This window comes from Flavobacterium sp. W20_MBD1_R3, from assembly GCF_052119725.1.
Lineage (GTDB): Bacteria > Bacteroidota > Bacteroidia > Flavobacteriales > Flavobacteriaceae > Flavobacterium.
Genome location: NZ_JBGQOR010000012.1, coordinates 1 through 57,671 on the forward strand (window position 1 = coordinate 1; position 57,671 = coordinate 57,671).

At 34.0% G+C, this 57,671-nt stretch carries 52 protein-coding genes; 27 read left to right on the plus strand and 25 right to left on the minus strand.

What is annotated here, in order from left to right; genetic code table 11:
- The 10 genes from hisC to ACEN2F_RS12890 all read left to right on the plus strand — a co-directional run.
- The coding region (hisC, locus tag ACEN2F_RS12845) for a histidinol-phosphate transaminase (protein WP_441739716.1) at window positions 1-875 on the plus strand (875 nt) is incomplete at its 5' end.
- A gap of 17 nt (window positions 876-892) precedes the next feature.
- The gene (gene hisB / locus ACEN2F_RS12850; RefSeq protein ID WP_441739719.1) at window positions 893-2,029 is read left to right on the plus strand and encodes a bifunctional histidinol-phosphatase/imidazoleglycerol-phosphate dehydratase HisB; all 1,137 of its coding nucleotides are present in this window, start codon (window positions 893-895) and stop codon (window positions 2,027-2,029) included.
- 77 nt (window positions 2,030-2,106) lie between these two features.
- Window positions 2,107-2,694, plus strand: a complete 588-nt coding sequence (hisH, locus tag ACEN2F_RS12855) for an imidazole glycerol phosphate synthase subunit HisH (RefSeq protein WP_441739722.1) — start codon at window positions 2,107-2,109, stop codon at window positions 2,692-2,694.
- A 14-nt stretch (window positions 2,695-2,708) separates the two neighbouring features.
- Entirely contained in the window at window positions 2,709-3,431 is a 723-nt protein-coding gene (gene hisA / locus ACEN2F_RS12860) for a 1-(5-phosphoribosyl)-5-[(5-phosphoribosylamino)methylideneamino]imidazole-4-carboxamide isomerase (protein ID WP_441739724.1), read from the plus strand.
- Between the two features lie 99 nt (window positions 3,432-3,530).
- Window positions 3,531-4,286: an imidazole glycerol phosphate synthase subunit HisF gene (gene hisF / locus ACEN2F_RS12865; RefSeq protein WP_441739727.1), complete on the plus strand. Its 756-nt coding sequence runs from the start codon at window positions 3,531-3,533 to the stop codon at window positions 4,284-4,286.
- A 46-nt stretch (window positions 4,287-4,332) separates the two neighbouring features.
- Window positions 4,333-4,932, plus strand: a complete 600-nt coding sequence (hisIE, locus tag ACEN2F_RS12870) for a bifunctional phosphoribosyl-AMP cyclohydrolase/phosphoribosyl-ATP diphosphatase HisIE (protein WP_441739730.1) — start codon at window positions 4,333-4,335, stop codon at window positions 4,930-4,932.
- 126 nt (window positions 4,933-5,058) lie between these two features.
- Entirely contained in the window at window positions 5,059-6,204 is a 1,146-nt protein-coding gene (locus tag ACEN2F_RS12875) for an alpha/beta hydrolase (protein WP_441739733.1), read from the plus strand.
- Window positions 6,205-6,290: 86 nt separating this feature from the next.
- Window positions 6,291-7,724 (plus strand): leucyl aminopeptidase family protein, encoded by a 1,434-nt coding sequence (locus tag ACEN2F_RS12880; protein WP_441739735.1) that lies wholly within the window; start codon window positions 6,291-6,293, stop codon window positions 7,722-7,724.
- Window positions 7,725-8,132: 408 nt separating this feature from the next.
- A complete protein-coding gene (locus ACEN2F_RS12885) occupies window positions 8,133-9,179 on the plus strand; it encodes an alkaline phosphatase D family protein (protein ID WP_441739738.1) in 1,047 nt (348 codons plus the stop codon).
- Window positions 9,180-9,238: 59 nt separating this feature from the next.
- Window positions 9,239-10,894 (plus strand): M1 family metallopeptidase, encoded by a 1,656-nt coding sequence (locus tag ACEN2F_RS12890; protein ID WP_441739740.1) that lies wholly within the window; start codon window positions 9,239-9,241, stop codon window positions 10,892-10,894.
- Between the two features lie 73 nt (window positions 10,895-10,967).
- Here ACEN2F_RS12890 and ACEN2F_RS12895 read toward each other — a convergent pair whose 3' ends face one another.
- The 10 genes from ACEN2F_RS12895 to ACEN2F_RS12940 all read right to left on the minus strand — a co-directional run bounded on the left by ACEN2F_RS12895 (window position 10,968) and on the right by ACEN2F_RS12940 (window position 21,364).
- The gene (locus tag ACEN2F_RS12895; RefSeq protein WP_441739742.1) at window positions 10,968-11,843 is read right to left on the minus strand and encodes a sugar phosphate isomerase/epimerase family protein; all 876 of its coding nucleotides are present in this window, start codon (window positions 11,841-11,843) and stop codon (window positions 10,968-10,970) included.
- A 19-nt stretch (window positions 11,844-11,862) separates the two neighbouring features.
- On the minus strand, window positions 11,863-12,756 hold the full coding sequence (locus ACEN2F_RS12900; RefSeq protein WP_441739745.1) for a hydroxypyruvate isomerase family protein: 894 nt from the start codon (window positions 12,754-12,756) through the stop codon (window positions 11,863-11,865).
- 10 nt (window positions 12,757-12,766) lie between these two features.
- On the minus strand, window positions 12,767-14,005 hold the full coding sequence (locus ACEN2F_RS12905) for a nucleoside permease (RefSeq protein WP_441739748.1): 1,239 nt from the start codon (window positions 14,003-14,005) through the stop codon (window positions 12,767-12,769).
- Window positions 14,006-14,062: 57 nt separating this feature from the next.
- Window positions 14,063-14,800: a 3-keto-disaccharide hydrolase gene (locus tag ACEN2F_RS12910; protein ID WP_441739751.1), complete on the minus strand. Its 738-nt coding sequence runs from the start codon at window positions 14,798-14,800 to the stop codon at window positions 14,063-14,065.
- Window positions 14,801-14,831: 31 nt separating this feature from the next.
- Complete coding sequence (locus tag ACEN2F_RS12915; RefSeq protein WP_441739754.1) at window positions 14,832-16,289, minus strand: Gfo/Idh/MocA family protein; 1,458 nt, start codon at window positions 16,287-16,289, stop codon at window positions 14,832-14,834.
- Between the two features lie 101 nt (window positions 16,290-16,390).
- Window positions 16,391-16,765, minus strand: coding sequence for a c-type cytochrome (locus tag ACEN2F_RS12920; protein ID WP_441739756.1), 375 nt, complete (start codon window positions 16,763-16,765; stop codon window positions 16,391-16,393).
- 17 nt (window positions 16,766-16,782) lie between these two features.
- A complete protein-coding gene (locus ACEN2F_RS12925) occupies window positions 16,783-17,835 on the minus strand; it encodes a sugar phosphate isomerase/epimerase family protein (RefSeq protein ID WP_441739759.1) in 1,053 nt (350 codons plus the stop codon).
- A gap of 39 nt (window positions 17,836-17,874) precedes the next feature.
- The gene (locus tag ACEN2F_RS12930; protein ID WP_441739761.1) at window positions 17,875-19,038 is read right to left on the minus strand and encodes a Gfo/Idh/MocA family protein; all 1,164 of its coding nucleotides are present in this window, start codon (window positions 19,036-19,038) and stop codon (window positions 17,875-17,877) included.
- A gap of 7 nt (window positions 19,039-19,045) precedes the next feature.
- Window positions 19,046-20,749: a GMC oxidoreductase gene (locus tag ACEN2F_RS12935; protein WP_441739763.1), complete on the minus strand. Its 1,704-nt coding sequence runs from the start codon at window positions 20,747-20,749 to the stop codon at window positions 19,046-19,048.
- Window positions 20,750-20,800: 51 nt separating this feature from the next.
- Window positions 20,801-21,364, minus strand: coding sequence for a gluconate 2-dehydrogenase subunit 3 family protein (locus tag ACEN2F_RS12940; protein ID WP_441739766.1), 564 nt, complete (start codon window positions 21,362-21,364; stop codon window positions 20,801-20,803).
- 2,126 nt (window positions 21,365-23,490) lie between these two features.
- Here ACEN2F_RS12940 and ACEN2F_RS12945 point away from each other — a divergent pair.
- The 10 genes from ACEN2F_RS12945 (at window position 23,491) to ACEN2F_RS12990 (ending at window position 36,888) form a co-directional block, all read left to right on the plus strand.
- On the plus strand, window positions 23,491-24,123 hold the full coding sequence (locus ACEN2F_RS12945; RefSeq protein WP_441739768.1) for a LytR/AlgR family response regulator transcription factor: 633 nt from the start codon (window positions 23,491-23,493) through the stop codon (window positions 24,121-24,123).
- A gap of 1,248 nt (window positions 24,124-25,371) precedes the next feature.
- Window positions 25,372-25,620 (plus strand): hypothetical protein, encoded by a 249-nt coding sequence (locus ACEN2F_RS12950; protein ID WP_441739771.1) that lies wholly within the window; start codon window positions 25,372-25,374, stop codon window positions 25,618-25,620.
- A 63-nt stretch (window positions 25,621-25,683) separates the two neighbouring features.
- Entirely contained in the window at window positions 25,684-28,023 is a 2,340-nt protein-coding gene (locus tag ACEN2F_RS12955) for a hypothetical protein (RefSeq protein WP_441739774.1), read from the plus strand.
- Between the two features lie 43 nt (window positions 28,024-28,066).
- Window positions 28,067-28,627 carry a hypothetical protein gene (locus tag ACEN2F_RS12960; RefSeq protein ID WP_441739777.1) on the plus strand — a complete coding sequence of 187 codons (561 nt, stop codon included), beginning with the start codon at window positions 28,067-28,069 and terminating at the stop codon, window positions 28,625-28,627.
- Between the two features lie 16 nt (window positions 28,628-28,643).
- Window positions 28,644-29,372, plus strand: coding sequence for a hypothetical protein (locus ACEN2F_RS12965; protein ID WP_441739778.1), 729 nt, complete (start codon window positions 28,644-28,646; stop codon window positions 29,370-29,372).
- Window positions 29,373-29,550: 178 nt separating this feature from the next.
- Entirely contained in the window at window positions 29,551-30,948 is a 1,398-nt protein-coding gene (locus ACEN2F_RS12970) for an ice-binding family protein (RefSeq protein WP_441739780.1), read from the plus strand.
- Window positions 30,949-30,973: 25 nt separating this feature from the next.
- The gene (locus tag ACEN2F_RS12975; protein ID WP_441739783.1) at window positions 30,974-32,326 is read left to right on the plus strand and encodes an ice-binding family protein; all 1,353 of its coding nucleotides are present in this window, start codon (window positions 30,974-30,976) and stop codon (window positions 32,324-32,326) included.
- A 115-nt stretch (window positions 32,327-32,441) separates the two neighbouring features.
- A complete protein-coding gene (locus ACEN2F_RS12980; RefSeq protein ID WP_441739786.1) occupies window positions 32,442-33,833 on the plus strand; it encodes an ice-binding family protein in 1,392 nt (463 codons plus the stop codon).
- 102 nt (window positions 33,834-33,935) lie between these two features.
- Complete coding sequence (locus tag ACEN2F_RS12985) at window positions 33,936-35,339, plus strand: ice-binding family protein (RefSeq protein ID WP_441739789.1); 1,404 nt, start codon at window positions 33,936-33,938, stop codon at window positions 35,337-35,339.
- 244 nt (window positions 35,340-35,583) lie between these two features.
- Window positions 35,584-36,888, plus strand: coding sequence for an ice-binding family protein (locus tag ACEN2F_RS12990; RefSeq protein WP_441739792.1), 1,305 nt, complete (start codon window positions 35,584-35,586; stop codon window positions 36,886-36,888).
- 72 nt (window positions 36,889-36,960) lie between these two features.
- Here the strand turns inward: ACEN2F_RS12990 and ACEN2F_RS12995 are convergent, their stop codons facing one another.
- Entirely contained in the window at window positions 36,961-37,353 is a 393-nt protein-coding gene (locus ACEN2F_RS12995) for a glyoxalase (RefSeq protein ID WP_441739795.1), read from the minus strand.
- A gap of 69 nt (window positions 37,354-37,422) precedes the next feature.
- Between ACEN2F_RS12995 and ACEN2F_RS13000 the strand changes: the two genes are divergently transcribed.
- Window positions 37,423-37,806 (plus strand): acyl-CoA thioesterase, encoded by a 384-nt coding sequence (locus ACEN2F_RS13000; protein ID WP_441739798.1) that lies wholly within the window; start codon window positions 37,423-37,425, stop codon window positions 37,804-37,806.
- 230 nt (window positions 37,807-38,036) lie between these two features.
- Here ACEN2F_RS13000 and ACEN2F_RS13005 read toward each other — a convergent pair whose 3' ends face one another.
- The gene (locus ACEN2F_RS13005) at window positions 38,037-39,293 is read right to left on the minus strand and encodes a mechanosensitive ion channel family protein (RefSeq protein WP_441739801.1); all 1,257 of its coding nucleotides are present in this window, start codon (window positions 39,291-39,293) and stop codon (window positions 38,037-38,039) included.
- Window positions 39,286-39,570, minus strand: coding sequence for a DUF3817 domain-containing protein (locus tag ACEN2F_RS13010; protein WP_441739804.1), 285 nt, complete (start codon window positions 39,568-39,570; stop codon window positions 39,286-39,288). Before ACEN2F_RS13010 ends, ACEN2F_RS13005 begins: the two co-directional genes overlap by 8 nt.
- Window positions 39,571-39,717: 147 nt before the next feature.
- Here ACEN2F_RS13010 and ACEN2F_RS13015 point away from each other — a divergent pair, with 147 nt between their 5' ends.
- The 3 genes from ACEN2F_RS13015 (at window position 39,718) to ACEN2F_RS13025 (ending at window position 43,387) form a co-directional block, all read left to right on the plus strand.
- On the plus strand, window positions 39,718-40,245 hold the full coding sequence (locus ACEN2F_RS13015) for a DUF6155 family protein (RefSeq protein ID WP_441739806.1): 528 nt from the start codon (window positions 39,718-39,720) through the stop codon (window positions 40,243-40,245).
- Between the two features lie 106 nt (window positions 40,246-40,351).
- On the plus strand, window positions 40,352-41,896 hold the full coding sequence (locus tag ACEN2F_RS13020; protein WP_441739808.1) for a DEAD/DEAH box helicase: 1,545 nt from the start codon (window positions 40,352-40,354) through the stop codon (window positions 41,894-41,896).
- A 141-nt stretch (window positions 41,897-42,037) separates the two neighbouring features.
- Complete coding sequence (locus ACEN2F_RS13025) at window positions 42,038-43,387, plus strand: DEAD/DEAH box helicase (protein WP_441739810.1); 1,350 nt, start codon at window positions 42,038-42,040, stop codon at window positions 43,385-43,387.
- A 22-nt stretch (window positions 43,388-43,409) separates the two neighbouring features.
- Here the strand turns inward: ACEN2F_RS13025 and ACEN2F_RS13030 are convergent, their stop codons facing one another.
- The gene (locus tag ACEN2F_RS13030) at window positions 43,410-44,636 is read right to left on the minus strand and encodes a multidrug effflux MFS transporter (RefSeq protein ID WP_441739862.1); all 1,227 of its coding nucleotides are present in this window, start codon (window positions 44,634-44,636) and stop codon (window positions 43,410-43,412) included.
- 207 nt (window positions 44,637-44,843) lie between these two features.
- Window positions 44,844-45,563 carry a TSUP family transporter gene (locus ACEN2F_RS13035; protein ID WP_441739813.1) on the minus strand — a complete coding sequence of 240 codons (720 nt, stop codon included), beginning with the start codon at window positions 45,561-45,563 and terminating at the stop codon, window positions 44,844-44,846.
- Window positions 45,564-45,667: 104 nt separating this feature from the next.
- On the opposite strand from ACEN2F_RS13035, the gene ACEN2F_RS13040 reads away from it, so the two are divergent.
- Window positions 45,668-46,090 (plus strand): Lrp/AsnC family transcriptional regulator, encoded by a 423-nt coding sequence (locus tag ACEN2F_RS13040; RefSeq protein ID WP_441739816.1) that lies wholly within the window; start codon window positions 45,668-45,670, stop codon window positions 46,088-46,090.
- A gap of 132 nt (window positions 46,091-46,222) precedes the next feature.
- On the opposite strand, the gene ACEN2F_RS13045 is transcribed toward ACEN2F_RS13040, so the two are convergent.
- Both ACEN2F_RS13045 and ACEN2F_RS13050 read right to left on the minus strand, forming a co-directional pair.
- Window positions 46,223-46,669: an FKBP-type peptidyl-prolyl cis-trans isomerase gene (locus ACEN2F_RS13045; protein ID WP_441739818.1), complete on the minus strand. Its 447-nt coding sequence runs from the start codon at window positions 46,667-46,669 to the stop codon at window positions 46,223-46,225.
- Window positions 46,670-47,132: 463 nt separating this feature from the next.
- Window positions 47,133-47,639, minus strand: coding sequence for a DUF2911 domain-containing protein (locus ACEN2F_RS13050; RefSeq protein ID WP_441739821.1), 507 nt, complete (start codon window positions 47,637-47,639; stop codon window positions 47,133-47,135).
- Window positions 47,640-47,824: 185 nt separating this feature from the next.
- Here ACEN2F_RS13050 and ACEN2F_RS13055 point away from each other — a divergent pair, with 185 nt between their 5' ends.
- Window positions 47,825-49,741, plus strand: coding sequence for a DUF294 nucleotidyltransferase-like domain-containing protein (locus ACEN2F_RS13055; protein ID WP_441739824.1), 1,917 nt, complete (start codon window positions 47,825-47,827; stop codon window positions 49,739-49,741).
- Window positions 49,742-49,743: 2 nt separating this feature from the next.
- Window positions 49,744-50,340, plus strand: a complete 597-nt coding sequence (locus ACEN2F_RS13060) for a 3'-5' exonuclease (RefSeq protein ID WP_441739826.1) — start codon at window positions 49,744-49,746, stop codon at window positions 50,338-50,340.
- A 236-nt stretch (window positions 50,341-50,576) separates the two neighbouring features.
- Here the strand turns inward: ACEN2F_RS13060 and ACEN2F_RS13065 are convergent, their stop codons facing one another.
- From ACEN2F_RS13065 to ACEN2F_RS13100, 8 genes are all read right to left on the minus strand, one after another.
- Window positions 50,577-51,062, minus strand: a complete 486-nt coding sequence (locus ACEN2F_RS13065) for a 4'-phosphopantetheinyl transferase family protein (protein WP_441739829.1) — start codon at window positions 51,060-51,062, stop codon at window positions 50,577-50,579.
- Window positions 51,059-51,334 (minus strand): acyl carrier protein, encoded by a 276-nt coding sequence (locus ACEN2F_RS13070; RefSeq protein ID WP_441739831.1) that lies wholly within the window; start codon window positions 51,332-51,334, stop codon window positions 51,059-51,061. The genes ACEN2F_RS13065 and ACEN2F_RS13070 overlap by 4 nt, the downstream gene beginning before the upstream one ends.
- A gap of 101 nt (window positions 51,335-51,435) precedes the next feature.
- A complete protein-coding gene (locus tag ACEN2F_RS13075) occupies window positions 51,436-52,716 on the minus strand; it encodes a beta-ketoacyl-[acyl-carrier-protein] synthase family protein (protein ID WP_441739834.1) in 1,281 nt (426 codons plus the stop codon).
- A 33-nt stretch (window positions 52,717-52,749) separates the two neighbouring features.
- Window positions 52,750-53,211, minus strand: coding sequence for a 3-hydroxyacyl-ACP dehydratase FabZ family protein (locus ACEN2F_RS13080; protein ID WP_441739837.1), 462 nt, complete (start codon window positions 53,209-53,211; stop codon window positions 52,750-52,752).
- Between the two features lie 34 nt (window positions 53,212-53,245).
- Window positions 53,246-54,298, minus strand: coding sequence for a type III polyketide synthase (locus tag ACEN2F_RS13085; protein ID WP_441739840.1), 1,053 nt, complete (start codon window positions 54,296-54,298; stop codon window positions 53,246-53,248).
- Window positions 54,299-54,389: 91 nt separating this feature from the next.
- Window positions 54,390-55,103, minus strand: a complete 714-nt coding sequence (locus ACEN2F_RS13090) for a methyltransferase domain-containing protein (RefSeq protein WP_441739843.1) — start codon at window positions 55,101-55,103, stop codon at window positions 54,390-54,392.
- Entirely contained in the window at window positions 55,100-56,233 is a 1,134-nt protein-coding gene (locus ACEN2F_RS13095; RefSeq protein WP_441739845.1) for an NAD(P)/FAD-dependent oxidoreductase, read from the minus strand. Before ACEN2F_RS13095 ends, ACEN2F_RS13090 begins: the two co-directional genes overlap by 4 nt.
- Window positions 56,234-56,361: 128 nt before the next feature.
- The gene (locus tag ACEN2F_RS13100) at window positions 56,362-57,636 is read right to left on the minus strand and encodes a mechanosensitive ion channel family protein (protein ID WP_441739848.1); all 1,275 of its coding nucleotides are present in this window, start codon (window positions 57,634-57,636) and stop codon (window positions 56,362-56,364) included.
- Window positions 57,637-57,671: the final 35 nt, after the last annotated feature.

The window sequence follows — 57,671 nt, forward strand, 5'->3', positions numbered from 1 at the left end:
CGAGTGTAAAAGAGGTTTTGGCAAAACAAAAATTTGTCAAGACGAATCAAATTTTATTAGGAAATGGAAGTGATGAAGTATTGGACTTGTTATTTAGAGCTTTTTGTGAACCAAAAACAGATAACGTAATCACTTTGCCACCAACCTACGGAATGTATGGTGTTTTGGCCAATATCAATGCTGTAGAAAATAAAGAGGTTTTGCTTTCAGATGATTTTCAACCGCAAATTGAGAAAATTATAGAAGCGGTTAATGAAAACACTAAAATGATTTTTTTGTGTTCACCTAATAATCCAAGTGGAAATTCCTTTTCGGATGAAAGTGTTGCGTATTTGTTGCAAAACTTCAAAGGTTTGGTTGTAATTGATGAAGCTTATATTGACTTTTCTAAGAAAGATAGTTGGAGTAATGAATTAGATGAATATCCAAACTTAATTATCACTCAAACATTATCAAAAGCGTATGGTTTGGCAGGAATTAGATTGGGAATATGTTATGCATCTGCGGAAATAATCTCGGTTTTAAATAAAATTAAGCCTCCATATAATGTGAATGAATTGACTCAAAAAAGAGCTTTAGAACGATTAGCAGATCCTGATAAAATAAAAGCTGAAATTACCTCAATAATAGATCAAAGAGAGCTATTACTTAAAGTATTACAAGATATAAAATTCATTAAAAAAATATATCCTACAGAAGCGAATTTTATTTTGGTAAAGGTAGACGATGCTAATAAAAGATACGGTGAATTGATTGCAAAAGGAATTGTAATTCGGAATCGTACAACCCAACCGTTATGCGATAATTGTTTGCGTTTTACAATTGGAACAGAGCAAGAAAATAGGAAATTAATTGAGATGTTAAAACAACTTTAAACTTTAAAATTTTTTTAATGAAAAAAATACTTTTTATAGACCGTGATGGAACAATGGTTTTAGAACCAAATGATTACCAATTAGACAGTTTTGAAAAATTAGAATTTTATCCAAATGCTTTTCAATATCTTGGTAAGATAGCTAAGGAATTGGATTTCGAATTGGTGATGGTAACCAATCAAGATGGTTTGGGAACTGATTCGCACCCTGAAATTAATTTTTGGCCGGTTCATAATTTAATTATGAAAGCATTTGAAAATGAAGGAGTTATTTTTAAAGAAGTATTTATCGACAAGACTTTTCCGTACCAAAATGCACCGACTCGCAAACCTGCGACAGGAATGTTGATGCAATATATTAACAATTCGGACTATGATTTAGTGAATTCGTTTGTCATTGGAGACAGAATAACGGATGTGGAATTAGCAAAAAACTTGGGTTCAAAAGCGATTTTCATTAATAGAGATGAAGCTTTGGGAGATGATGAAATATCCTCTAAAAGACATGAATTGGATTCGGTTATCGCTTTGCAAACTACAGAATGGAAAGCCATTTACGAGTTTTTGAAATTAGAGGAACGTTCTGCTTCCTTAGAAAGAAAAACGAATGAAACGGATATTTTCATTAATTTAAACCTTGACGGAACAGGAAAAAGTAAAATTGAAACAGGTATTGCTTTCTTTGATCACATGCTAGACCAAATTGCACGTCACGGACAAATGGATTTAGAAATTATAGTAAAAGGGGATTTAGAAGTAGATGAACACCACACGATTGAAGATACTGCAATTGCACTTGGAGAAGTTTTTGCAAAAGCATTAGGAAATAAATTAGGGATTGAACGATACGGTTTTTGTTTGCCAATGGACGACTGCTTAGCGCAAGTGGCTATTGATTTTGGAGGGAGAAACTGGCTAGTTTGGGAAACCGAATTCAAACGGGAGATGGTTGGAAAAATGCCAACGGAGATGTTTTATCATTTCTTTAAATCATTCTCCGATGGTGCTAAAGCTAACATCAACATCAAAGCAGAAGGAACGAACGAACATCACAAGATTGAAGCAATTTTTAAAGCTTTTGCAAAAGCAATAAAAGTAGCCGTAAAAAGGGATACGGAGAAGATGATTTTGCCAAGTACGAAGGGAATGCTTTAAAAATTATGAATTATAAATTATGAATTGTTAAGTGTTTAATACTTAATAAAACTTAATTTCTTAATGGTTAAAAAGAAATGAAAATAGTAATCATAAATTACGGAGCAGGAAATATTCAAAGTATAAAGTTCGCCATAGAAAGGTTAGGTTTTGAGGCTGTTTTGAGTAACGATTGGAAAGAAATTAAGGCTGCAGACCGGGTGATATTTCCGGGTGTAGGTGAAGCTAGTTTTGCAATGAAAATGCTTATTGAGAGCGGTCTTGATGTGTTAATTCCAACATTGAAACAACCCGTTTTGGGAATTTGTCTCGGCATGCAATTGATGTGCAACAAATCAGCGGAAGGAAACACTATAGGTTTAGGAATTTTTGATGTTGATGTGATTAAATTCACGCCAAAAGTAAAAGTGCCGCAAATGGGTTGGAACCAAATTTATAATTTGAAATCGCCTCTGTTTAAAGGAATTAAGGATAATGAATATATGTATCTGGTTCACAGTTTTTATGCTCCTAACTGTCCCGAATCTATTGCTACAACGGATTATGAAGTTGAATATGCCTCCGCATTGCTAAAGGATAATTTTTACGGAACACAATTTCATCCTGAAAAAAGCGGTGATATTGGAGAACAAATTTTGAACAACTTTTTGAACTTAAAACTTTAAACTTGAAATAAATTATGCGAATTATACCCGCAATAGATATCATCGATGGAAAATGTGTTCGCTTGTCAAAAGGCGATTACAATACCAAAATCATATACAACGAGAATCCGCTGGAAGTGGCTAAGTCATTTGAAGCACATGGAATAGAATATTTGCATTTAGTTGATTTAGACGGAGCAAAGTCGAGCCAAATTGTGAATTACAAAATATTAGAGCAAATTGCTACTCATACCAAACTGAAAATTGATTTTGGTGGTGGATTAAAATCGGATTCCGACTTAAAAATTGCTTTTGAAAGTGGAGCAAATCAAATTACCGGTGGGAGTATTGCCGTTAAGAACAGAGAGTTATTCGAAAAATGGATTGCTGAATATGGTGCTGATAAAATTATTTTAGGAGCAGATGCTAATAACGAAAAAGTAGCCGTTTCAGGTTGGTTAGAAGATTCAAACGAAGATTTGATTCCTTTTATAAAGGATTACCAAAGCAAAGGAATTAAGTACGTTATTTGTACTGATATTGCCAAAGACGGTATGCTTGAAGGACCATCGTTTGATTTATATGCTAAAATTTTGGAGGAAGCAAAGGGCATAAAATTGATTGCTTCAGGTGGAATTTCTACTTTTGACGAGTTGCCAAGACTAGCAGAATTGGGTTGTGAAGGAACAATAATCGGTAAAGCAATTTACGAAGGACGAATTTCGTTGAAACAGTTAGAAGAATTTATAATAAAATAGATTGTTTCACAAAGACACACAAAGTTGACACCAAGATTCGCCAAGAATTTTGTGAATCTCTGTGAAAACTTTGTGAATCTCTGTGTAATAAAAACAATAATGTTAACAAAAAGAATTATTCCCTGTCTCGATATAAAAAACGGAAGAACCGTAAAAGGTGTTAATTTTGTGGACTTGCGTGACGCGGGAGATCCAGTGGAATTAGCTAAAATATACTCAGATGAAGGTGCTGATGAATTAGTTTTTTTGGATATTTCGGCAACGGAAGAAAGAAGAAAAACCTTAGTTGATTTGGTACGAAAAGTAGCTTCAACGATTAATATTCCGTTTACTGTTGGTGGGGGAATTTCATCTGTTAGCGATGTTGAAATACTGTTGCAGAACGGAGCTGACAAGGTTTCGATTAATTCATCGGCAGTGAAAAATCCACAACTGATAAATGATTTGGCACAAAAATTTGGAAGTCAATGCGTGGTTGTTGCGATTGATGCCAAGCAAATTGACGGTCAATGGATTGTTCATTTAGTGGGCGGAAAAGTGCCAACTGAATTGAATTTATTTGACTGGGCCAAGGAAGTTGAAGAACGCGGCGCAGGCGAAATCTTATTCACGTCAATGGATAATGACGGAACTAAAAACGGGTTTGCTAACGAAGCTTTGGCTAAATTGTCAGAGTTAGTTAATATTCCAATTATTGCTTCTGGTGGTGCGGGAAACATACAGCATTTTGTAGATACTTTTTTGGATGGAAAAGCGGATGCAGCATTGGCCGCAAGTGTATTTCATTTTAAAGAAATTGAAATCAAAACATTAAAAACAGCCCTTAAAAATAACAATATCGAAGTACGAATTTAATTTTTTGACTTTAAGACATTCGACTTTAAAACTTTAGACTAAAAACATGAACATAGATTTTTCAAAAAATACAGATGGATTAATTCCAGCGATCATTCAAGATAGCGAAACCAAAACGGTTTTGATGTTGGGTTTCATGAATGCTGAGGCGTATCAAAAAACGGTTGATACTAAAAAAGTAACCTTTTATAGTCGCACGAAAAAAAGGCTTTGGACAAAAGGGGAGGAAAGTGGTAATTTTCTAAATCTGATTGACATCAAAAACGACTGCGATAATGATACATTATTAATACAAGTAAAACCAGAAGGACCAACGTGTCATAAAGGAACTGATACATGCTGGGCTGACGAAAACAAAACTGATTATGGGTTTTTATCAACATTAGAAGATACAATTCAACTTCGAAAGGAAAATGCAGATTCGGAAAAAAGTTATGTGGCATCTTTATTTAAGTTGGGAATGAACAAAATTGCTCAAAAAGTTGGCGAGGAAGCAGTTGAAGTAGTCATCGAAGCAAAAGATGATAATGACGATTTATTCTTGGGCGAAAGTGCTGATTTACTTTTTCATTATCTTATTTTGTTGCAAGCAAAAGGTTTCAAATTAGATAATGTTGTTGATGTTTTAAAAAGTCGCCAGAAATAAAGCTATTACTTCAATGATTAATAGTGCTAAAGTCCAATAACATATTGATTTGTTATTGGACTTTTTTTCTTTTATTTGAAAAAGCAATCCAGTATATTTACTTTTATTTTCAATTACAATACCACAATGCAAGTGATAAATTTAGATAATACCACATTGATGCAAGAATTAAATGATTCCACAATAAATACTGGACTTCACATAATTCTGACAACTGACGAAGATGATTCTCGACTGGTCTATATTTCAGGAAATTTCAATAAATGGCGAACACAAGATAAAGAGTTTGTGATGGAAAAGATTGGTAACGGTTCTTATCATTACAAATTTTCTCATGATTTTGATTATCCTGCTATGCTTTTGTATAAATTTACAAAAGGAGATTGGAGTGAGGTTGAAATTGACAGCCATGGAAATCGAACCGAAAATCGCTCGACAACTGCACATACTGGCATACAAAATGAACATGTTGCCAGATGGAGGAAGAACTGGTTGCCATTTAAACAATCGTATTTACCACAAGTGCAGTTGATATCGGATGAATTTAAAATTCCGCAACTCAACAAAACCAGAAAAATTTGGGCGCTTTTACCACATGATTATGATAATTCGAGTGAGAGTTATCCGGTGATGTATTTGCAGGATGCCCAAAATTTATTCAACGAAAAAGCTGAATTTGGAAATTGGGAAATTGACAAAAAACTGGCAGTTATGTCCGAGTATAAAATTGGAAAAATAATAATTATTGCCATTGAACACGCTGAGGAAGATCGTATTAAGGAATATAATGTAGGGAAAACAGTTTTGGGAAAAGGGCAAGGTAAGAAATACATTCGTTTTGTGACAGATACACTAAAACCTTACGTAGACACTAATTTCAGAACTAAAAAAGAACGTGAATTCACAGGAATAGGAGGAAGTTCGATGGGAGGATTGATCAGTATTTTTAGTGGTCTTAGAAATCCGGAAACATTTGGTAAACTGATGATTTTTTCACCATCACTTTGGGTGGTGCCAGAACTAGAAATTGACGCAAAAAAAGCGAATACATGCGACACTAAAGTATATTTATATGCCGGTGGTGATGAAAGTAAAACGATGATTGAGCACATAAAAAAGTTTCAGAATGATATACTTTCGAACCAATTTATAGAAGATAAATCCCAAATTAATTTAAGTATTAACAGGCAAGGAAAACACAGCGAAACGTATTGGAGTGATGAATTTCCTAAGGCAATCGAGTGGTTGTTTTTTAATACAAAAAATTCGTAAACGCACAATTTATTACAACTTAATATTAAGAATAAAGCATACAGAATTCTATAAAATTCAATCAAAAGCTATAAAAATTAAAGAAAATGATAACAAAAACAATTATAAATTTAGATAGTTTTTCAGGTACAATTTTGATTCCGGTTTTTGAAACGTACTCGAAAAGTATTATTCCCATTGCTTTTAATGGATTGGAAATTGCATCTAAAGTTTTTTTTGGAAAGAAAGACACGCACTACTTAGCTGAAAAGGATGATAATATATATATATTTATAGGTTTAGGAAAAACAATTGATTATAAATCTTTAAAAACCATTTTTAGACGTATTTCATCCAAACAGAAAGAAAATTTCAGTTCAAATGTTGCGTTAGTTATACCAGAACAATGTGTTGAAGAACAGGTTGAAGCGATGATTTCCGGTTTGCTTTTAGGAACGTATAATTTAGGTCATTTTAAATCCGAAAAAGAAGAACATCCTTTTTTAAATTCTGAATTTACCTTGAATTTGGTAACGGAGAATGATTATTTGGCTGCAGCCAAAAAAGGAATTAAAATTGCAAAAGCGCAACTGAGTACTTACAACTTGGTCGATTTGCCACCTAACACCATTAACCCAAAATACTTGGCGAATTGGGCCAAGGAAACTGGAGAAAAATATGGATTTGATGTTGAAGTTCTTGGTTATGAAGCTTCAAAAATAGTTGGTCTTGGTGCATTTTTGGCAGTTGGAAAAGGAAGTGAAAATGAACCACAGTTTATTATCATGAATTACACTCCAACTACCGAAGTTAAACACATGAAACACGTTGGACTTGTTGGAAAAGGAATCACTTTCGATACTGGAGGATTAAACATAAAAACAGCCGGAATGGTTCACATGAAATGTGATATGGCCGGTGGTGGCGCTGTATTCGGGGCGATGCAACTAATTGCTGATTTACAATTACCTATAAAAGTAACTGCAATTGTTCCTTGTGCTGAAAATGCTGTGGATGCCAAATCATTTTTACCTAGCGACGTAATTCACAGTTACAGCGGACATTCAATAGAAATTATTGATACGGATGCTGAAGGCCGACTTGTTTTAGCAGATGGATTATCGTACTTAATTAAAAATTTCAAACCTGAATATATCGTTGATATTGCCACACTTACCGGAAGCAGTGTGGCAACTCTAGGTTATGAATGTGGTGCTTTGTTTACCAATAATGAAGAAATGGCGAAGAAACTGCAAGAAAGCGGAGATACAATAGGGGAACGTTTATGGCCTTTACCGCTTTGGGATGTTTATAAATCAGATATTGAAAGCGATATCGCCGATGTTAAAAATTATAGCGGAAAACCAGTTGCCGGAGCCATAAGTGCCGCTAAATTTTTAGAATATTTTACGCAAGAACATAAAGCTTGGGCACATCTTGATGTGGCTGGTGTGGCATTTGGAGATGATGAATTTGCAAAGAGTAAGCATGCAACTGCATTTGGTGTTCATTTATTAACCAAATTCATCGAAAAGCTATAACCAGTGGAAGACTCAAAAATCTTTCTAAGCATTTCAAATTATTTCAAAGGTGCCGATTTTTTAATTAATTTGAAAATTTGTTAACAAAGGCTATGTAGTGACCAGTGAAAAACTGAGAGATAAGCTTCGGACAAATCAAAATATAAATAAATTTTTATATGGAGGGGGTAGGACACTCATTTGGATTTACAACATCTGTTTCTGAACTAAACTTTCGGTAGCACCATTGTAGATTTTGATTATCTTACTACGATAACTAAAATAGTATAGTATGACTACAAAAAAAAGCAACTGTTTCAATTGAGGCGGTCGCTTTTTTATTTAAAGTTCAGTTAAAGTGTAGGTACACTATTTTGTATACCTTCGTCGAAATTTTAAATGGTACTACAAACACAATTTCTTTATTTTATGAAAAAAATATTTTTTATATTTAGTTTGACACTTTTTATTGGCTGCAAGTCCTACGATAATACTAGTCTAATTAAATCTCAAAAACCGGTTCAAAATGAATATTTTAGTATTGCTTTTGGTTCTTGTGACAATCAGAGGATAAAAAACGAACTTTGGCCAGCAATAGATGAAAATCATCCGTCCTTCTGGATTTGGGGAGGTGATAATGTGTATTCAGATACCGAGGATATGCAATTTCTTAAAAACAATTACGAAAGTCAGAAACAGGATGCGGATTATCTCAAATTTATTAAAGATAAAATAGTTGTGGGAACGTGGGATGATCACGATTTTGGTGCCAATGACGGTGGTGAAGAATATCCTTTTAAACGAAAAAGCCAACAGTTATTATTAGACTTTTTAGGAACTTCACAAAACGCACCGGAACGAGATAGAGATGGTGTTTATTCAACTAAAACAATTAATATTGATGGAAATAAAGTAAAAATAATAGTATTGGATTCTCGTTTTTTCAGAACTGCACTCACTAAAGCTAGCGATTCAAAAAAGCGTTGGCAACCTAATAAATATGGTGAAGGTACTATGTTAGGAGAAACGCAATGGAAATGGTTGGAAAAAGAACTTAGAAATTCTGATGCACAATTTAATGTAATCGTCAGCAGTATTCAATTTCTTTCCAGTAAACATGGTTTTGAGTCCTGGGGGAATTTTCCTCATGAAATAGAAAAATTAGAGCAATTAATAGTTTCCACTAAAGCTAAAGGTACTTTTATAATTTCGGGAGATCGCCATATTGCTACATTTTCCTCTAAAGATATTACGGGGTTAGCGTATCCGTTAGTAGATTTTACCTCGAGTGGATTAACACACACTTATACTTCTTTTTCTGGCGAAGAAAATCCTTATATAAAAGGAGAGGTAATTAAAGACATTAATTTTGGTTTATTAAAATTTGACTTTAAAAATGATAAAGTGATCATGGAAATTCGCGGAAAAGAAAATGCGCTCTTGCAAGAATATGTTCAAATCTATTCTGGAAAATAAATTTCAGGAATTTTATTTCTACAGTTTTAAAGTTTATTTTTGTCTAAAGTAAATTCACTATGCAAAAACATTTCAGTCTTATTTTTATCTCTTTCCTTATTTTTAATGGTGTAAGTGCTCAAGGACTCTTGGAAAAAAAAGAGGAAATATTCACCAGACAAGATACTTTGCGTGGCAGTATTACCAAAGAAAGAGCGTGGTGGGACGTAAAAAACTACCATCTTGATATAAAAGTAAATCCTGCAGATAGCACTATTTCAGGTTCCAATACTATAAAATATCAAGTTGTTCAGGAATACAAGACAATGCAAATTGATTTGCAAAACCCTATGCAAATTCATAAAGTCATTCAGGATGGAAAGGCTCTAAAATACAGAAGAGAAGGAAATGCTTTTTTTATTGAATTACTTGCTCCTCAAATAAAAGGATCCATAAAAGAATTAACGATTTTTTATGGAGGCAAGCCAAAAGTTGCTATAAATCCGCCATGGGACGGGGGAATTACTTGGAAGAAAGACAGTAATGGGAATCCTTTTATTGCATCTTCCTGTCAAGGACTGGGAGCTAGTGTTTGGTGGCCTAACAAAGATCACATGTATGACGAAGTGGAGAATATGTTGATTAGCGTGAATGTTCCTAAAAATTTGACTAATGTATCTAATGGACGATTGCTAAGTGTCAAGCAATTAAAGGACGGTACTAAAACCTACAATTGGTATGTTTCTAATCCAATCAATAATTATGGAGTAAATATAAATGTTGGGGATTACGTTTCATTTTCAGAAAAGTACAAAGGAGAAAAGGGTGATTTAGATTGTACCTATTATGTTTTACGGGACAATTTGGCAAAAGCCAAAAAACAATTTCAGGATGTCCCAAAGATGTTGAAAGCCTTTGAACACTGGTTTGGTCCTTATCCATTTTATGAAGACAGTTATAAATTAGTTGAAGCTCCATATTTGGGAATGGAACATCAAAGTTCAGTGACTTACGGAAATAAATTTCAGAACGGCTATTTAGGACGTGATTTGAGTGGAACCGGTTGGGGATTAAAATTTGATTTTATCATTATTCATGAATCTGGACATGAATGGTTCGCCAATAATATTACGTATAAAGATATTGCCGATATGTGGATTCACGAGAGTTTTACCAACTATTCAGAAAGCCTTTTTGTAGAATATTACTATGGGAAAGAAGCGGGATTCGAGTATGTGAGAGGAACTAGAAAAATCATTGAGAATGACAAACCTATCATTGGGAAATACGACGTAAATAACGAAGGCTCAGGTGACATGTATGCTAAAGGTGCAAATATGCTGCATACTATACGTCAATTAATAAATGATGATGAAAAATGGAGAGGAATATTGAGAGGTTTAAACAGTACTTTTTATCACCAAACGGTAACTACTAAACAAATTGAAGATTATTTAAGTCAGCAAGTTGGAATCGATTTATCATCAGTTTTCAATCAGTATTTAAGAGATACCAGAATTCCAACATTAGAATATTTTTTCAAAGATAATCAGCTTGGATATCGATGGACAAATTGTGTTGCTGGATTCAATATGCCTGTGAAAGTAACGCTGAATGGGAAAGAAGAATTACTTCAACCAGAGACAGAATGGAAAAATGTTGCAGTAAATACTGAAAATTCAAAACTAGAAATAGATAAAAACTTTTATGTAGCCGGTTTTAATATTACCGAGTAAGTTTCAGAATAAATTATAAAAAAAGGGATACAATAAGTATCCCTTTTTTTATATTTATTATTTTTTAAAACATTTAGATTAAATTCTTCTTAATGTAATTAAAACTTGTTACTGCAGATTCTATTGGATTGGGTTTATAATTTGATTCGTGTTCTAAAAAGAAACGTTTCATTCCTGCAAGCTCGGCTTGTGCAAAAAGTGATTTGAAATCTATAGATCCAGTTCCTATTTCAGCATTCCAATCTGGATTTACTTTGTCCATATCTTTTACGTGCCACATTTTGAAACGCCCCGGATATTTTTTAAATAATTCAAGAGGGTCATTTCCAGAACGAACTGCCCAATATAAATCCAATTCAAAATCAACTAAATTTTTATCTGTTTCGTTCAATAAAATCTCATATCCATTCGTGGAACCAAATTTTGTAAATTCAAAATCATGATTGTGATACGCTAATTTTAAACCTCCAGCTTTACAAAGCTCGCCCACTTTGTTGATTTGTACTGCTAGTTTTTTATAGGCATCACCAGTAGTTCCTCTCAATTCTGCAACTATATACGGTATCGTTACATATTCACTTCCCAATTGATTTGCTGTTTCTACATAAGATTGGACAAGATCCGTAGAACCATCTTTAATCATCGAATTAAAATCAAAATGATTACTCGTTGCTTTTAGACCATTATCATCTAATATTGATTTAAAATCACGTACCGAAGTTCCAAAAAATCCTTTGTCCACAGCGTATCCAAAAGTCTCCACTTCAGTAAACCCAGCTTTACCAACTTGGGATAAAACGCCTTTTACATCTTTTGGTAGCGTATCACGGAGTGTCCATAATTGAATTCCGATAGCTCTCTTTTTTGATTCAAAGGCAAATGTAGGTGCAATGGCTAATGCGCCTAATGCTAAACCAGTATTTATTAAAAATTCTCTTCTTTTTATCATGGGTTATTTTTTAGATTAGTTAAATATCACATATTGCAATGGCTTGTTTCAATGAAGCCAGTTTGTCTGGGTTTTTAGGAATAAATTCTTGTCCTACAAATCCTTTAAAACCAGTTTCTGCAATTGCTTTCATAATTGCAGCATAATTTAATTCTTGTGTGTCATCAATTTCATTTCGACCTGGAACACCTGCCGTATGATAATGAGCAATATATTGATGATTGTCTCTAATATTTCTAATCACATCTCCTTCATCAATTTGCATGTGATAAATATCATAAAGCAATTTGAAGTTTTCAGAATTTAAACGTTTTGCTAATGCTACTCCCCATGATGTTCGGTCACATTGGTAATCTTTATGGTCAACTTTGCTGTTTAACAATTCCATTACTAATACAACACTATGCTTTTCAGCCAAGGGAAGTAGTTTCCGTAAACCAATAACACAATTATTCCAACCTTCCTCATCTGTTATTCCTCTTCTGCTTCCGCTAAAGCAAATTAGATTTTTATAACCGGCTTTCGCTACTAACGGTATCATTTCAGTATAGTTTTTTAGGAGTGTTTCGTGGAATTTTAAATCATTAAAACCATCCACTAAATTTATCTCGGCGCCATTGCACATTGTTGAAACCAAATCATATTTTTTTAGAGTAGGCCAAGATGCCGGCCCTACTAAATCTATTCCGGTAATCCCAATTTTTTTAGCCTCAATGCAAAGTGTATCCAAATCAAGACTATCAAAACACCAGCGAGAAACGGAATGATTAATATTTCCTTTCAGTGAACCTAAGGATATTTCTGAATCATTTTTTGGCATAGCCAAAGCAGAAAATCCAGATGGAATTCCCATAACCGCTGTTCCGGCTAATAGTCCCTTTATGGCAGATCTCCTGTTTACGTTAGTACTCATTTTTTATTATTTATACAGCAGAAGAAACTTCTTTTGTTTTGTTTTTATCATTGAATAGAAGAGCAAAAAGGACAAACACAACGATAGCAATACCAGCAGGAATAATCCAGACCATTTGCCAGTTTACAGCCCCATCTGCCATTTTATAATTGTCCGTTATCCATCCTGCAACAGCAAAACCAATTAACATTCCAACTCCGTAAGTGGCTAAAGTTATCAAACCCTGAGCGGCACTTTTGTATTTCTCTCCCGCTTTTGAATTGGTGTAAATTTGGCCCGAAACAAAAAAGAAATCATAACAAATACCGTGCAGCGCAATGCCTATAATCAACATGAAACTTAAATCATTTCCATTTCCATAAGCAAATAAAACATAACGAATTGCCCATGCTAACATCCCGATCAAGATCGTTTTCTTGAAACCAAAGCGGGTAAAAAATACAGGAATCAATAATAAGAATAAAGCCTCGGATATTTGACCAATGGCCATTTTTCCAGTAGGATTTTCGACTCCGGCTTCTGTTAAAAAGAGATTAGCGTTTTGATAATAAAAAGCAAGCGGAATACAAATAAGGATTGATGAGATAAAAAAGATAGCAAAGTTCCTGTCTTTCAATAATTTTAAAGCATCAAGACCTATAATATCTCCAATTTTTATTTTTTCATCACTCACCTTAGGTGGTGTTTTTGGTAGCGAAAAACTAAACAGACCTAAAATAAATGCAGCAATACCAGCTAGTAAAAAGGTATTTTTGAGTAAACCTGAACTGATTCCTTCGGTAGAATCCCAATGAAAGAAATAACTGATTGATAAACCGGCAATAATCCAACCAATAGTTCCCCAAACTCTGATATTTGCAAACTCTTTCTCCGGATCTTTCATTTGATTAAAAGAAACTGAATTTACTAACGCTAATGTTGGCATATATAAAATCATATAACTTAAAACGTAGGTATAAAACATTCCAACTTCTTCTGACTGATACATTTGGTACATTAAAAATGCGCCGATAAGATGTAGTATTCCTAAAATTTTCTCCGCATTAAAATATCTGTCGGCTATTAATCCTATAATGAAAGGAGCTATAATGGCACCCCATGATTGTGTCGAAAAAACGGCAGCAGTTTCTGAACCGGAGGCTTTTAAATTATTTCCCAGAAATGTTCCAAGAGTTACAAACCATGCGCCCCAGATAAAAAATTCCAGAAACATCATTATGGATAATTTAATTCGGATAGTACTATTCATTAGTTAGTAGGTTTTTTATTTTTTGGTTTTGGTTATTTTTTATTTTTTAGAGATCAATTACATGCCAGCTTCACATCCAGTTGTAATTTTCATGGTATTCCATTCTTTTATCATAATGTTTCTGAACCATACATTATCTCCGTGATCCTGAAGTGCAATTTTACCCTTTTTGAATGCTGCAAAACCTGGCCAAGTAGCGAATTTACTTCCAGCTACTATAGTTTTAAAATTAGCATCCCAAAGCGTAGTTTCGACAACTTTTACGCCATTCAATAACATTGTCAGTTTTCCGAATTTACAAACAATATCAACGGAATTCCATTCTCCAACCGTTTTTACAGGTTCTGAAGTGCTTTTTACTAAATCATATAAATCTCCTGAACGATGTTTTTCAATTTTTCCGTCAGGATGACCCTCGTTATCTAATACCTGCATTTCTAGACCCGTTTCATACGTATTTTTGAATTTTGTCAAGTCCTCATTCACATAAAAAATAATACCGCTATTAGCATTTTCTGCTACTTTCCATTCTAATTTCAAATGAAAATTTTCGTATTCTGCATCAGTTACTAAATCGCCTCCTTGTCCATTTTGGGCAGCAGTTGGATCAAAATGTAAGACACCGTCTTCAACTTTCCAACCAGACCCAGCTGTTTTTTTTCCATAATTGTGCCATCCGGTTGTTGATTGTCCGTCAAATATTGATTTAAATCCTTTTGGAACGGGGGCTTGCTGTGCATTTGCAGTTTGAATTAAAATCATAACAAGTAATGAAGTACAAATATTTTTAATCATTTTTAAATTTTTGAATTAATGACAACCTTTTTTATAATGTTAAAGCTTTCCAACCTTGACGATAGTCGCGTTTTACAAATTGATTTACTTCATCAAAATTTGTTATTCTCATGGCGTCATTATCCCATAATAATTTTGCTGAACGTCCTGGGTACACTTCTTCTCCAAGTTCTTCTCGCATTACATCGTATCCTCTAATTGCAAGATTTGCCATCAGTAAAGCTTCCGTAAGTGGTCCGGCAATTTCAAAAGGAGAACTTAATTCTTTTTTTCCATAACCGGCAATTGCAGCCTCAACCCATTGTCTGTAATGGCCTTCAGCACCATCTTTTACTCGGGCATATTTTTGAGCTATTTTTAGGTTTTCATTTTTGCTTAGAGGAAGTAAACGAGGATTTAAACCATACGTGTCACAGATCATTTTTCCTTTTGTCCCGGTGAATAAAGTTCCATTTCCTCCGTCGCCAAAAATTTCATTAGGTCCTAATTCAGCAGGTCTTTCCGGTTGAATTCCTCCATCCATCCAGTGTACTGCAATGTCACCATTTGTTTTCTCTGTTTTTGGAAAAGTTAAGGTTACGTGACTTGAAGGAGGACAACTTTCAGGGAAATACCCTCTTTGAAATTCATCTACATAAACGGAACCAACGCTGCATTGAACATCTTTTGCATATTGTAAGTTCAATACACTAAAAGGCGCTTCTAGTAAATGGCAACCCATATCTCCTAATGCTCCAGTACCATAATCCCACCAACCACGCCAGTTAAAAGGAACTAATTTATTTACATAGTCTTTATAAGGAGCTGTTCCTAGCCATAAATCCCAATCTAATTCTTTTGGAATATCCGATTTATTTGCAGACCAAGGAATACCTTGGGGCCAAACCGGTCTGTCGGTCCAAGCATGAATCGTATGAACATCACCAATTAAACCAGCTTCATACCATTCTTTCATAATTCGTGTACCATCATTTGAGGCACCTTGATTTCCCATTTGGGTTACCACTTTATATTTTTTGGCAGCTTGAGTCAAAATACGCGCTTCATACATATCATGCGCCATAGGTTTTTGAACATATACATGTTTCCCTAGTTGCATTGCGGCTAGAGCTTGTATGGCATGATTATGGTCAGGGGTAGCAACTGAAACTGCATCAATATTTTTATGTTCTTTATCTAACATTTCGCGCCAATCTTTATAGAACTTAGCCTTAGGAAATGCATTTACACTTGCGGCAGCTCTTCTGGTGTCAACATCACATAAAAACGATATATCCGCTTTTCCACTGCTGGCAAACATAGCAATATCAGATTTTCCTTTTCCACCAACACCAATGCTGGCTATTGATAAACGATCACTTGGAGCAACAAATCCTCTTCCAAAAACATGACGGGGGACAATCATAAAAGCTGCTGCGGCTATAGCAGTTGTTTTTATAAAATCACGACGGGTACTTATGATTTTATTTTCTTCTTCTTTTTTTTTCATTTAATTTTAATACGATTAGTTAGTAGTAATAAAATAGTTTTAGTAATGATTTATTCCTTCAATATTTTAAATAAAAATACGATATACGGCAGTTTTGAATCTTATTTTTTTAAAGATAAAATGTATTTTACCATGGAGTTTGCATCATTTTTTTTCAGTGAAGCGTGCGCAGACATTGGTATAGGACCCCAAACTCCAGAGCCACCTTTTATAATTTTACCAGATAAATAGGCAACGTTTTTATCATTAGATTCGTATTTTTTGGCAATGTCTAAATAGGAGGGACCTATCAGTTTCTTGTCCAATTTATGGCATCCAATACAATCTGATTTAGCAATTAATTTCTCGCCTTCAGAAGATTGAAAAACTAATGTTGATTTTATAGTTGTTTCAACATATTTATCTTCTGAATTATCATTTGTAAATGAGGTTAGGCCAATTATTGCAACCCCAAAAAAGAAATATTTTAATTTCATTTTATTGTATTTAAGTTTTATAATCCTAAGTTTTTTTTGTTAAAAGCTGGATTTGTTTCTACCGCAGCAAAATCATCAAAGGCTTTGTCAGTAACTTTTATAATGTGATTCTTTATAAATTCGGCACCTTCACGGGCTCCATCTTCTTGATTTTTAATACAACATTCCCATTCCATAACAGCCCAACCCTTGAAATCATATTGGGCTAGTTTACTGAAAATAGTTTTAAAATCGATCTGACCATCGCCAAGAGAGCGGTACCGTCCTGCACGATTTGCCCAGTTTTGATATCCTCCAAAAGTCCCTTGTTTTCCTGTTGGGTTAAATTCAGCATCCTTGACATGAAACGCCTTGATTCGTTCATGATAAAAATCAATATATTGGATGTAATCTAATTGTTGTAAAACAAAATGTGACGGATCATAAAGCAAACACGCTCTTGAATGATTGTTTACAGCCTTCAAAAACATTTCATAGGTTTCCCCATCAAATAAATCTTCTCCCGGATGAATTTCGTAACAAAGGTCTACACCATTACGATCAAATTCATTTAAAATGGGCAACCATCTTTTAGCCAATTCAGCAAAACCGTCTTCTACTAAACCCGGTGGTCTTTGTGGCCATGGGTGAAAATACTGCCATAGCAAAGAACCGCTAAAAGTTGCATGTGCATTCAAACCTAAATTTTGGGATGCTTTAGCCGCATATTTCAATTGTTGGACAGCCCACTCTTGTCTGGCTTTAGGGTTTCCATGAACATTTACAGGAGCAAAGGCATCAAAAAAATCATCGTAAGCAGGATGAACTGCAACCAATTGACCTTGTAAATGAGTTGATAATTCAGTAATTTCTAATCCATAAGAAGCAATTGTTCCTTTGAGTTCATCAGCGTAGGTTTTACTTTCTGCAGCTTTTTGCAAATCAATAAATCGGCTATCAGTTGTAGGCATTTGTATCCCTTTAAACCCTAAATCAGCAGCCCATTTACAAATTCCATCTAAGGAATTAAAAGGAGCATTATCATCTATAAACTGTGCTAAAAAGACTGCAGGTCCTTGTATTGTTGTCATATTATGTTGTGTATAAAGCTTTTCCGAATTGCTATTGTATTACAAAACGAAAGAAGTCCATTTTTTATCTGATTGCGAAGATGCAACTACATTATCTATAAAAGCCATTCCTCTAACTCCATCTTCAACAGAAGGGAAGTCTAACATTTCTGGAGTAGGTTTTGTCCCATCTAATTTGCAGCCCAGCGTTAAGGCAAAGTTTCTATAAATATTAGCGAATGCTTCTAAATAACCTTCAGGATGTCCGCCTGGAGTTCTGCAATTGTGTGTTGCAAATGAAGACAAATTAGCATAATTAGATCCTGCTCTTAAAACTTGAGTGGGTTCATCTAACCATTTAACCATCAAAGTGTTTGGATCATGTTGCAACCATTCGATTCCGCCTTTTTCACCGTAAACTCTTATTCTTAAAGCATTTTCTTCCCCAGCAGCTACTTGTGAAGCCATTAAAACTCCTTTCGAACCATTGTCAAATTTTAACAATACAGCGCCATCATCATCCATTATGCGCCCTTCTACTAATGTATTCAATTCTGCGCAAACCGCTGTAATTTTGGATCCTGTAATGTATTCAGCTAAATGTGCTGCATGGGTACCAATATCTCCCATTACGGAGCTTTTTCCCGATTTTTTTGGATCAGTTCTCCAAGCAGCTTGTGCATTTCCGTCTTTTTCAGAAAGCGTGCTTAGCCATCCTTGTGGATATTCAACCCAAACTTTTCTAATTTTGCCCAGTTTTCCTTCGCTGACCATAGCTCTCGCTTGTTTGACCATTGGGTAACCAGAGTAGGTATGTGTTAAACAAAGGATTAACCCTGTCTCTTCTACTTTTTGTTTCAATAGTTTTGCTTCTTCCAATGAAAAAGTCATTGGTTTTTCAAGTACCACATTAAAACCATAATCCAAAGCCATCATTGCAGGTGCAAAATGAGCAAAATTTGGAGTGACAATAGTAACAAAATCGATTCTTTCTTCAGCAGGTAAAGCAGCTTCCGTTTTTATCATTTCTTCGTACGTTAAATACGTTCTTGATTCTGGAAGAAACAAAGCTTTACCAGATGCAATAGCTGTTTCTGGTCTAGTGCTTAATGCTCCGCAAGTCAATTCTATAAGTCCATCCATATTGGCGGCTAAGCGGTGAATTGCACCTATGAAGGCATCTTGGCCACCGCCTACCATTCCCATTCTTAATTTTCTCATCATAATGAACCTAAATATTTCCTTTTTTTAATTCTTTTACAGCGTAATCACAAGCACGAGCCGTCAAAGCCATAAATGTTAATGATGGATTTTGGCAAGCAATAGAAGGCATACAAGCACCATCAGTTACAAATACATTACTTACTTCGTGCATTTGATTCCATTTATTTAAAACAGAATCTTTAGGGTCATTACCCATTCTGGCAGTACCCATTTCGTGGATAGCCATTCCAGGGTAATAGTCATTATCATAGGTTCTTACGTTTTTGATTCCTGATGCTTCCAGCATTTCTGCAGCATCATTCATCATATCTTCCCGCATTTTAGCTTCATTTTCTTTAATTTCACAGTCAATTGCTAAAACAGGTTGACCCCATTTGTCTTTTTTAGTATGATCTATATATACCTTATTTTCGTAGTATGGTAGCATTTCTCCAAAACCACCCAATCCCATACTCCAAGAATCAGCTGGTAAAGACATCGTAGATTTGAAATTTTCACCAAAAGCCAATTCGGCTACTTCTTTATGCCATAATCCTCTGCTGGCGCCTCCTTGATACCCAAAACCGCGTAAATAATCTCGTTTATCGCTACCCACATTTTGATATCTTGGAACATAAATTCCGTTGGCTCGTCTTCCGTAGGTATATTTATCTTCAAAACCTTCAGCTGTTCCTTCAGCACCACAACGAAAATGGTGATCCATTAAGTTATGTCCCAACTGTCCACTGGCGTTACCCATTCCATTGGGATGCGCTTCAGAAGTCGAATTTAATAAAAGGAATGTTGATCCTAAAGTGGATGCGTTTACAAAAACAATTTTAGCGTAAAACTCCATGGTTTCATTTGTTTCTGCATCAATAACCATTACACCTTTTGCTTTTTTAGTGTCTTTATCATAAATAATATGATTCACAATAGAGTAGGGCCTAACGGTTAATCTATTGGTAGCCATAGCAGCCGGTAATGTAGATGATTGCGTGCTGAAATAAGCTCCAAACGGACAACCACGACTGCAAAGGTTTCTGTATTGACAACTACCGCGTCCTTTGTGGGGCACTGTTAAGTTAGCTGTTCGCCCAATTGTAAGAATACGCGTTTTATTATAATGTTTTTCTAATCTTTCCTTAACTGATTTTTCTACACAGTTTAAATCCATTGGAGGCAAAAATTTTCCATCTGGTAATAAAGGCCAGTTTTCGGCTTGACCACTGATTCCTACAAATTTTTCTACGTAATCATACCATTTCGTAAGGTCTTTATAACGAATAGGCCAATCATTTCCATGACCATCTTTTGCATTATCTTCAAAATTGTGGTCACTGAAACGGTAACTTTGGCGGCCCCACATTAAGGATTTACCACCTACATGAAAACCTCTGTACCAGTCAAAACGTTTGTCTTCTGTGTATGGGCATTCAATATCGTTCACCCACCATTTTTCGGTGGCTTCATTGTAGGGATAATCTCTTGTTTGTACGGGATGAGTGGCAATTTGTTCTTGTGTCAGTTTTCCTGCGCGTTCAAATTCCCATGGCGCTTTCATCGCCGATTCATAATCTGTAATGTGTTCAATATTCATTCCTCGCTCTAGCATCAAAACCTTTAAACCTTTTTCAGTAAGTTCCTTTGCAGCCCAACCTCCACTAATTCCTGATCCCACTACAATAGCATCGTACGTATTTTCCTCTTTTAAATTGGTATTTATATTCACGGGTTGTATTTTTTATTTAATAAATAGGTGTAACAAAATGGTTCAAAACAATTAGTTGGTAGCCCAAGCTTTTTGTCCTGGTTTATAGTCTGCACTTCCGTCATAACTGCCAGGAACGGGAAGGTATTCACGTGCTTGTGTACAGCCTATTTCTGAAGAATAATATCCTAAAAGAGTTAAATCTCTTGCAATCAAAAAGAAAGAAGGTGCTTTATTAGTTGCAAGTGCTTCGTCTCTCAAAGAAGTCATTAATTGCTGACGCTCTCCAACTGACATTGTCAAGAAATTTTTATTAAAATCAGTAGTGCATTTTGCTTGCATTTCTTTCATTCCAGAAGCAAAAATCTCTTGCATTTGCGCGGGATAGCAATCTCTAATAATCATTGGTATAAATGATCCAAGTCCTGCTGCTTTTGCTCCAGCCGAAGAGGCTGTCGTGGGAATAATGATATCGGCGAATTCAGCCAAAATTTCTTCATCCGTAGCAGAAAAAGATACTCGATTTTTTTCCTTGTCGGGCAAAGTAAAACTTTCAAACAAAACGCCCATCGTAGTTGCTGAGATTGCGCTTCCCATCAAAAACGCAACGCTTTTAAGTGCTTCTCTTCTATTCATTTCCTAATTATTAAAATTATTGATTCTTCTTAATTTATTATAACAATACAATAATAAAGAAAAAAAAAGGAGGTTAATTTTTTTTATGTTAAAATATTGAATAATTCCATTTTTTTCAAATTATTAAGGAAATCGCTTTAAAAAATTCATTAAACTACGGTTTGAATCAACGAAAACAAGGATATAATTATATTTATCGGAACAAAAAAGAAGAAAAAACAATGTTTAAAAACCTCTAGTCGTAAAATTAACAAGGTTTTAATTATATAATATCGATGTAAATTTGTTTTACAACATTTCAATGCGTTAAAATGACAGTATTGATAAAATAAATGTTCGATTGAGCCAATGAATATTCCCAGCAAACGGATAGAAAAAAAGTGTTTGTGTTTTGTTTTAGAAGAAGTAGCCTAAAACAACAATTTACTTCAAAAAAAAAGGGTTGTCCGCTACTTGTACCAAGGTACATCTTACGAGTGAAATTTAGCTGTTTTGTCATTTCGGCCAACGAGAGAAATCACATAACGAGAGCAACTGATATGATTTCTCCTCCGTCGAAATGACAAAATAAAACGTACAGAATTAGTTCTGCAATTTTCTTAAAATTACTTATCTATTTATAAAATTATTCTGTTGATTTTTAATCGAGGGTTGAATTATTTCTTTTCTGTTGTATTTAATTAGAGATTCAATTAATAATTGAATATTTGGAAGATGGAGAGAGGTCTAATTTTTGTGTTAAGGTAAATTTAGGCACAATGACTCCACAATCTAAAATAGGAAAGTAACAGCCAAATTACGCATTAAAAAGATACAATATAGAACTGATATTGAGTATAAATAAATCAATATTCATAATATTTGAACGATCGAAAAAAGATGTTTGTGCACTTGATGTGCTGAATTAAAGTTATAAAAATCACTTTTTTTGAATACATAACTCGGTGATTCAAAATTGAATCTTGAGTAAACGCTTTAGTGATCCGCGTTTTTTTATCTAAATTTAATACTTCGACACATAAATAAAATTTGCGACGTACTTTAGGCTTACTGTCTATATATGAATTGTTTATAGAATTTATTTTCTGGTTATTTTTAAATTTCTGATCGATAGTCATAATTTATTGAGAAGTATTAGATAATTTACGAACTATTATGAATTTATGATTGTACGTCTTAGAAAAATTATTTTCATATTTATTTCACATTGTAAAAACATATTCGTAGTTATTATGTGCTTTTTTGTCTATTTTTGGCTTTTATTTTTTTTAAAATCCAATTTAAGAAATATTACGAACAAAATAAACAAGATTAGATTTTTGAGTTGTAGTTCATGAATACAAAAGAAATTTAAATGTTTCTAAGATCTTTATGGTTTGAGCATGTACGATAAATTTGGTTCATCGTAGGTATTTTTTTGAATGTACACAGTAATTTTTTTTTTAAAAATGTTGTTATAAATGTGTAATTCAGTATAGACGGCCCATTATAGAAAACGGCCCAAACAAGGAACAAGATTAAAAAGGGGAATAGAAATGACACTTTATAGAGAGAGGTTAAAAATCTTCCTTTTTTACAGTTTAGAAGAATTTCTCTTTCTAAAGTTGATGCTTTAAAAACGTATAGCAACGAAAACCATTTCTAGAACAATAGGCGTTTTTAATGATAATGAATATTTAACCAGACCAAAAAATAGTGGCGGATCTTTTGTATATTGTTTCGGATGACCTTAATTCTTAAAAAAATTAAATAATTAATTTTTTTAAATTAGAAAAATAGTACAACTTTACAATACAGGTGAATTTTAGTTTTTTTGAATGAGAAATAGGTTTCGTTTGAGTTCCTAAAATAAAATTTATTTCAAGGTTAGTGTTTAATAATAAATTACTATAAAAGTTATAATAATAATAGAAAAGGCCGTAATTAATATTTAAAAGCCTTTTTATAAATACATAGTGTTTTTTTGTCTTTTTTGACTAAAAAAGTTCCCCCCAATACTATGATGTTTTACTGTGCAAACGCTTTTTAAAATTAATTCTAATGTATAGTACAAAAGAATTTTATAGAAACGTAGCATTTGTAATGATAATCCAAATTCAATATTTAATATTTAAAATTTGTAAATTATGACATTACACAATGCTGTTATGGTAAAAGAAGAGCTTATTAATGTGGCCGTGCTCACTGAAATGATTAATAACTATTACATCAGTAATCTTCCTGTAAGCGTAGTTATACCAATTGAAAGTCTCATAATAGAAATTAATATCATAAAACCTGAATTAATATCTGTTGATCTTAAACCATTAATAATGGAAGAAGTGATTTTAGCGGTAAGTAAAATCGTTAAGAAAATTGAGATGAAGAGCTTTATAGATATCCAAAATTCAGAGGAAGTGGCGGATTATAATTCTAGCAGAATACAAAGAGAGTATGTTGCTATTTCTTCACTTGAAGAGATTAATTTTATTAAAATGGATGACATTATTTATTGTCAAGCGGAAGGTAAATACACAAAATTTTTTCTTACAAATGGAAATATTTTTTTATCCAGTAAAAACCTAGGACATTATGAACTGCGCGCACTTGATAAGAGCCATTTTTTTAGGGTTCACAAATCCTATATAGTTAACATGCGTTTTATAGCTAAAATTGATAAAAGAGATGGAATGAGTTGCCAGTTATTAAATGGACTTCGAATACCAATTTCAAGTAGGAAATTAGATGAGTTTAATCGCTTTATTAGGCTTAAAGAATAGCTGTAGTACATGATTTTAGAACAAGCAATTCAGTAGGATATTAAAAAAAATATGGAAGTAATTACACGCAATGAAGTATTATTCTATTATACCTCCATAACGATAGTCTGCATTGATTTCAAAGTACAATAGTTGCCGTTCTTTTTATGGTTGTAAATGAGTTAAGGTTCCTTGCAGCGATACCTAAATACAATGACCTATATCAAACCATACCAGCACATCCAGATAATGTATTTATGAACTGAACCTGAATGATAATCAAAGTCCTTTTAGTATCAGTTATTAAGGGCTGTGCGTCAGATGCACAATTCAAAAGCAATAGTTTTGCTTGTTTGCATTGGGGAAATATCTTAATGAAGGTGCATTAATCATTCATAAAAAAATCAGCTTTTCCAGATAGATGAAAAAGCCTTATGCTACACTATTTTTCATATTAATGTTTTTATTCGTAAGATAGAAAGCATAACGGCTATGTTATTCTAGAAAATGAAATACTTCATGCAGTAAAAACGTTTTTGTTTGCATATCCATAATGGAAAAAATGATAGCTTGATATCGTTTCTAAATAAATAATTATCTAAGATGCACCTTATCAAAAATTCATTGCAAATAATAAAATAGCAATAATTGAATTTTGATCCGAGCAGGGTATAATGAAGCGTAAAACAAAAATTAACCAAGCACTAAATGCTTTCAAAGTAAAAAACACTTCAAATCTTAGTTCTTAATTCACCCACCGCAACCGGGCTTTAAATATAAATCAACCACATCTTATATGTAGTCGGGCGGGTATAAGAAATTGAACTACCTGTATTAAAGAGAAAAAAAGTCAGATACCTCAATTAATGGGATCGCATGATTATGGTCTTTTCTAAAAAAGCGAAATGTCTTCTAGAATATTAAAACGGATGTTTCCATGTATTAAAAAAATTGAATTTTATTTAAAGGATTATAAGTAATCAAAATATTTATTTGATTTTTAAAACGCCTTCATCAAATTTAAATTCAACAGTAACCAAAATCCCCGTTTTGTACTTTCTTATTTTATTAAAAAAAACGCTCATTATGCTACGTTAATAACGCCAGGACTGCACTTGTTACTTGGCAGGTGCGAAGTAGTACCCCTTACTGTTACTTTTGTTTTTAATAATTATAGGTAAAATCTTGTTACACGTGAGATATGGTATATCGGTGGTCGCAACAATATGATTGTACTAACGAATGATTATCAACTAAAAAATATAAATAATGTTTGGAAAAAAAATTGCAATACTTGTGTTTTTAAGCTTGATAACTATTTCAAGTTTTTTATTGCCAGATTTTGGTTTTAACAAGAAGTCGAGAAATTATAAAAGTAAACCGCCAATAGCACTGCAAGAAGAAGAAGGCGCAGAGGCTCCACCACAAGCGCCAATTGATAACTATATCATATTGCTTTTTTTTAGCGGAAGTTTACTGGGGGGCTTTTTTTTATTGAAAAAGACAAAAATACAGTAGTGCCTTAGTGTTTTGCAAACAGGATTAACAGTACTAAAAATTATTATTTTGAAAATTTAAAAAATGAATATAAACTACACATTAAGAGGTCTTACCATGATAGGAATCGTTTTCCTATCCATAAGCACTCAAGCACAAATGTACAACCACGGATCACTATTTATAGGCGAAAGTACCAGTATTTATTTAAAAACAGGTGCTTTTACTGCAGCAGTAGGTGCGAGTACAAAAACGGCTAAGACTGGTAGCAATGGAGTATTATCTATAGGAGGCGATGCAAGTACAGTCGCTGATGGCAGTTTTTTTATAGATGGTTGGGTCAATACACTTGGAAATAACCTTTTTATAATACCAATTGGTCAAACTGTTGGCATCACTAAATATTATGCGCCTGTCGTTGTTACGCCAAGTGTTGGAAGCACGGGGGTTGGTGCCGCTTATTTCAAAACGAATCCTCTTACTGACTTTCCAGGTGGCTTAGATGGAAATGTTACAGCTGTTCGATCCTCTGAATATTGGAAGATTAAAGGATCTAATGCAAAAATTTCCTTGACATGGAGTAATTCACGACCAGTAAGTACTACTGAATTACGTAGCATGACAATAGTAGGGTACAATACTGGCAGTAGTAAATGGGAAGTCATTTCCTCAGGTATAGATGGTACATCGGTTTTGGGAGGATTGACTTCTACTACTGCGGGATCTATTACATCAAGCACTACAATAGCAGTCGAGAACTATAGCGCATTTTCATTAGGTACAACAAGTTTAGATTGTCCAGAGTTAACTTTTTCCGCTGGCAGCGCAATAACTTATAATGGAGGATTTTCTGCGACACCTACGCTAAGCGATGTTGTAACAGTATCAGTGGCAGGACAAACAGGATCATTTGTATGCAATAGTTTAGCGCTAAATGCTGATATTACATTATTAGACGGTCAATATATTGAAGTTGTTAACGGTATCACTGGAACTGGAAAAATAATTATGGCAAGTACTGCAAGTGTGGTCCAGCGCAGTAATAGTAGTGACAATCCTACCATAGAACTCACAAAGAAAACACGTGCATTAAAACGGTATGATTATGTGTATTGGGGTTCTCCTATAGCTGGAAATGTTATGGGTCAGTTAGCTAATGCTAAAGCAATTGGTGCAACCCTGGCCGATGCTTTTGAAATGAAACATTACTACCAACCTGGCATTGGTGGAGGATGGAAACCGCTAGTGCAAACAGAAGTAGGTAAAGGTTTCATTGCAAGAGTGAAGTCACAAGCACCCTTAAATTTAGAGATTACTACTGCAGTTGTGTATTTCAAATTTGCAGGAACCGCTAATAATGGCGATATAACTGTGAGTATTACTAATAATCCTAATAGTTTAAACGGAGGAACGAGTCATAATTTATTGGCTAATCCCTACCCAAGTGCTTTGGACGCTGATAAATTTTTACAAAGTAATACTGATATTGATGGGGTAATTTATATATGGCATCAACAAACACCTTCTGTAGGCAGTGGCACTGCTTACAATCAAGCTGATTATATGGCTTATACTAAAGCGGGATTTACTTCTGTGGCCTCTATACCAACTACTTTTTCTGGGAAAATTGCTTCTGGTCAAGGATTTATGGTCAAAGCGTTAGGCGCTGACAAAACGGTGACCTTTACCAATTGTATGCGATTGACGGGTAATAATACCACTTTATATAAACAAGTTGCTCCCGCTGCTATGGATCGCTACAAAGTAAATATGGTGGGGGATAATGGAGTATTCAGTCAAATTGTCGTTTCCTATTTACCACAATGTACTCTTGGCTACGACCGTATGTATGATGCCGGAAGAAATTCAGTGAGTACAGCGCAATTATACAGCATTATGGAAAACGATGGAAGAAAACTTGCAATCAATGCCAGACCTACTTTTAATCCAACTGATGTGGTTGCATTAGGGGTTAGTAAAACAGGAGTAGAAAATCAAAATTTCATATTAAGTATTAGCGATAAAGAAGGAGTTTTTCAAACAGATGTAACTGTTTATTTACATGATCTAGAGCTCAATACTTATATTGATTTGACACGTTCTAATTACACTTTTTCATCAAAGACTGCACTAGCAAACAACCGTTTTGAATTAGTTTATGCTAATAAAACACTAGAAAATGTCGAGTTTGAGAATGACAGCGCTGTCGCGTACATTGACAAGGGTGTCTTAGCTATCACTTGTATATCTGAAATTAAAGATATTTTAGTCTATGATATTCTGGGCAAGCAAGTGCTTGCTGTAAATGAAATAGGTGCAAAGACAAGTAGTGCTTCATTTCCTTTTGCAGAGGGGATCTACATTGCAAAGATCCTTCTTGAAAATGGGAATGCCGTAAACAAAAAAATGGTCAACAAAAAATAATTAATAAACTAAATACATTATAATGAAAAAAATATTTTTAACAATGGCTTTAGCCTTAGGTTTAATAGCGAGCGCACAAGTAAAAATAGGAACTAATCCAGAGATCCTCAATAGTTCTTCTATTTTGGAATTAGAGTCAACAGACAAAGGTATTTTATTCCCTCGTGTTGCACTATCTAGCACAAATGCATTTACTCCGTTAGCGGGGCATGTTGCGGGAATGGTTGTATATAATACAGCAACCACTAATGATGTGACGCCAGGTTTGTATGCTAATAATGGTACAACATGGGTTAAAAATGAACCTGCTGTTGCAGTACCACTTAATGTAACAGCATTGATAACTGGAAATTATACCGCTCTTCCTACTGATGATATTATTCTTTTGACAATTACCGTTGAAAATCTTACACTTACATTACCAACCTCAGGGATAGCAGTTGGTAAAAAATATTATGTTTCAAATAATGGTGCAGCTGCTATGGATATATCTCCTTTACCGAGAGAAGGTGCATCACAATTGATCCCTGCTGATCAAAGTTTAATTTTAATGTATCTCGGCGGTAGTGGTGCTGGTTCATGGTCAATTGTTTCAGGATATTAATACTAAAAAGATAAAAATGAACACAAAAATAAAAATACAACTTATAACTGCAGTATTAGTTGTGAGTACAGCGTCTTTTGGACAAGTAAGAATTGGCAGGAGCATAAACAATACTGTTGCATCTAGCAGTTCAGCATTTATAGACGCTTCATCAAATTCATCAAATAATTTATCAACTAATATTGGGAAAGGCTTGATTTATCCAAGAATGGATTTAACCACATTCGCATCTTTTAGTGGATCGCCAGTAGGTATTGGAACTTCATATCCAAGTCGTTTTGACGGAATGATAGTTTACAATATAGGAACTGGCAATACATTAGCAACTGCTGCAGATGCTATAATTGCTGTAACGCCTGGTTTTTGGTATTATGATAATAAAAGTACCGCCGTAAAAGGTGGAACTTGGAAATCACTAGGAAGTACAAGCAGTACAAGCGTTAAAAATATTGCTTCAACTGAAACTGTTACTTTAACATCCATCGATGGAAAGCAAGTGTATGCTTTGACGGGTACATTTACTGCTGTGGGTACAGCAGCTACAGTTACAGTGGCAACACCAACTGGAATGACTGGTTATTATAAAATGACAACTTTTCAAGGAGGTAAAACATTTAGAGAAGGAATTACTTCTTTTAGCATTGATCCACTAGTTACAGCAGATAATGTCGTAACAGGAAACGGTATGTATAATGAGGTCTATCCAGCAGGAGTCTATAGCTACACACTTGAATACTTTAAATAGAAAAGGACTTAAAAGAAAATTAATCTATTTCAGTACAACCATTGCAACTATTGCAGTAGGAGTAACTATTAAAGTGATATAGTAGACTAGTTCAGTAAAATGATAACAGGTATAAACACTAATTAATATCCCATAACTTGTAGTAGAGTACAATTAGGTATAGCTAAATAAAACTAAAATGAAAAAGTACTTTATAATTTCATTACTTATAATTTCTTTAAATAGTATAGCCCAAATAGGGATAGGTACATCTAGTCCGGATGCATCAGCTATTTTAGATTTATCATCAACAACTAAAGGATTTTTGATGCCACGAATGACAACTTTGCAACAATCGAATTTAGTGAATCCTGCTGTTGGATTAATAGTTTATAATATAACGACAAGCCAAATAGAAACCAACAAAGGGGATGGATTTGGAGCTGCATTATGGTCAAGTGTTTCATCAGTAGGAACTACCGCGCCTTTAGGAACAAATACAACACAATTAGCAACAACAGCTTTTGTAATGGAAAATACAGGGGGATATGCAACGGTGAATAGTATCATCCCAACGACATCTAATTCTTTGACAGATATTTTAGTTGCTGATATGATTGTGTCACCACCAGCAGGGACTTATTCCGTTTTGTTCAATAGTGAATATAATAATGCCTCAACTACAACAAGTACTACAACCACGCCTTCCTCTGGGACTGCTCAGGCTGTTATAGATTTAGTAGCCGCAAATGATCAATTAATGGCAATTCCGGTTACAGATGCAACTCATGCGCCCGCTATGGGAAGTGGAGAAACGCTTTTTCCAGGTGTATATTCATTTATTGCTGCAGCTTCAATTGCTGGAACTTTAAAGCTAGACGCACAAGGCAATCACGATGCACTTTTTATTTTTAAAGTAGGTGGTGCCTTTGCTTGTGGAGCTATTACAATTGTAGAATTAATAAATGGTGCTGAAGCAAGAAATGTTTTTTGGGTTTCTGGAGGTGCGCCAAGTTTAGGCGCTGGTTCAACTATGAAAGGGACTATGATTGCTCAAGCTGGTGCTGGTGCAATAGGTGCCGGTTGTAATTTAGAGGGTAGATTGTTCTCAATGGCAGGAGCATTAACATTTGGTCCAGCAATAGCAAGTGTGCCTTTAGGCTTGTCACCAATTAATCTAGGAGGTTTAGCTAATTTTGCTTTATTTACAAGCGATGGTGCAGTAAGTAATACTGCTGCCTCAACAATTACTGGAAATATAGGTACAAATTTGGGTGCTATAACGGGTTTTGAAATCTCTACTGTTGTAGGTTCTTTTGTGACCAGTAGTACACCAATAGTATCGTTAACACCAATCACTACAACAACAATTACTGAAAATAATGTTAATAATTTAGCAACTTTTAGCATTTATCAAAATGGTGTGCTAATTCCAAGTTCAACTAAAAAACTAATTAGTAACGCAAGTACGGCTAATCTTTCATTACAATCAATAGCATCTATCACCGAAGGTCAACCAATTGAAGTGAGATGGAAAACCGCAGGCGCACAACTGAGTATGGGAAATAGAACCTTGACCGTGCTTAAAGTAAAATAATAATAAATAATTTAATAGAGCAATATTGGAAACTATAAAAAATGTCATTAAAATTTTATTACTCACCATATCTTTAAATTGTGCAGCTCAGATTGGCCTTGGAACGGCGAACCCAGATGCATCATCGATTTTGGATCTAGCATCGACAACTAAAGGCTTGCTTGTCCCAAGGATGTCATTAGAGGAACGCAATTTAATTGCATCACCAGCTGAAGGGCTTTTGATTTTCAATACAACAACAAAAGGATTCAATTACTTTCAGTCAGGTTGGAATGATTATTTATCTAATTATAAAACGGTGACTGCAAACACAGATGTTACAACAATATCAACTACTGATGAAGCAATTGAAGGATCTGTATTGACCACATCTTCTGGTTCATATGCTGTAAGTTTTAATAGTCAATATAAAAACGAACCAATAACAACCACAACTACCGTGACTACTCCCGGAATAGTAACTATAAACACAGTGGGCTGTTTTGCAGCTCTTACTACTGCAATTGCTCAATTAGATGCAATTACTGTTACTAATTCTACTCATTCTAATATTATTGGAATTGGAGAGACAATTACTCCTGGCAAATACGCTATCCCAGCTGCCATAACGTTAGCTGGTAATCTGACTTTAGATGCACAAGGTAATTCTGATGCCTTGTTTATTTTTGCAGCTAATGGAGCAATCAATTCAGTTGTTGGTACTAGTATCACTTTGACAGGCGGTGCAAAAGCATGTAATGTTTTTTGGTTGGCTGCAGGTGGAATAGGAATAGGAGCTGATTGTATTATAAAAGGGAATTTAATATCTCGAACAGCAGCAATCGCTGTTGGATTTCGTAGTGAACTTGAAGGTAGGATGTTGTCTGGTGGTGGAGCAATCGCTTTTGGACCAGGAACAGCAGGTGTACCACTTGGGACTTCATCTATAGACCTTGGTATTGTTGCTCCTTTTATTATTTATACCCATGCAGGAGGTTTAGGGAATGTAATAGATGGAGCAAATACAACCTCCATTTATAACGGTTTTATTTTATCAGATGCTGGTGCAGCTACTGGTTTTGAGACGGGAACACTTTCAAATCCAATAATTCCTGCGGGCGGAACCGCTACATATGGATCTGGATCTGAAACATCAGTTACTACAACTACAGTTGTTGAAAATGATGTTAAAGCAATCGCAACATTTAGTATTTATCAAAATGGAATTATTATCCCGGAGTCTACAAGATCAGTAACCAGTAATGCTAGTACAATTAGTATTTCTTTACAAGGAATCGCAACAATTTTAGATGGTGAATCAATTGATGTAAGATGGAGTACAAATGGTTCCAAAATATCGTTAGGTAAAAGAACATTGACCATAATTAAAGTACGATAGTTTTAAATTGCTGATTAATATTCAGAAGTTTACTATGTTATGTTTAATTTAAAAGTTCATTGATTCAGTTGTTATACGCAACTCTGCATAGAATAAAATAATAAAAAATCCAGTAATGAAAAATTATAATCAAATAGTAGTTACATTCCTGTTGTTTTCGTGGGCTGTCACGCATGCTCAGCTTGGTATTGGAACCACATCACCTGATAACTCTGCGCTGCTGGATTTGAGTTCAACAACTAAAGGGCTATTATTTCCAAGGATGACTACGGATCAACGAACTGTCTTATTAAGCCCAGCCATTGGATTATCCATATTTAACATTACTTCAGGACAAATTGAGACAAATAAAGGCGATGGACTTGGCGGAGTATTGTGGACTGCATTACAAACATCAGGCGATACAGCACCCTTTGGCACAAATACTACTCAACTAGCAACTACTGAATTCGTTCTTGCTAATACAAACAATCATAAATCCCTGAGTGGTTTAGGGTTTATCTCGACATCGTCAACGGCAGACATAATAGTTAGCGGGATGACAATAGCACCACCAGCGGGAACATATTTCGTAAATTTTAACAGTGAGTTTCATTTCACATCTTCAAGCGCAACGGTTCCTGCTGTTGAGGTAAGTACAAATCAGGCTGCGGCAGATCTTCTGATAGCTTACAATCAGTTAAATTCCCTTCCAGTAACAAATAGTGATCATGCTGCTGTTTTTGGAAATGGTGAAACACTAACACCGGGTGTGTATTCTATTGCTGCAGCTGCATCTATGGCAGGAACATTAACGCTAGATGGTCAAAACAACAGTAATTCTATATTTGTTTTTAAAATAGGTGCTGCCTTCAATACAGGAGCTGGAACTACTGTTTTACTTACTAATGGAGCTAGTGCTTGTAATGTTTTTTGGGTGGTTGAGGCAGCAGTCGGACTTGGAGCAATTACAAAAATTAAAGGAACAATAATTTCGCATGGTGCTGCAGTAGCAGCGGGAGCAGGCTGTATAATTGAAGGAAGGTTGTTGTCTACAGCAGGAGCACTTACCTGTGATAATCTGATATTAACAATACCCCCAGATTATACTTTTATAAATCTAGGTGTTGCTTCGCGATTTGGCTTGTTTACTGCTGATGGTGCTATTGCAAATACAGCCATATCAACAATTACTGGAGATGTGGGAACGAATTCAATAGGACCTATCTCTGGATTAGATGCTCCTTCTGGTATTAATGGAATAATTTTCCCTCCAGCAGGTGCAATAGAAATTTCCCCAGAAATAAAAGCCCCAGAAGCAGGAAGTGTTGGTTTTAGTATTTATCAAAATGGAGTTTTGGTAGCCAATTCTGAGAGAATGCGGACAAGCACAGCAAATACAGCTGAAATTGCGCTTCAAGCTATTGCTACAGTTAGTGAAGGGCAAACCATTGATATTAGATGGAAAACAAACACAGGCATTCTAACATTAGGAAATAGAATTTTGACCCTTCTTCATGTTAGATAATTTTTGACTGCATAAAAATGAAATAGGCTTTTAGTGTAATACCGTTTAATAGGCTGGTGAGAGTAAAGGGAGAATAAATTTTAAAATAAAAATAATACTGCAATGAAAATGTACTCGCTATTAGTTACTGTGCTATTATGTAATGTATTTGGGACTATTAATGCTCAAATCGGCATTGGTACTGCAACTCCAGATGCTTCAGCTATTTTGGATTTAACTGCTACGAATAAAGGATTTTTATTACCCAGAATGACAGCAGTGGAACAAGCAGCTGTGATCAATCCAGCACTTGGCTTAACAATTTTTAACACTACCTCAGGTCAACTAGAGACTAATGTTGGTACTACTGCGGAGAATGTTTTATGGACGGGTCCTAATATAGGCACTACGGCAGTACTAGGTACAAATACTAAACAATTTGCAACCACTCAATATGTTTTGTCAAATACTAATCAATATCATTCCGTTACTTCTAACAGTACAGTTTTGACCGTTTCTCCTATTGATGAATTGATCCCCGAGATGATATTATCACCACCAGCCGGCACTTATATGGTCTATTTTAATAGTGAATTTACAAATAAACCACAAACAATACCCAGTATAACAACCACAACGACAGTTCCCTATGATTCTGCACAAGGAGTGTTAGACCTCGAGGCAGTTTACATTCAATTAATGGCTATTGCTACAACTAATGCTACACATACAATTACGTTTGGCAGTGGAGAAACACTGTTACCTGGGGTTTATTCTACGGCTGCAGCCTTATCCATTGCAGGTGTTTTAACTCTAGATGGAGGTGGCGATCCAAATTCTGTTTTCATTTTTAGATCAAGTGCTGCGATCGATACAGGAGCAGGAACTTCTATCGTTCTAAAAAATGGAGCTTCGGCCTGTAATGTATTTTGGATTGCCGAAGGAGCAATTGGCTTAGGTGCTGGAACAATAATGAAAGGAACACTTATTTCTCATGGGGGTGCAGTAGCCATGGGTGCTGGCGGATCACTTGAAGGGAGATTATTTTCTACTTTTGGAGCAATTGCTTTTGGTCCAGGGACAGCGATACCGCCTACGAACTGTTCTTCTATTAATTTAGGTATTCTGGATTCATTTGTAATTTTCACCAGTTCGGGAGCTTTAAATGGAACTGGAATTTCATATATTACTGGAAATCTTGGAACTAATCATGGTATAATTGGGGGGTTTTCAACATCTATAATTGATGGAACAGTTCTCCTTGCAGGCGCTGGCATCATAACCACAACAGTTATTACACCTATGATTGTCTCACCAAGCGCGACAGCAACATTTAGTTTGTATCAAGGTGGCGAACTAATAGTCGACTCCATCAGAAAAAGATTAAAATCAAATCATACTTCTGAAATTTCATTGCAGTCCTTAGCAACAATCAAAGAGAATGAACCTATTGAAGTTCGATGGAATGTATCTACGGGAATTTTAGAGGTTAGAAATAAAATTTTTACATTAATTAATGTTAGATAAAAAAGCAAGATTTAACAGTAATAATGTAATGAATGAAGCTAATTTATACCAGCTTTTTATAAGTCGTTAAAGGATGGTAAAAAAACATTAGTTGCCATTAGTATTATTTTGTCAGTCATCGCTGTAGGGGAGCAAGATAAGTTTAGATATTGCAGAAAAACTGACAATGGCGGATTAATCTTTGGGAACAGGATTATATTTAAAACGGCACACTGATTAAACTAACAACAATAAGAGAAGAACTATGAATCTTAAATTTTTTTTACTGACTTACATTTTTTTTAGTCTGTTTGGAACTGCTAATGCGCAAATAGGTATTGGCACACTTACTCCAGATCCCTCTTCGACTTTAGAGTTAAAATCAACGATAAAAGGGTTTCTACCACCGCGAATGACAACAGATCAACAAGTTTTGATCGCTAATCCAGCCATTGGTTTAACTATTTATAACCTTACTACAAGTCAATTAGAAACCAATAAAGGTGACGGACTTGGTGGTGCTTTGTGGTCTGGCAGTACTGGAGGATCTACTGGAGGTCCAATTTCAGTTGTAGAATCCGGAAATCAGGCTGCTACAGTCCTTGATTCGGATTCAGTGATCAGCGAGATGACTTTGTCGCCTGGTGCTGGCACGTATGCCGTTACTTTTAATGGAGAATACAATATTGATCCAGGGAATGTGGCAAGTTTTATAACTACGCCAAAAGGAGTTGTAGATTTATTAGCAGCTTACAGTCAGCTTAACGCTATGACCCCAACAAATACCACACATTCGCTTTCTTTTGGGTTAAATGAAGTTTTAATTCCCGGGGTTTACTACGTGAATGCTAGTGCTACAGTTGCAGGTAATTTATATTTGAATGGGCAAAATAATTCAAACTCTCTTTTTATTTTTAAGATTAATGGTGCATTGGGTATTGGAGATGCAATTAATGTTTTTTTGACAAATGGCGCTGAAGCAAGAAATGTTTTTTGGGTTACGGAAGGAGCAATAAGTATTGGGGCTAATTCAACTGTAAAAGGTAATTTTCTATCCCACGGATTTGCTGTTGCAATGGGAACTTCTTGTATATTAGAAGGAAGAATGCTTTCAACAATTGGTGCTATAACTACAAATACTTCAACAATAAATGCGCCTTTAAGAAACTCTGTCATTAATCTAGGAATAGTATCTGCTTTCTCACTTTTTACTTCCTCAGGAGCTGTTGAAAACACAGGTATTTCATTTGTTAACGGTCATGTTGGATCAAATGTTGGCGCAATAACTGGTTTTACTGAAACTACAGATATCAAAGTTTTTGGACCGTCAACAACTCCTTATCCTATTGATAACAGTATTTTTGCGACATTTAGTGTTTATCAAAACAATATTTTAATTCCAACTTCTACTAGAACTGTAATTAGTAAGGTATTTAAAGCAGATGTGATAACAGTATTATCTAAGGCAACAATTACTAATGGTCAAAGTATTGACATAAGATGGAGTACGAATTTAGGAACACTTTCATTGGCAAATCGATCCTTAACACTCATTAAAATGGATTTCTAACACATTCATTTAAAATACTTTATATCTTCACTAGATCAATTATTGCAAAGTAAAAAGTACAGTAGAGCTCTTTTATTTCTCTGTCTGCTGTATTTGGCTCTTTAATCGTTCCACAAGCATACTCATCATTCTTTTGTTGATGTTGGAAGAATTTTTCACGTAAATAGTATATTCATCCGTTGTAAATAATCCTACAATCATTCCTTTTAGTGTATTTCTAAACTTGACATCTTTTTGTATTGCATTTTCCGTCATTGCTAATTTTCTTTCATTTGTTTGATTGTGAAAATCAAGTTTATTTTTATTGATATAATTAAGGAATGATGCTAAAAATATATCATTTTGCAACTTTAGAATGGGGCGAAGTACCTCATTTTGAAAGGATTCTTCTGTTGTAGATTGGATAGTTACAGAACCAATTAGTTGTCCTCGAAATTCTTTTAAAAAAGTATCGCGTGCGCTCATTATTTTTTCTTTAAAATTAAATAAAATTGCGTCAACAATTGCTTATTTTTACGATTATAAAGAAAAAACATGAAATTTCACACTAGAAAATGGGTTAAACCCGAAGATCTGAATCCAAACGGAACCTTATTTGGCGGCAAATTATTAGCTTGGATCGATGAAGAATTAGCATTGTACACGATTATACAATTAGAAAATACACGAATCGTAACTAAATACATGTCGGAAATCAATTTTAGAAGTTCCGCAAAAAAAGGAGATATTGTCGAAATTGGAATTGATGTTGTAAAATTTGGCAATACCTCTCTTACGCTAAAATGCGAGGCACGAAACATGATGACACGTGAAACAATTATAACAATCGATCATACAACAATGGTCAATTTAGATGCAGATGGGAAACCAAAAGCACACGGCAAAACAGCTATTGAATACGTAAAAGACAGGTTGTAAAACTATTTTGAAAACAAATTTAGGTTTTACTAAATGTAAGTAGTTGGACCTATTTAATGTCATACTAAAAATGAGTGGAATAATATTTAACATATAAGTCATATAAGAATTAAACCTTAAATGATCTTATGATTGTTTAAGTTACACAAGGCTAACACAATTGAAACTTAAACTTACATGACTTATATGGTAAAAAATATGCAACATTGTTTTATTCTTATTGCTTAGTATTAAACTTGAAATTCATTCTCTGTATTTGTTTCAAAAATTTCTAAATCAAAATACCCCACTGACGCAATAATATGGTCAAATATATCTGACATGATATATTCGTAATTTTCAAATCGCTTGTCATGCGAAAATGCGTAAACCTCGAGCGGCACGCCGTGTGCGGTCGATTGCAACTGTCGACAAAGCATCAGCATGTCTTTATTTAACTCAGGATAATTGAATAAGTATTCCGTTATGTATTTTCGGAATAATCCTAAATTAGTTAAATTTCGTCCATTTATAGCAATTGATTTGTCTACCTTATGTTTAGAATTATAGTCGTCAATTTCTGATTTTCGACTGTCAATATAATCCGAAATAAGATGAATTTTTTTCAAATCATTCAACTCTTCTTCTTTTAAAAACCGAATGCTACTTGTTTTTATCAGAATGTGCCTTTTGATGCGTCGGCCATCTGAATTCAGCATTCCGCGCCAGTTTTGAAACGAGTCTGAACTCAAACTATAGGTTGGAATTGTGGTTGTGGTGTTATCAAAATTCCGAACTTTTACGGTCGCTAAATTGATTTCGATAACATCACCATCAGCTCCAAATTTATCCATCGTGATCCAGTCGCCAATTCGAACCATGTCATTTATAGAAACCTGCACACTAGACACAAAACCTAAAATGGTATCTCTGAAAATCAATATGATTACGGCCGAAACGGCTCCTAAAATAGTTAAAAGTTCTTTTTTATCAATCTCAAATAATTTTGAAATGATTAATGTAATTCCAATCACCCACAACATGATCATAATTACCTGAATGAAACTGTCAATAGGTTTATCGCTATATCTTGGTTTTAGTTTTAAATAATCGCGTAATGCATTGAAAATAGTTCGGATAATCCATAGAACCAGAATAATAATGTAGATTCCAACCAATTTTCCAAAAAAGCCTTCCCAGTATTCAAATCGTTCTAAAATTATGGGAACTGATTTGTAAATGAACAACAGCGGAATTAAATGCGCAATGTATTTTGCTGTTTTATTAGTCACCAGCAAATCATCGAATTTAGTTTTGGTTTTTTGGGCAATAACAGCCATTATAGTAACCAAAATAAGTCGGAAAATTACGTAGATGACATACGCCATTACGCACAAAAAAATAATATTTAGCACTAAACTAATATAAGAAGCGGAACTACTTCCCAATCCCCATTTTCGGAAAATTGGATATAGAAAAGTGAATATTTTTTCTATGTATTTATACATTTTGCAGGTATTTCTTATCTATATAAAAAGTCCCAAAAGGAATTAAAGAACCCAAACAAATAATTCCAAATTTTTTGAATTCCCAATTTTGTTCAAATTTCAACATTATAGCAAGTATAATATAGCTTACAAATAAGATTCCATGTGCCATTCCAATAGGATAAAGAAGTGATTTATATAGCTCAATATTAGTGGGTTTCACGATAAGCATATTCGAAAATAAAACCAAGTAGGATACTCCTTCCAGTAGTGCGACAATCTTAAAAATTTTAAGCATAAATATTGATTTTAGTGGTAAAAGTAAAAATTTACGTGCTGAAAAAATGGTCTTATACCATTATTTGTGTCAAAATTAAGTAATATCATTGATTTACGGCGCATTGATTCCTAAAGTAAATTACTTTTGTATTCTTAAACTTTGATAATGAGCAAACGCGATTTAAAAAAATACGTAGCCGAATTGACTAAAGAACAGCTCGAAGAGCAAATAATCGAATTATACGAGAAATTCAGTCCTGTGAAGGTCTATTATGATTTTGTTTTTAATCCAAAAGAAGAAACGCTTTTGCAGCAATGCAAACTCAAAATTTCCAATGAATATTACCCTCTAAAAAAATCCGGGAGGCGCAGCAAACCTAAAATGAGGCGTTCCGTTGCCCAAAAATATATAAAGCACTTTACGGTTTTAGGAGTTGATCCATTTGTCATTGCAGATGTCATGCTTTATAATATCGAAATTGCACAAACATTTTCATCGGAACATGTTATAAAACACGATTTATTTTTCAAAAGTATGTTCAATTCGTTTGAGCAAGCCGCAATTTTCTTGATTGCAAACGGAATACTTTCTGACTTCAAAAAAAGAATTATTGCCATTCACACGCAAACTATTGCGCAAAAATGGTACAACGAACCTGAGTTTAATGCAATTTTAGAGCGGTTTGAATATTAAATTGCTACATAATTTAAATTAATTGAATCAATCCCTTTATTTTTAATTAAAATTGACCTTTTAACTGTTTTTTAGGCGTATTTTTGCAAAAACCCAATAATAAGCAATGTCCCAAAATACTTCAGAAATAGAAACAGAAGACAAAAAAGAACTTTATGCGTATCAAAAAGGTGATATAGATGCCATCTTTGAACGAATAGATAATGCACCGCCACAACACCACTTGTTGTATCAATTGCCTACCGGTGGAGGTAAAACCGTAGTGTTTTCTGAAATTGTACGCCGTTATTTATCACAATCCGACAGTAAAGTTGTTGTTTTAACGCACCGAATTGAGTTGTGTAAGCAAACTTCAAGAATGTTGAAAGGTTTTGATGTCAAAAACAAAATTATCAACAGCAAAGTAAAAGAACTTCCAGACCAAAACGATTATTCCTGTTTTGTCGCCATGGTAGAAACTTTGAAAAACCGTATCAATGACGAAAAACTGCATTTAGATAATGTAGGATTGGTAATTATTGATGAGGCGCATTACAATTCCTTCCGCAAATTGTTAAGCTCTTTCAAAAATGCATTTATATTAGGAGTTACAGCAACGCCTTTAAGTTCAAATATTAAGTTACCCATGCATGAAAGCTACGATGAATTAATCGTAGGAGATACCATTAGCTCATTGATAGAAAACGGCTTTCTAGCCAAAGCGGTTACCTACAGCTATGATGTAGGTTTAACATCGCTAAAAGTAGGGATCAATGGTGATTATACCGTAAAATCTTCCGATGATTTATATACCAATATGGCCATGCAGGAAAAATTATTGCATGCCTACACTGAAAAATCTCTAGGCAAGAAAACCTTAATCTTCAATAACGGAATCAATACCTCTTTGTATGTATACGAAACGTTTAGAGAAGCCGGATATGCCATTCGCCATTTAGATAATACCAGCAATAACGAGGAAAGAAAAGATATTCTACATTGGTTCAAGCACACACCTGATGCCATTTTGACCTCAGTTGGGATTTTGACTACCGGTTTTGATGAACCAACCGTAGAAACTATAATTCTGAACAGAGCAACAAAATCATTGACCTTATATTACCAAATGATTGGTCGTGGTTCTAGAAAATTACCCAATAAAGACATTTTTAATGTTATCGATTTAGGAAATAATGCAGCACGATTTGGCCTATGGAGTGAGCCGGTAAACTGGCAACACATTTTTAAATCTCCTGAGTTTTACTTGGAAAATCTACGAGATGACACTGAAATAGAATTGTATTTTAAATACAGCATGCCGCCAGAATTACGTGCTAAATTCAGTAAAACAGAACTTGTAACTTTTGATGTTGATGAAGAACACAAACTTATCATCAAACAAAATTTACGATCTAAAGTAGTTTTAGAAAGATCATTAGAACAGCACGCCTCCATGTGTATTGATAATTCAGATACCTTACAAGAGGCTAAAGCGCTGGGAAAAGAACTAGATGATGACATTGATTGTCGCATCAAGCGCTATTCAAAATGTTTGAGTCAGTGCAGTAAAAATTACCGGGAATGGCTTGTAGATGATTACAAATTGAAACTAGTATTACTGACTGGGAAAAAGTATCGTGAAAAAATCATGAACGAGCCCGACGAAGAGTAATCTTTGTTTTTTAAGGAGCTAATCCCGCTGTACATTATATCTGTTGTGGCGAACCCCGCCACAACAGGATACCGTTTCCATCGGGGCTAAACATTACGGTTATAAAACAACTATTTTTTGTAAAATATAAAATCTAAAAAAATGCCAAAACAATTCTCTGATTTAGGAATTTCAGCACCAATACTAAAAGCGATTACCGAATTAAAAATTGTTGTACCAACAGAAATTCAGTCAAAAACGATTCCGTTGCTTTTATCAAATACAACGGATTTGGTTGGACTTGCTAAAACAGGTACCGGAAAAACAGCAGCTTTTGGATTGCCAATTTTGCAATTAATAAATACAGAATTACCTGTGATACAAGCCGTAATTCTTGCACCGACGCGGGAATTAGGCCAACAGATATTTAAAAATTTATCAATATTTGCTACTTTTTTACCTAAAGTTTCTATTGCATCAACTTGCGGAGGAATTCCAATCAAACCACAAATCGAACGCCTTACAATACCCACACATATTGTTGTGGCAACGCCTGGAAGATTAATCGATTTAATTCAGCGCAAAGCCATAAACTTAAAAGAAACCAGATTCCTCGTGCTCGATGAAGCCGATGAAATGGTGACGATATTAAAAGAAAGTTTAGACGAAATTATTGCAGAATTGCCTGCAGCACATAAAACCTTTTTATTCTCGGCTACCATGCCAGGAACGGTAAAACAATTGATTCAAAACTATTTGAATAAAAACGTAGTACACGTAAGTGCCAACATGGAAATAGTGGGAAATCAAGGGATTGATCATCAATATATTGTTGTAAATCCCATTGAAAAACTGGACGTTTTAATGCATTTCCTGAATTCTAAAGAAGGTGAACGCGGTATTGTTTTTTGTAAAACAAAAGCAGCGGTCAATAAATTAGCCAAAAATTTAGCAATAAATCGCTTTTCTTCAGGCGCATTGCATGGAAGTTTATCGCAGGGAATTAGAGACCGAATCATGGAGCAATTTCGTGAAGGACATATCAATATACTAGTAGCAACAGATTTAGCGGCAAGAGGAATTGACGTAAAAGAGATTTCTTATGTAGTCAATTATCATCTTCCGGATGTTTATGAAGCGTACGTACATCGTAGTGGTAGAACAGCCAGAGCAGGAGCAAAGGGACTTTCGTTAACAGTGTTACAGCCAGAAGAAGTAATTGAAATAGCTGATTTCGAAAAAGAATTAGGAATAGAATTCAAAGAATTCAAAAAACCAACTGTTGCCAGCATTGAAGAAAATAATACGTTGTTATGGGCAAAGCAAATCTTTAAGATAAAACCCAATCACGATATTGATTCAGAGTTAAAAGACAAAATAAAAACGGTTTTTCATCATCTTACTAAAGACGAACTAATAGAAAAGGTCTTGGCTAATCATTTGCTTCAAACAAAAAATGAAGTCCTTTTAAAAACGGAGAAACCAATAAAAAAACAAAAGCGAATGAACTAATTTAATTCGCTTTTGTAAACCATTAATGAACCATTACAATTTCATCACCAGAAGTTGTAATGGTTTTTTTTATTTTTCGTTTTCCAATAATTAATATGATCAATGCCAGCACAGTTGATGTTGTCATGATCAAAACCATTGGTAACATAGAATTTTTTACAAAAACACCAACTGCAAAAGATGCTAGAGCACCCAATCCTAATTGAATAGCACCCATCAAAGCAGAAGCACTTCCTGCATTTCTTGAAAAAGGAGCAAGAGTAAGTCCTGCAGTATTAGGATTAGAGATTCCTAAACACGCCAAGAATAAAAATAGCATGGCGATGGTTTCATATAAACCCAAAAGATCATTGCTAGCGAATATCAAAAACAAAACACTGATTACGGATTGTGTAATTAAGGCACCAAAAATCATTTGTTCACTGGTGAATTTTCGCAGTAAAATAGAATTTAACTGACTCGCACTGATAAAACTCAAAGACATGAAGGCAAAAATCCAGCCATACGTTTTACCGTCTACCTTGAAAATATCCATAAACAAAATAGGAGAGGCCGCCACATACGTAAATAAACCTGAAAACGCAATTGCTCCGGTAAACGCATAAGTATAAAATTGAGGCACTTTAACAATTTGTAAAAAATTAGTAATAATTGGTTTTGGCTTCAATGAAATCGTAGTGTCCGGTTTGAAAGTATTAGGCAAAATAATTTGAGCTGCTACAAGAATAACAATTCCCATAACCATCAGTATTAAAAACACAGTATGCCAGCCGTAATAAGTAGTTACATAACCGCCTACAGTAGGAGCTAGCATTGGCGAAAGCCCTACAACTAACATCAAGAGAGAAAACACTTTAGGAATATCTTTTACTGGAAATAAATCCCGAACCATTGACACTGAAGCTACCGTTGCAGCACAACTGCCTACAGCCTGAATGAATCGCAGTCCAATAAAAGTATCAATATCAGTAACAAAAGCGCAGCCCAAAGAGGCTAATATATAAACTAACAACCCGATAAAAAGAGGTTTTTTGCGGCCAAAACGATCTAATAAAGGACCATAAAGTAATTGTCCTGCAGAAATTCCAATAAAATAACTGGACAAAGTCATAGAAACATTTGCAACAGAAGTGTTCAAATCTTTAGCTATTCCGGCAAAACCAGGTAAATACATGTCTATGGAAAAAGGGCCAAGCGCAGTCAATGAACCTAAAATAAGAATTAATTTGATGTATTTTTTTTGGGTCATTTCAGAATGAATCATGGAAGATGCAATTTTTAATTTTTTGCAAAGGTAAATAATTATGATCCTAATTAAACGATTTTTGTATTAATACGTTTCAAAAAGAAAACATACCGGAAATACTTTTAACAAAAGATCAGCCCAACAAAATTTATTTGTTTATAGTTTAAAGTGATCAATAATGTTGTCAAAAGCAAGGTCCATGATATTTCTTTAAACTTTAAAAACAAGCATCAGTCCTGATACAAATAAAAGACCTAAAACAACTCTTTTTAGTAGCACTTCATTAAGCTTTAAATAGACTTTTTTGCCAAGAAATAAAGCAAGTATAAAAAAAGGTATAACGTAGATTGAATTGTAAATTTGCTCCATATTCATTAATCCACCCGCAACCAAAGCGGGTATTCGAAAAAGCGTAACTAGTCCCAAAGTACCAAACATAGTGGCTCTGAACGTTTTTATATCAGTAGTTTCATTTTGTACAATCATTACATATAACGGACCTCCAGTAGAAAATACACCGGAGAAAAAGCCTCCAAGAAAACCAAAAAAATGTTTTGTTTTTTTTAAAAGTCTTAATTTCTTTTTGATCCGAAGACTATTCAACACAAAAAGGATAATAAAAACACCCAATGCCTGTTTAAGAATAAATGGTTTTCCGTAAACTAAAACTAGTATTCCTGCTAACACTCCAAAAAAGGAAGTAAAAGCTATCTTTTTTAATAAGTGCTTGTCAATATGTTCCCATTCTTTGTAAACATAAATAGGAGAGGAGATTAAATAAAAAATCGAAAGATATGACACCGCTTCAGACAAAGGCATGACAAACAATAAGAATGGCAATGCTACTAAAGAACCGCCAAAACCGATAATCGTTTGAATAAAAAACCCTGCAAAAATCCCTATTGTAAGTAGTAATAACGTTGTATCCATGAATCAAAAGTACCATTAGCACGGATGATATTAAAATTTATTCTATTGATAAAATAGCCTTTTTCCGTTAAAAAATGCTATTTTTAGTTCTTAAAACTTTTATAATGGTTGATGTGCTAGATTTAAAAATAATAACGCAATTAGAACAAAATTCAAGAGCGTCCTATGTAGATATTGGGAAACAAATTGGACTTTCACCGTCTTCGGTAAGAGAACGCATTCAGAAATTAGAGGATGCTGCCGTTATACAAGGATATAAGCTTCAGTTAAATAATCAAAAATTGGGTTATGGATTAGAAGTTTTTATACTTTTCAAGCTTTTTAGTGGAAAACTACAACTGTTTTGTGACCAGCTAAAAGATTTTCCGGAGATACATGAAGTATTCAGAATCACTGGACCCCAAAACATTATTATGAATGTAGTTTTAGTAGATCAATTGCACCTGCAACAATTTATAGACCGCCTTTTAGTGTATGGGGAGCCTACAACACACTTAATATTATCTGATTTAAAGATAATAATTTAGGTTATTTCAATAATTATAACAGTTTAAAACTTAGTTCTAAATTCTTTCTTACAAGTCACAAAAAAACCTGACAGTTTTAATTGAAAAATTTCAACTAAAGTTGTCAGGTTATAAGAAAGTAGGTAGATAATGTTATTGCGCTACAGGAGCGTCTTTGATTTCAACTACTTCAAGATCAAAAGTTAGGTCTTTACCTGCCAATGGATGATTTCCATCTAGAATTATACTGTCAGCTTTTACATCTGCAACTAATAAATTCATTTCCTTACCATCAGAAGATTTAGAAACAAGTCCCATTCCAACCTCTGGAAGAATATCTTGTGGAAGTTCAGTTTTAGGTATTTCTTGGATTAAATCGCTTCTTACAGCGCCATAAGCGTCTTCGGCAACAATCGTAATCGTTTTCTTTTCTTGTAATTTCATATCAATCAAGCCTTTTTCAAAACCTGGTATCAAACGTCCTTGTCCTAAAGTAAATTCTATCGGTTCTTTTCCTTCGGAACTATCAAATACCTGACCGTCAGATAATTTTCCAGTGTAATGTACTTTAACCGTGTTATTCTCTTTAACTTGAATCATACTTTTATTTTTTAATTTTAAAAAATTCTTTGCATAATTTTTATGCAGCAAATAGTTTAGTTTAAACTTATATTTAGTAACGCCGCCAAAACCAAGCCAAAACTCCATTATACTAAAGAAATTCGTTAAATGCATCAAAAAGACCAATATTTAGGTTCAAAAGGGCTAAAATTGAAACAAAATGATTGAAATCTGGGTTTTTAGAACGTATTTCCAACAAAGCGGAAATTGTGTCAGTCCATTGATAAAAGCTCTTTGCTGCATAAGCCTTCGAAATGAACAACGGCTTGACCAATTAAACTAACATATAAAGGTTGCTATTTTAGCGTATTTACAATGTTTAAAAATGATCTATAATTTATATTATGTAAAATAGAACTTCACTGAACATAATAATTCTTTTGATACAACAACAAAAAAAGCATCACCTAATGGTAATGCTTTTACAGTAAGTTTTCTCTATTTATTTGACAACAACCGGAATATTCCAGTTTCCCCAACTTAAAACAACGCTATTGGCATTGATGTGATACACCAATTTTTCAGTAGATGTATTTACTGCTTGCGGCTTAACAGTTACTCTTAATTGATCATCTTGTTCTTTGTATTTGTAAGCGCCCCATTGTTTAGCTTCTTTGTTGAAAATGATTATACATTCTTTTTTGTTTGGAATAACAAAAAAAGAATATTTTCCTGCTGGTAATTTTCTTCCTTCAATAGTAATATCTTTATTGGTTTCAAATGTAGTTGCATCATTCGCACCGGCACGCCAAACTTGGTCAAAAGGAACTAGTGTGCCCCAGATTTCTCTTCCTTTAACTGATGGACTTCCATAATTGATCGTGATTTCAGCACCATTAATCTTTCCAGTAACAACTTCTTTACCACTAGCCGGTTTTCCTTGAGCTCCAGCTACATTTACAATTAATAAAGCAATTAATGAAAAATGTATTTTTCTAAGTAATCTCATGATTTTAAATATTTTAATTTCTAAGATAAAAGTAAAAAAAGTTATTTTTAATACATCACAATCAGTGCTTATTTTATGAAAACATTAGTAATTGTATAATTTAATTTTTTTGCGTCAATTATCATTGTATTATAATTTTTAAATTTGTTATTTTTACAATCGATACTTATTTTACTCTACAAATTATGAATTCAATTGCGGAACATATTGCTGATTTTTTAAAAGAATTCCAGCCATTTAATTACTTGACTTTTGAAGAATTATCAGAAATTGCAGCAAGTATTCGTGTTATAAATTTGGAAAAACACAAAACACTATTTCAAATAAATGATCTTTTACATGACAGTTTTTATCTTGTTTCTTCTGGTGCAATTAATTTATCGATCATTGCAGATGCTGAGGAAACATTATTAAATAAATGTACGGAAGGTGATATATTTGGCCTGCGTCCTTTTTTTGCTAAAAACAATTACATGATGACCGCTAAAGCGAGAGAAGAAAGTATTGTTTATGCAATTCCTATTGCTACTTTCCGCCCGTTTGTCGCTAATAATTTTGAGGTTTTAAACTTTTTATTAGAAAGTTTTGCCGTTAACACCCGCAATCCAAAAGCTAAAGAAAATTTAACTGGAAAATTAATTTCTGATAATGTATTCTACTCGGATCAGCAATCTGAAATGCAATATTTTCAGTCTTTATCGTATAACACTTCTCCTTTAAAAACAAATCTGTTAGCAATTGTAAAAGATGTTGCTCAATTAATGACGGAATCGTTGAAAAATAACGTAATCGTTTGTGAGAATAATATTCCTATGGGTATTATAACGGATACCGATATGCGCTCTAAAATTGCCACTGGCAGGTATCCAGTGACAGTGACAGTAGATAAAATTATGTCTTCACCGGTCATTACTGTGGTTGAAAATGTTTCCCTTGCCGAGGCTCAATTGTTAATGTTAAAACACAATGTAACCCATTTATGCGTAACCCAGGACGGCACTGATAAATCTAACGTAAAAGGAATTATATCCGAGCACGATTTGATTGTGGCTCAAGCCAATAATCCTGGAGTTTTAATCAAGGAAATTAAAAGATGTCAGTCTCCCAAAGAACTCAAACAAATACGGGAACGTTTAACAGATTTGGTTCAGACTTCAATTTCTAAAAATATTCCGCTATCTCACGTTTTTAATATTGCAAGCGAAATTAATTTAGCTATTATAAAACGTTCTGTAGAGCTATCTATTTTGGATTTAGGCTCTCCTCCTGCTCGTTTTGCATGGTTGAGTATTGGAAGTCAGGGAAGAAAAGAACAACTTTTATTGACGGATCAAGACAGTATTTTGATCTTTGAAGATGTAGCTGCAGATAAATATCGAGAGGTCAAAGATTATTTTATTAAACTTGCGAAAAAAACTACTGCCACGCTGGAAAAAATTGGGTATGAATTGTGTCCAAATGGGCACATGGGAAGTAATATTCTTTGGTGTAAATCATTGACTGATTGGATTAAACAATATGATAATTGGATGAATACTCCCGGAGAAAACAGTAATGATTTGAGTAGTATTTTCTTTGATTATGAAATCACTTTTGGAGAACAAAAAATTGAGGATGCTATAGGAAATGTGGTTTTTAAAAATGCTAAAAACAATACATTATTCTTTGACTTTTTAGGAAATGATGCTCTTAGAAAAAATGCTCCACTTAGTTTTTTCAAAAAATTCAATGTAGAGGAAGATGGTCCAAACAAAGATAAATTTGACATTAAAACGCGCGCTTTGATGCCACTGATTGATGGTGCGCGATTGTTTACCTTAAATTTTGATATAAGAGGAATCAATAATACGTTTCAACGATTCAAGCAACTGTCAATTGCGGATCCCAAACATGCTGAAATTTATCTTAATTGTGCAGAAGCCTTTTTGACTTTATCAAAATTCAGAACATTAGAAGGTTTGAAAAATGATGATTCGGGTCAATTTATAAACTTAGAAGAATTATCAAAAATTGATAAAGAAAAACTCAAAAACGCATTAGCACCAATGAGAGAATTGGAAGAATTAATAAAAAGTAAATTTCAACTGACTCAATTTTCATAATTATGTTAGACTGGTTAAAAAACATTAACAAAGAATATCCTGATTTTTGGAAAACCTATGTTTCTAAATTTGAGAAAAAATCATCTCGTTTTGTAGTTTTGTCTACAGAAACCTCAGGCTTGAATACAGTGAAAGATGTTATCTTATCAATAGGTTCCTTTTCAGTAATTGACAATAGTATTGTGATAGGAGATAATTTTGAAGCAGTCCTATTGCAATATAAATTTTTTCATGATAATGGACTTTCTAATGAATTTTTGGTAGAGCGTAAAATGAAAAAATTGGGTGAACCGGAAGCCATAAAATTGTTTATTGAATTCATAGGCAACTCCGTTTTAGTTGGACATCACATTGATTTTGATGTCGAAATTATCAATGTAGCCCTGGAAAGACTTGGCTGTGGAAGATTAAAAAATGAGGCGCTGGATATTGATGTAATGCACCGAAAACTAAATGACATCAATGACAAACAGTTTTCTCTGGAGGAGCTTTGTGCTGCATATAATATTCCCGTAAGTGACCGAAATTCAGCTGCGGATGATGCGTATAAAACTGCTTTGTTATTTTTAAAATTAAAATCCAGACTTGGGATAAAGTGATAATAGTAATAATAACACAATAACTCTCAGTCAATCTGATTTGTGATGAGTTCAAATAAATTATTTCACTGCATTTAGCTTTAATAAAGAAAAATTAGTGATTGGGTGAAATGACTTTAGTCTACTTTACTAAAGCCGGTGACGGTTCCCAAAAAAATTTGCAGTAATTTAAACGTGACAATTGTTTAGAAATTATACCCTATTGTATTGCAAAAAAAGTGCATTTTACAACAAAATTACAGGGTTATTCCTTTCCAAAACCGACCGTGATGGCTTATTGAGACGTGTTTTTCCATTTTTGAATCTACATCAATTCGGTAAGGAATTCCATTTTTTTTAAAGATAACATCGTCGGAATTCAAGTTTCTAATTTTTGTAAAAGACTCTTTTTGGACAACAGCTATCGTATAAATGCAATCCTGATCTATTTTGGTTTGGGTATAATATATTTTTTCTTTAATGGAAACGGTTCCACAGATTGCATTTTCGTAAAAACATTCTAATTGCAAAGGAAAATAGCCCCGAATTCCAGTTTCCCGATTGTAGATTTTATAAACGGCCTCTTTTCTAGACCATAAATTCCAAACCATAATTTCTGGATTTGCGTCGTTCAAAATCAGTGACTGCTCGTTCTTTGTGAAAATTATATCTAAAAAACGTTTGCGCTGCCAATTGCTTTCTTTTTTGGCTAAAGCCAAATCCACAACGTCATTTCCTATCATTTTTTAGCTGATTCACTGCTTTTCTCAGCTAATTTGGTTTCAATAATAGCCATCGCTGATTTTACATTTATCATACGCTCCATTGATTCGTTATCGATCAATATGTTGTATTTTTCTTCAATATCTAAAATAACATCTACTAAATTTGCTGAATTTATCTTTAAATCATTAATGAAATCAGTCTCTTCCGTAAGTACTTCGAAAGCCTCTTGATTTAGGATATATGGTTTTATGATGGCTTTTAGTTCTTGAATTGTTTGTTCTTTGTTCATTGTATTGGGTTATTTAGTTTGCAATTTTTTTAAATAATAAAGTAATATTTCAACTATTAAAATTTATTTATTTTCGGATTGGCTTTTTTACTTTATTAGTTCTAAGAATAGGATTTATATTTTTTAAAAATAACACATCCATTTACATCGCCAAAACCAAAACTAGCTTTTATAATTATATTTAATTCTTTTTCGATTAGTTGCTGTGGGATTCTTGATTCATCAATGATTGCTGTAATTTCAGGATGTAAATCAGTACAATTGATATTTGGAAAAACAAATCCTTGGTGCAGTTGCAGTACCGAAGCCACACTTTCAATACTTCCTGCACCTGATAAACAGTGGCCCACCATTGATTTTAAAGAATTGATATATGGAAAATCAATACCCTTTCGATCTAAAGCAGCACACCAATTCTGAATCTCCAGACTGTCTTTGGAAGTGGCTGTTAAATGGCCATTAATAGCATCAATTTGTTGGGTAGTAATTCCAGCATTTGCAACAGCAGCTAATATGCATTTTTGTACCGCAACTGGATTTGGCGCAGTCATTGTCCCTAAACCGCGCTGACCTCCAGAATTTAAATTTCCACCCAAAACCTCGGCATAAATGGTAGCACCACGCGCAATGGCACTTTCTAAATCTTCTAAAACTAAAGCTCCAGCGCCACTGCCGGGAACAAATCCAGATGCACTCACAGACATTGGCCTTGAGCCAAGTTCAGGATTTTGATTATGCTTGAAAGTACAAACTTTCATAGCATCAAAACCACCCCAAATATAAGGACCTGAATCGCTGGTGCTTCCTGCTAAAATACGTTTGGCCTGTCCTGATTTAATTCTTTCATACGCCATCAAAATGCTTTCAGTTCCCGTTGTACATGCGGAAGAGTTAGTAGAGACTTGATTTCCCAGACCTAATTTCCCACCCAAATAAGCACTCACGCCACTATTCATCGTTTGTGCTACCGCAGTACTTCCTAATCTTCTGGTTTGTAAATCATCTATTTTATAAATGCTTTCGCGAAATTTATCAATTCCCGAAGTTCCTGTTCCAAAAATAGTTCCGCTATCCCAATATGGTTCCTCATTGATTTCCAATGGTAATCCTGCGTCCTTCCAAGCGTCAATCCCGGCAATTACACCATACAAAATCCCTGAAGAATTGAAGTTTCTTAACTCTAATTCAGAAAAATATTCTAACGCAACTGCAGCAGAAATTTCTGGTTTTCCAGCAATTTGACAAGAAAAATGCAAACGTTCTAACTCACTGTCGTGCTTAATCCCCGAAACTCCGTTTTTGATCGCATGAGTAAACGCATCAACGCCAACTCCATTTGGAGAAACAACACCAAGACCCGTTATAACTACTCTTTTATTCATATAAAATTCAATTTCAATGATATTTTCAATAGATTATTTTAATCCAGTTTCGGCTCCCTCTCCTTTGGTAAGGATTATTCCTGCAATTGTTCCCATCGCAACTATATCATCTTTTTCATTTTTCATCAGTACTTTACATTTGAGTTTTCCAAATCTAAAGTATACTTTTTCTGAACTTACGATCACTTTTTCATTTGGAAAAACAGGTTTTAAAAACTCTATATCTGTTGATGTTAAAGCAATTGACGTACTTCTATTAAATGTATCATCTAATAAAAAAACTCCAAGACAAACCAATCCAATTTGGGCCATGACCTCTGTCAAAATCACTCCCGGAGTTACCGGATGATTTTTAAAATGTCCTTTATAAAAATCGAGATTTGCATCAAAAGTGTAGGTTCCCTCTACTCCATTTTCATCGATTTGAAGAATTTCGTCCACAAACAAAAACGGTTTAGAATACGGTAATTTTGATATAATTTCTTCTTTTTTCATAGTTTTTAAATTCCTCCATTTGGGAGTTAGATGGCTAAAATTGCAATAAAATCCGTTGCGCTGAAAAACCCGGACCAAAACTCAACATTAATCCTTTCTCACCCTTTTTTGGCTGCTTTTCCATAATTTGTTCTAAAACATACAAAACGGTTGCACTCGACATATTACCATAAGAACGCAATACATCTTTAGTATCATCAATATTTTTTCCTAAACCTGAAAATAAGGCCTCTACGGTTTGAACAATTTTCTTTCCACCGGGATGAAAAATAAGATGATCTATATCTTCAATTTTTAAATTATTTTTTTCTAAAAATGGGTGAATAATAGTCGGAAAATGAGAAGCTATTGTTTCTGGAACTTCAATATCCAGAATCATTTGTAATCCTGTATTAGTGAGTTTGAAACCCATCATGTGAATATTATCGTAAAAATGATACATTTCCTCTGCTACTATTTCTGGACCTTCATCATCATCATGTGAAGAAAGTAAAACGCAAGCAGCTCCATCACCAAAAATGGCTGCGCTTACAATATTTGCCATCGAAAAATCATCTAGTTGAAATGTTGCTGTTGGGCTTTCTACAGCAATTACGGCAGCTCGCTTTCCGGGATTGGCCTGCAAGAAATTTTTAGCATAAATAATTCCTGAAATTCCCGCAGCACAACCCATCTCAGTAACGGGAAGCCGCACGATGTCTTGCCGCAATTTTAATTTATTAATTAAATATGCATCTAATGAAGGAATCATGATTCCGGTACAACTCACGGTAATAATATAATCTAAATCTTTGGGATTCCAATTCGCTTTTTGTAGGGCTTTATCTAAAACTTTTTCTCCTAAATCAATGACTTCCCGAACATAAATATCATTTCGTTCTTCAAAGGAAGTTTTAGTAAAGACTTCAATTGGATCCATAATAGAATAGCGTTTGTCTACCGCTGCGCCTTCAAAAATCTTTTTTACTTTTCTAATGAATCGCTCGTCTTGACCTACTAACCATGCATCTAAAAATGGAATAATCTCTGCAGTAGTTCGGGAATATTTAGGTAACTGTTTAGTAACGGTTTTAATTTTTACACTCATATTTTTTTAGACTTTTACATGATGAACGGATAGCTATTAGCTTTGAAAATTGAACGCTAAAACATATCTTTTTTCTGTATTCTATTTTATTTTAGTCTTTCCTGATTATCCATTGATAGCGAAAAGCCCATTTCCAATGAATTTTATAGTTTTTAAAATTTAATTTTCTAGAAAACTGTATTAACTCCTCTTTTTTAAAGCCTCTTAAAATAGAAATTAATCCGTCTTCTCGTGACATTGTATTCAATCGAAATACAAAACACAATGCTTGAAATAAGCGATACGCAATAGTATTTCGATGTAAATCATTAATGACAATTCCAATGGTTGCGTTGTTATGAAAAACACGCAATAACTTTATGATTTCATCCTCTTTGAAATGATGTAAAGTTAACGTGCATAGCACAATATCATATTTTAATTCATCAAAAGGTTTATCAAAAATATCTTCGCAACGATAACTTATATTGGAATAATTTTCAGATAATTGTTGTGCATGTGTACAAGTAAAATTGTTTGCATCAATACCAATCAATTTAAATTTCAACTTATTTTTAAATCCATAATCGGCTAAGGCTCGTAACATGTCACCATTGCCACAACCCACATCTACGATTGTAATTTCGTCTAGTGTGGAAGTTTTGTTAAGCAAATCCTGAACTCCTCGTAAAGTTAGCTGGTTTCCCCCTAAAAGCTGATTGATTTTAGCAATTTTATCTAGAGCGTCACGTAAGATTTCACCTTCTAAGGCAAAATTATCCATGATTTCTGGTTTGTCCGTTCTGTATTTGGTATTAAGCATCATTTACTAGGTAGCATTATGGGTTTTCCGTGCGTTTTTTTAATGATTTTTGGCAATAAAAATGGAAATATAATTAATAACCGCAGCAGTGCTGCAGAAAGTTTTTGCTTTTGCAAAAGATTTGATAATAATCGACCCATTTTTAGTCTTTCTTTGAAGTTTAGATTCCATTGTTGCTGGTATTGCTTTTCTAATTCACTTCTCGAACTAATTTCGGAATTATAAAATTTTCCAATTAATTCTGAAGCAATTTTGGCACTGTGAATAGCCATTGCCATTCCGTTTCCGCACAAAGGATGAATCAGTCCTGCTGTATCACCAATCATTAATATATGATTTTCAACGGCTTGTTTTTTCTCAAAAGAAATTTGACTTATCGTCAACGGTTTTTCAAAAAGTAGTGTACTGTTTTCCAAAATTGTTTTTAAATTCGGGTTTTGAGAAACGATTTTGTTTTGGTATTCAGTAATATTTTTATACTGTTTAAAAGTCTTATAATCGGCTAAATAACAAATATTTAGGACTTCATTTTCTACTTTTGAAACACCACAATAGCCTCCCTTAAAATGATGTAATCCAACTGCATCATTAGGAAATTTACCTGAATAATGCGCTTTTACGGCTAACCAATGTGCCTTTTTCTGAATAAAGTTCCGATTCATTTTTTGATCAATATTCGATCGTTTTCCAAAAGCTCCTAATACGAGCTCTGTTTTTAAAACAGCAGCATTTGCAGTGTTGATTATAAATTGATTATCCTGAAACAAAATGTTTTCAACCTGATCATGCATTATTGTACACCCATTTTCTAAGGCTTTTTTATGCAAATATTGGTCTAAAGCATAACGACTGATTCCAAAACCACCAAGAGGTAATTTACTTTTGATTGTTTTTCCACTAGCAGTTGAAAACTCTAATTTTGTGATATTTGATGGATTCAAATCGGCTATGTTTACGTCCAGCCAATTTAAATAAGGCAACACCTCATTGGATATATATTCGCCACAAACTTTATGTTTGGGAAAACTATTTTTTTCAATAACCGTTACTTGTAGCCCTAATTTAGATAAATGAATAGCTGAAGTCAATCCGGCTAAACCACCACCTATAATTATTACTTCTTTATTTTTCATCTTGAAGTAAATTTATGGATTTGTTTGTGAGTACTGTTAAAACAAATGATAAAAAAACAGGTGTTATTATTTAATTTTAATTTCCGAAAGCGATTGATTCGTCAATTATCTTTGGCTACACAGTTGCATCATTTATTCATATTTCTAAAGTCATTTCCTGTAGGTTCTTCAAATACCTCTAATTCAAATTCTGAAGTAATAGTAAACAGATGGTCAAAAATATCAGATATAATATTCTCATATTTTAACCATTCTTTTTCAGAACTAAAGCAATAAATTTCTAGTGGCAATCCCTTAGAAGTTGATTCTAACTGGCGTACCATAATAATCATATCTTTATTGATGTCAGGATGCGCCGTAATATATTTTTCAGCATATATTCTAAAAACGCCTATGTTCGTCAGCCTTCGGGTATTTACAGAAACGATTTCACTATCACTTATTTCAGCATTAAATTTTTGAACATCATTTCCTGTTTTAGTGATGTAATCTTGAATTAGTTTATATTTTTTGAATTGGGAGAGCATTTCCTCGTCGCAAAACTGAAAACTGCTAACTTTTAAATAAATAGCTCTTTTTATTCTTCTGCCGCCAGAATCATTCATACCACGCCAGTTCTTGAAAGAGTCTGTTATAAAAGCATAGGTGGGAATTGATGTAATTGTTTGGTCCCAATTTTGAACTTTTACAGTATTCAAATTAATCGACATAACATCACCATCTGCATCATATTTTGGCATCGAAATCCAGTCCCCTACCCTAACCATGTCATAAACTGACATTTGGATACTAGCTACAAATCCAAGAATTGTGTCTTTAAAAATTAAAAGCAAAATAGCGGTCATGGCCCCCATTGCTCCTAGAAAATAGAAAGGACTTTTTCCTAATATTAGCGATAAAACTAAAATACCCCCAATAAAATAGACTATTATTTTAAGTACTTGAACATAACTGGTAATTGGTTTATCTTTTAAAATGATGGTTTGAGATAAAACTTCATCAAAGACAGATAATAATGTAATAGCAACACGTATCAGTACCATAATGATAAAAATGTTGGTCAGGATAATGACGTAACCAATTAGAATTGGAAAATCGCCAAAAATATATGGGGAAATTAAAACTACGATGAAAGCTGGTACTAAGTAGGATATTTGTTCAAAAACTCTTTTATCGATTAGGATATCATCCCAAGCGACTTTTGTTTTTAAAAAAATTTTATGTACCGAACGAACAATAACTATTTTTGTAAAATACCAAGATAAAAAGCTTATCGTAAACAACACAAAAATTAGTGTCAACAGTTTTAAATACAACGCTGGGACTGCATCTATACCAAAATCTTCAATAAACCATTTGTCTAACCAGAGTGCAATGTTGTAATTTTTTTCAATTTGAAACATAGAGAATTTAACTTTAAATGTAAATATAGGATTCC

Excerpts from the sequence above, each read along its gene's own strand:
- hisB (WP_441739719.1), top strand. The coding sequence starts at position 893 with ATGAAAAAAATACTTTTTATAGACCGTGATGGAACAATGGTTTTAGAA.
- hisH (WP_441739722.1), top strand. The coding sequence starts at position 2,107 with ATGAAAATAGTAATCATAAATTACGGAGCAGGAAATATTCAAAGTATA.
- hisA (WP_441739724.1), top strand. The coding sequence starts at position 2,709 with ATGCGAATTATACCCGCAATAGATATCATCGATGGAAAATGTGTTCGC.
- hisF (WP_441739727.1), top strand. The coding sequence starts at position 3,531 with ATGTTAACAAAAAGAATTATTCCCTGTCTCGATATAAAAAACGGAAGA.
- hisIE (WP_441739730.1), top strand. The coding sequence starts at position 4,333 with ATGAACATAGATTTTTCAAAAAATACAGATGGATTAATTCCAGCGATC.
- ACEN2F_RS12875 (WP_441739733.1), top strand. The coding sequence starts at position 5,059 with ATGCAAGTGATAAATTTAGATAATACCACATTGATGCAAGAATTAAAT.
- ACEN2F_RS12880 (WP_441739735.1), top strand. The coding sequence starts at position 6,291 with ATGATAACAAAAACAATTATAAATTTAGATAGTTTTTCAGGTACAATT.
- ACEN2F_RS12885 (WP_441739738.1), top strand. The coding sequence starts at position 8,133 with ATGAAAAAAATATTTTTTATATTTAGTTTGACACTTTTTATTGGCTGC.
- ACEN2F_RS12890 (WP_441739740.1), top strand. The coding sequence starts at position 9,239 with ATGCAAAAACATTTCAGTCTTATTTTTATCTCTTTCCTTATTTTTAAT.
- ACEN2F_RS12895 (WP_441739742.1), bottom strand. The coding sequence starts at position 11,843 with ATGATAAAAAGAAGAGAATTTTTAATAAATACTGGTTTAGCATTAGGC.
- ACEN2F_RS12900 (WP_441739745.1), bottom strand. The coding sequence starts at position 12,756 with ATGAGTACTAACGTAAACAGGAGATCTGCCATAAAGGGACTATTAGCC.
- ACEN2F_RS12905 (WP_441739748.1), bottom strand. The coding sequence starts at position 14,005 with ATGAATAGTACTATCCGAATTAAATTATCCATAATGATGTTTCTGGAA.
- ACEN2F_RS12910 (WP_441739751.1), bottom strand. The coding sequence starts at position 14,800 with ATGATTAAAAATATTTGTACTTCATTACTTGTTATGATTTTAATTCAA.
- ACEN2F_RS12915 (WP_441739754.1), bottom strand. The coding sequence starts at position 16,289 with ATGAAAAAAAAAGAAGAAGAAAATAAAATCATAAGTACCCGTCGTGAT.
- ACEN2F_RS12920 (WP_441739756.1), bottom strand. The coding sequence starts at position 16,765 with ATGAAATTAAAATATTTCTTTTTTGGGGTTGCAATAATTGGCCTAACC.
- ACEN2F_RS12925 (WP_441739759.1), bottom strand. The coding sequence starts at position 17,835 with ATGACAACAATACAAGGACCTGCAGTCTTTTTAGCACAGTTTATAGAT.
- ACEN2F_RS12930 (WP_441739761.1), bottom strand. The coding sequence starts at position 19,038 with ATGATGAGAAAATTAAGAATGGGAATGGTAGGCGGTGGCCAAGATGCC.
- ACEN2F_RS12940 (WP_441739766.1), bottom strand. The coding sequence starts at position 21,364 with ATGAATAGAAGAGAAGCACTTAAAAGCGTTGCGTTTTTGATGGGAAGC.
- ACEN2F_RS12945 (WP_441739768.1), top strand. The coding sequence starts at position 23,491 with ATGACATTACACAATGCTGTTATGGTAAAAGAAGAGCTTATTAATGTG.
- ACEN2F_RS12950 (WP_441739771.1), top strand. The coding sequence starts at position 25,372 with ATGTTTGGAAAAAAAATTGCAATACTTGTGTTTTTAAGCTTGATAACT.
- ACEN2F_RS12955 (WP_441739774.1), top strand. The coding sequence starts at position 25,684 with ATGAATATAAACTACACATTAAGAGGTCTTACCATGATAGGAATCGTT.
- ACEN2F_RS12960 (WP_441739777.1), top strand. The coding sequence starts at position 28,067 with ATGGCTTTAGCCTTAGGTTTAATAGCGAGCGCACAAGTAAAAATAGGA.
- ACEN2F_RS12965 (WP_441739778.1), top strand. The coding sequence starts at position 28,644 with ATGAACACAAAAATAAAAATACAACTTATAACTGCAGTATTAGTTGTG.
- ACEN2F_RS12970 (WP_441739780.1), top strand. The coding sequence starts at position 29,551 with ATGAAAAAGTACTTTATAATTTCATTACTTATAATTTCTTTAAATAGT.
- ACEN2F_RS12980 (WP_441739786.1), top strand. The coding sequence starts at position 32,442 with ATGAAAAATTATAATCAAATAGTAGTTACATTCCTGTTGTTTTCGTGG.
- ACEN2F_RS12985 (WP_441739789.1), top strand. The coding sequence starts at position 33,936 with ATGAAAATGTACTCGCTATTAGTTACTGTGCTATTATGTAATGTATTT.
- ACEN2F_RS12990 (WP_441739792.1), top strand. The coding sequence starts at position 35,584 with ATGAATCTTAAATTTTTTTTACTGACTTACATTTTTTTTAGTCTGTTT.
- ACEN2F_RS12995 (WP_441739795.1), bottom strand. The coding sequence starts at position 37,353 with ATGAGCGCACGCGATACTTTTTTAAAAGAATTTCGAGGACAACTAATT.
- ACEN2F_RS13000 (WP_441739798.1), top strand. The coding sequence starts at position 37,423 with ATGAAATTTCACACTAGAAAATGGGTTAAACCCGAAGATCTGAATCCA.
- ACEN2F_RS13005 (WP_441739801.1), bottom strand. The coding sequence starts at position 39,293 with ATGTATAAATACATAGAAAAAATATTCACTTTTCTATATCCAATTTTC.
- ACEN2F_RS13010 (WP_441739804.1), bottom strand. The coding sequence starts at position 39,570 with ATGCTTAAAATTTTTAAGATTGTCGCACTACTGGAAGGAGTATCCTAC.
- ACEN2F_RS13015 (WP_441739806.1), top strand. The coding sequence starts at position 39,718 with ATGAGCAAACGCGATTTAAAAAAATACGTAGCCGAATTGACTAAAGAA.
- ACEN2F_RS13020 (WP_441739808.1), top strand. The coding sequence starts at position 40,352 with ATGTCCCAAAATACTTCAGAAATAGAAACAGAAGACAAAAAAGAACTT.
- ACEN2F_RS13025 (WP_441739810.1), top strand. The coding sequence starts at position 42,038 with ATGCCAAAACAATTCTCTGATTTAGGAATTTCAGCACCAATACTAAAA.
- ACEN2F_RS13030 (WP_441739862.1), bottom strand. The coding sequence starts at position 44,636 with ATGACCCAAAAAAAATACATCAAATTAATTCTTATTTTAGGTTCATTG.
- ACEN2F_RS13035 (WP_441739813.1), bottom strand. The coding sequence starts at position 45,563 with ATGGATACAACGTTATTACTACTTACAATAGGGATTTTTGCAGGGTTT.
- ACEN2F_RS13040 (WP_441739816.1), top strand. The coding sequence starts at position 45,668 with ATGGTTGATGTGCTAGATTTAAAAATAATAACGCAATTAGAACAAAAT.
- ACEN2F_RS13045 (WP_441739818.1), bottom strand. The coding sequence starts at position 46,669 with ATGATTCAAGTTAAAGAGAATAACACGGTTAAAGTACATTACACTGGA.
- ACEN2F_RS13050 (WP_441739821.1), bottom strand. The coding sequence starts at position 47,639 with ATGAGATTACTTAGAAAAATACATTTTTCATTAATTGCTTTATTAATT.
- ACEN2F_RS13055 (WP_441739824.1), top strand. The coding sequence starts at position 47,825 with ATGAATTCAATTGCGGAACATATTGCTGATTTTTTAAAAGAATTCCAG.
- ACEN2F_RS13060 (WP_441739826.1), top strand. The coding sequence starts at position 49,744 with ATGTTAGACTGGTTAAAAAACATTAACAAAGAATATCCTGATTTTTGG.
- ACEN2F_RS13065 (WP_441739829.1), bottom strand. The coding sequence starts at position 51,062 with ATGATAGGAAATGACGTTGTGGATTTGGCTTTAGCCAAAAAAGAAAGC.
- ACEN2F_RS13070 (WP_441739831.1), bottom strand. The coding sequence starts at position 51,334 with ATGAACAAAGAACAAACAATTCAAGAACTAAAAGCCATCATAAAACCA.
- ACEN2F_RS13075 (WP_441739834.1), bottom strand. The coding sequence starts at position 52,716 with ATGAATAAAAGAGTAGTTATAACGGGTCTTGGTGTTGTTTCTCCAAAT.
- ACEN2F_RS13080 (WP_441739837.1), bottom strand. The coding sequence starts at position 53,211 with ATGAAAAAAGAAGAAATTATATCAAAATTACCGTATTCTAAACCGTTT.
- ACEN2F_RS13085 (WP_441739840.1), bottom strand. The coding sequence starts at position 54,298 with ATGAGTGTAAAAATTAAAACCGTTACTAAACAGTTACCTAAATATTCC.
- ACEN2F_RS13090 (WP_441739843.1), bottom strand. The coding sequence starts at position 55,103 with ATGATGCTTAATACCAAATACAGAACGGACAAACCAGAAATCATGGAT.
- ACEN2F_RS13095 (WP_441739845.1), bottom strand. The coding sequence starts at position 56,233 with ATGAAAAATAAAGAAGTAATAATTATAGGTGGTGGTTTAGCCGGATTG.
- ACEN2F_RS13100 (WP_441739848.1), bottom strand. The coding sequence starts at position 57,636 with ATGTTTCAAATTGAAAAAAATTACAACATTGCACTCTGGTTAGACAAA.